This is a genomic window from Massilia brevitalea (assembly GCF_030711405.1).
GTDB classification, from domain to species: domain Bacteria; phylum Pseudomonadota; class Gammaproteobacteria; order Burkholderiales; family Burkholderiaceae_D; genus Telluria; species Telluria brevitalea.
The window spans coordinates 1-56,873 of sequence record NZ_JAULSI010000023.1 but is presented as its reverse complement, the minus strand read 5'-3'; the positions used below and the strand labels follow the sequence as shown (position 1 = coordinate 56,873).

General features: G+C 64.7%; 51 protein-coding genes (1 of these 51 running past the window's edge). 24 read left to right on the top strand and 27 right to left on the bottom strand.

The annotated features are described in order from the left end of the window. The 3 genes from QWL29_RS15730 to QWL29_RS15720 all read right to left on the bottom strand — a co-directional run. Positions 1-2,042 carry the 5' portion of a bifunctional diguanylate cyclase/phosphodiesterase gene (locus tag QWL29_RS15730; RefSeq protein WP_305823825.1) on the bottom strand. It extends 496 nt beyond the left edge of the window, so only the first 2,042 of its 2,538 coding nucleotides appear in the window; the start codon lies at positions 2,040-2,042; its stop codon lies beyond the left edge, outside the window. 192 nt (positions 2,043-2,234) lie between these two features. Further along, positions 2,235-3,281: an SDR family oxidoreductase gene (locus QWL29_RS15725; RefSeq protein WP_305823824.1), complete on the bottom strand. Its 1,047-nt coding sequence runs from the start codon at positions 3,279-3,281 to the stop codon at positions 2,235-2,237. An 80-nt stretch (positions 3,282-3,361) separates the two neighbouring features. After that, a complete protein-coding gene (locus QWL29_RS15720; protein ID WP_305823823.1) occupies positions 3,362-4,357 on the bottom strand; it encodes a helix-turn-helix transcriptional regulator in 996 nt (331 codons plus the stop codon). Between the two features lie 178 nt (positions 4,358-4,535). Between QWL29_RS15720 and QWL29_RS15715 the strand changes: the two genes are divergently transcribed. Genes QWL29_RS15715 through QWL29_RS15705 form a run of 3 tightly spaced genes read left to right on the top strand, consistent with a single transcriptional unit; the run spans position 4,536 to position 8,744 of the window. After that, entirely contained in the window at positions 4,536-5,483 is a 948-nt protein-coding gene (locus QWL29_RS15715; RefSeq protein ID WP_305823822.1) for a hypothetical protein, read from the top strand. A 14-nt stretch (positions 5,484-5,497) separates the two neighbouring features. Continuing rightward, a complete protein-coding gene (locus QWL29_RS15710) occupies positions 5,498-7,363 on the top strand; it encodes a hypothetical protein (RefSeq protein ID WP_305823821.1) in 1,866 nt (621 codons plus the stop codon). 55 nt (positions 7,364-7,418) lie between these two features. Next, positions 7,419-8,744, top strand: coding sequence for a hypothetical protein (locus tag QWL29_RS15705; protein ID WP_305823820.1), 1,326 nt, complete (start codon positions 7,419-7,421; stop codon positions 8,742-8,744). A gap of 63 nt (positions 8,745-8,807) precedes the next feature. Here the strand turns inward: QWL29_RS15705 and apbC are convergent, their stop codons facing one another. Further along, on the bottom strand, positions 8,808-9,896 hold the full coding sequence (gene apbC, locus QWL29_RS15700) for an iron-sulfur cluster carrier protein ApbC (RefSeq protein WP_305823819.1): 1,089 nt from the start codon (positions 9,894-9,896) through the stop codon (positions 8,808-8,810). Between the two features lie 157 nt (positions 9,897-10,053). On the opposite strand from apbC, the gene metG reads away from it, so the two are divergent. From metG to QWL29_RS15670, 6 genes are all read left to right on the top strand, one after another. Then, positions 10,054-12,234: a methionine--tRNA ligase gene (metG, locus tag QWL29_RS15695; RefSeq protein WP_305823818.1), complete on the top strand. Its 2,181-nt coding sequence runs from the start codon at positions 10,054-10,056 to the stop codon at positions 12,232-12,234. A 175-nt stretch (positions 12,235-12,409) separates the two neighbouring features. Next, on the top strand, positions 12,410-13,726 hold the full coding sequence (locus QWL29_RS15690) for an enoyl ACP reductase FabMG family protein (RefSeq protein WP_305823817.1): 1,317 nt from the start codon (positions 12,410-12,412) through the stop codon (positions 13,724-13,726). Positions 13,727-13,799: 73 nt separating this feature from the next. Next, positions 13,800-14,000 carry a DUF3460 family protein gene (locus QWL29_RS15685; RefSeq protein WP_305823816.1) on the top strand — a complete coding sequence of 67 codons (201 nt, stop codon included), beginning with the start codon at positions 13,800-13,802 and terminating at the stop codon, positions 13,998-14,000. A gap of 19 nt (positions 14,001-14,019) precedes the next feature. Next, positions 14,020-14,931, top strand: a complete 912-nt coding sequence (locus QWL29_RS15680; RefSeq protein ID WP_305823815.1) for a segregation and condensation protein A — start codon at positions 14,020-14,022, stop codon at positions 14,929-14,931. Between the two features lie 39 nt (positions 14,932-14,970). After that, positions 14,971-15,810 (top strand): pantoate--beta-alanine ligase, encoded by an 840-nt coding sequence (panC, locus tag QWL29_RS15675; RefSeq protein WP_305823814.1) that lies wholly within the window; start codon positions 14,971-14,973, stop codon positions 15,808-15,810. Positions 15,811-16,154: 344 nt separating this feature from the next. Next, positions 16,155-16,661 carry a PilZ domain-containing protein gene (locus tag QWL29_RS15670; protein WP_305823813.1) on the top strand — a complete coding sequence of 169 codons (507 nt, stop codon included), beginning with the start codon at positions 16,155-16,157 and terminating at the stop codon, positions 16,659-16,661. A 269-nt stretch (positions 16,662-16,930) separates the two neighbouring features. Here QWL29_RS15670 and QWL29_RS15665 read toward each other — a convergent pair whose 3' ends face one another. From QWL29_RS15665 to flhD, 15 genes are all read right to left on the bottom strand, one after another. Then, complete coding sequence (locus QWL29_RS15665) at positions 16,931-18,139, bottom strand: EAL and HDOD domain-containing protein (RefSeq protein WP_305823812.1); 1,209 nt, start codon at positions 18,137-18,139, stop codon at positions 16,931-16,933. A 58-nt stretch (positions 18,140-18,197) separates the two neighbouring features. Next, positions 18,198-18,836, bottom strand: coding sequence for a protein phosphatase CheZ (cheZ, locus tag QWL29_RS15660; protein ID WP_305823811.1), 639 nt, complete (start codon positions 18,834-18,836; stop codon positions 18,198-18,200). Position 18,837: 1 nt separating this feature from the next. Beyond that, positions 18,838-19,230 (bottom strand): chemotaxis response regulator CheY, encoded by a 393-nt coding sequence (gene cheY, locus QWL29_RS15655; protein WP_229437049.1) that lies wholly within the window; start codon positions 19,228-19,230, stop codon positions 18,838-18,840. Between the two features lie 124 nt (positions 19,231-19,354). After that, on the bottom strand, positions 19,355-20,419 hold the full coding sequence (locus tag QWL29_RS15650) for a protein-glutamate methylesterase/protein-glutamine glutaminase (protein ID WP_305823810.1): 1,065 nt from the start codon (positions 20,417-20,419) through the stop codon (positions 19,355-19,357). Between the two features lie 17 nt (positions 20,420-20,436). Next, positions 20,437-21,039 carry a chemoreceptor glutamine deamidase CheD gene (gene cheD / locus QWL29_RS15645; protein WP_305823809.1) on the bottom strand — a complete coding sequence of 201 codons (603 nt, stop codon included), beginning with the start codon at positions 21,037-21,039 and terminating at the stop codon, positions 20,437-20,439. A 25-nt stretch (positions 21,040-21,064) separates the two neighbouring features. Further along, the gene (locus QWL29_RS15640; protein WP_305823808.1) at positions 21,065-21,919 is read right to left on the bottom strand and encodes a CheR family methyltransferase; all 855 of its coding nucleotides are present in this window, start codon (positions 21,917-21,919) and stop codon (positions 21,065-21,067) included. Positions 21,920-21,988: 69 nt separating this feature from the next. Beyond that, positions 21,989-22,480 carry a chemotaxis protein CheW gene (locus QWL29_RS15635; RefSeq protein ID WP_305823807.1) on the bottom strand — a complete coding sequence of 164 codons (492 nt, stop codon included), beginning with the start codon at positions 22,478-22,480 and terminating at the stop codon, positions 21,989-21,991. A gap of 24 nt (positions 22,481-22,504) precedes the next feature. Continuing rightward, complete coding sequence (gene cheA / locus QWL29_RS15630) at positions 22,505-24,649, bottom strand: chemotaxis protein CheA (protein ID WP_305823806.1); 2,145 nt, start codon at positions 24,647-24,649, stop codon at positions 22,505-22,507. Positions 24,650-24,683: 34 nt separating this feature from the next. Beyond that, the gene (locus QWL29_RS15625; RefSeq protein ID WP_229437058.1) at positions 24,684-25,049 is read right to left on the bottom strand and encodes a response regulator; all 366 of its coding nucleotides are present in this window, start codon (positions 25,047-25,049) and stop codon (positions 24,684-24,686) included. 66 nt (positions 25,050-25,115) lie between these two features. Then, complete coding sequence (locus tag QWL29_RS15620; RefSeq protein ID WP_305823805.1) at positions 25,116-25,664, bottom strand: chemotaxis protein; 549 nt, start codon at positions 25,662-25,664, stop codon at positions 25,116-25,118. 29 nt (positions 25,665-25,693) lie between these two features. After that, positions 25,694-26,626: a flagellar motor protein MotB gene (motB, locus tag QWL29_RS15615; protein WP_305823804.1), complete on the bottom strand. Its 933-nt coding sequence runs from the start codon at positions 26,624-26,626 to the stop codon at positions 25,694-25,696. A gap of 36 nt (positions 26,627-26,662) precedes the next feature. Further along, entirely contained in the window at positions 26,663-27,523 is an 861-nt protein-coding gene (motA, locus tag QWL29_RS15610) for a flagellar motor stator protein MotA (RefSeq protein ID WP_305823803.1), read from the bottom strand. 152 nt (positions 27,524-27,675) lie between these two features. Then, positions 27,676-28,440, bottom strand: coding sequence for a class I SAM-dependent methyltransferase (locus QWL29_RS15605; protein WP_305823802.1), 765 nt, complete (start codon positions 28,438-28,440; stop codon positions 27,676-27,678). 42 nt (positions 28,441-28,482) lie between these two features. After that, entirely contained in the window at positions 28,483-29,064 is a 582-nt protein-coding gene (gene flhC, locus QWL29_RS15600; protein WP_305823801.1) for a flagellar transcriptional regulator FlhC, read from the bottom strand. Positions 29,065-29,125: 61 nt separating this feature from the next. Beyond that, positions 29,126-29,443: a flagellar transcriptional regulator FlhD gene (gene flhD, locus QWL29_RS15595; protein ID WP_229437064.1), complete on the bottom strand. Its 318-nt coding sequence runs from the start codon at positions 29,441-29,443 to the stop codon at positions 29,126-29,128. Between the two features lie 487 nt (positions 29,444-29,930). Here flhD and kynU point away from each other — a divergent pair, with 487 nt between their 5' ends. The 4 genes from kynU to QWL29_RS15575 all read left to right on the top strand — a co-directional run bounded on the left by kynU (position 29,931) and on the right by QWL29_RS15575 (position 33,875). After that, positions 29,931-31,190 carry a kynureninase gene (kynU, locus tag QWL29_RS15590; protein ID WP_305823800.1) on the top strand — a complete coding sequence of 420 codons (1,260 nt, stop codon included), beginning with the start codon at positions 29,931-29,933 and terminating at the stop codon, positions 31,188-31,190. Between the two features lie 21 nt (positions 31,191-31,211). Next, positions 31,212-32,054, top strand: coding sequence for a tryptophan 2,3-dioxygenase (gene kynA, locus QWL29_RS15585; RefSeq protein ID WP_305823799.1), 843 nt, complete (start codon positions 31,212-31,214; stop codon positions 32,052-32,054). Positions 32,055-32,135: 81 nt separating this feature from the next. After that, positions 32,136-32,693, top strand: a complete 558-nt coding sequence (locus tag QWL29_RS15580) for an RBBP9/YdeN family alpha/beta hydrolase (RefSeq protein WP_305823798.1) — start codon at positions 32,136-32,138, stop codon at positions 32,691-32,693. A gap of 66 nt (positions 32,694-32,759) precedes the next feature. Then, a complete protein-coding gene (locus QWL29_RS15575) occupies positions 32,760-33,875 on the top strand; it encodes an acyltransferase family protein (protein WP_305823797.1) in 1,116 nt (371 codons plus the stop codon). A gap of 277 nt (positions 33,876-34,152) precedes the next feature. On the opposite strand, the gene htpG is transcribed toward QWL29_RS15575, so the two are convergent. Together htpG and QWL29_RS15565 are read right to left on the bottom strand one after the other, a co-directional pair. Then, positions 34,153-36,066 (bottom strand): molecular chaperone HtpG, encoded by a 1,914-nt coding sequence (gene htpG / locus QWL29_RS15570; protein ID WP_305823796.1) that lies wholly within the window; start codon positions 36,064-36,066, stop codon positions 34,153-34,155. Between the two features lie 96 nt (positions 36,067-36,162). After that, positions 36,163-36,951 carry a hypothetical protein gene (locus tag QWL29_RS15565; RefSeq protein ID WP_305823795.1) on the bottom strand — a complete coding sequence of 263 codons (789 nt, stop codon included), beginning with the start codon at positions 36,949-36,951 and terminating at the stop codon, positions 36,163-36,165. A 214-nt stretch (positions 36,952-37,165) separates the two neighbouring features. Here QWL29_RS15565 and QWL29_RS15560 point away from each other — a divergent pair, with 214 nt between their 5' ends. The 3 genes from QWL29_RS15560 to QWL29_RS15550 all read left to right on the top strand — a co-directional run bounded on the left by QWL29_RS15560 (position 37,166) and on the right by QWL29_RS15550 (position 40,487). Next, positions 37,166-37,627, top strand: coding sequence for a RidA family protein (locus QWL29_RS15560; protein WP_305823794.1), 462 nt, complete (start codon positions 37,166-37,168; stop codon positions 37,625-37,627). A 91-nt stretch (positions 37,628-37,718) separates the two neighbouring features. Further along, complete coding sequence (locus QWL29_RS15555) at positions 37,719-38,912, top strand: aminotransferase-like domain-containing protein (RefSeq protein WP_305823793.1); 1,194 nt, start codon at positions 37,719-37,721, stop codon at positions 38,910-38,912. Between the two features lie 210 nt (positions 38,913-39,122). Further along, positions 39,123-40,487, top strand: coding sequence for a diguanylate cyclase (locus QWL29_RS15550; RefSeq protein ID WP_305823792.1), 1,365 nt, complete (start codon positions 39,123-39,125; stop codon positions 40,485-40,487). A gap of 56 nt (positions 40,488-40,543) precedes the next feature. Here QWL29_RS15550 and QWL29_RS15545 read toward each other — a convergent pair whose 3' ends face one another. From QWL29_RS15545 to QWL29_RS15525, 5 genes are all read right to left on the bottom strand, one after another. After that, the gene (locus QWL29_RS15545) at positions 40,544-41,044 is read right to left on the bottom strand and encodes a helix-turn-helix transcriptional regulator (RefSeq protein ID WP_305823791.1); all 501 of its coding nucleotides are present in this window, start codon (positions 41,042-41,044) and stop codon (positions 40,544-40,546) included. Between the two features lie 2 nt (positions 41,045-41,046). After that, positions 41,047-42,231: a type II toxin-antitoxin system HipA family toxin gene (locus tag QWL29_RS15540; protein ID WP_305823790.1), complete on the bottom strand. Its 1,185-nt coding sequence runs from the start codon at positions 42,229-42,231 to the stop codon at positions 41,047-41,049. 148 nt (positions 42,232-42,379) lie between these two features. Then, positions 42,380-43,945 carry an FGGY-family carbohydrate kinase gene (locus QWL29_RS15535; protein ID WP_305823789.1) on the bottom strand — a complete coding sequence of 522 codons (1,566 nt, stop codon included), beginning with the start codon at positions 43,943-43,945 and terminating at the stop codon, positions 42,380-42,382. After that, a complete protein-coding gene (locus QWL29_RS15530; protein ID WP_305823788.1) occupies positions 43,942-45,561 on the bottom strand; it encodes a glycerol-3-phosphate dehydrogenase/oxidase in 1,620 nt (539 codons plus the stop codon). Before QWL29_RS15530 ends, QWL29_RS15535 begins: the two co-directional genes overlap by 4 nt. Then, the gene (locus tag QWL29_RS15525; protein ID WP_305823787.1) at positions 45,558-47,144 is read right to left on the bottom strand and encodes an FAD-binding oxidoreductase; all 1,587 of its coding nucleotides are present in this window, start codon (positions 47,142-47,144) and stop codon (positions 45,558-45,560) included. The genes QWL29_RS15530 and QWL29_RS15525 overlap by 4 nt, the downstream gene beginning before the upstream one ends. 72 nt (positions 47,145-47,216) lie before the next feature. Here QWL29_RS15525 and QWL29_RS15520 point away from each other — a divergent pair, with 72 nt between their 5' ends. From QWL29_RS15520 to QWL29_RS15505, 4 genes are all read left to right on the top strand, one after another. Then, positions 47,217-48,257: an AraC family transcriptional regulator gene (locus tag QWL29_RS15520; RefSeq protein WP_305823786.1), complete on the top strand. Its 1,041-nt coding sequence runs from the start codon at positions 47,217-47,219 to the stop codon at positions 48,255-48,257. A gap of 58 nt (positions 48,258-48,315) precedes the next feature. After that, positions 48,316-49,539: a succinyldiaminopimelate transaminase gene (gene dapC, locus QWL29_RS15515; RefSeq protein WP_305823785.1), complete on the top strand. Its 1,224-nt coding sequence runs from the start codon at positions 48,316-48,318 to the stop codon at positions 49,537-49,539. A gap of 18 nt (positions 49,540-49,557) precedes the next feature. After that, positions 49,558-50,397, top strand: a complete 840-nt coding sequence (gene dapD, locus QWL29_RS15510; RefSeq protein WP_305823784.1) for a 2,3,4,5-tetrahydropyridine-2,6-dicarboxylate N-succinyltransferase — start codon at positions 49,558-49,560, stop codon at positions 50,395-50,397. 116 nt (positions 50,398-50,513) lie between these two features. Beyond that, on the top strand, positions 50,514-51,650 hold the full coding sequence (locus QWL29_RS15505; RefSeq protein WP_305823856.1) for a PilT/PilU family type 4a pilus ATPase: 1,137 nt from the start codon (positions 50,514-50,516) through the stop codon (positions 51,648-51,650). A 37-nt stretch (positions 51,651-51,687) separates the two neighbouring features. Here QWL29_RS15505 and QWL29_RS15500 read toward each other — a convergent pair whose 3' ends face one another. Next, positions 51,688-52,215, bottom strand: a complete 528-nt coding sequence (locus tag QWL29_RS15500; protein WP_305823783.1) for a hypothetical protein — start codon at positions 52,213-52,215, stop codon at positions 51,688-51,690. Between the two features lie 128 nt (positions 52,216-52,343). On the opposite strand from QWL29_RS15500, the gene QWL29_RS15495 reads away from it, so the two are divergent. From QWL29_RS15495 to QWL29_RS15480, 4 genes are read left to right on the top strand one after another with little or no spacing between them, the layout of a single operon-like run. Next, positions 52,344-52,703, top strand: a complete 360-nt coding sequence (locus QWL29_RS15495; RefSeq protein ID WP_305823782.1) for an ArsC family reductase — start codon at positions 52,344-52,346, stop codon at positions 52,701-52,703. After that, positions 52,700-53,845, top strand: a complete 1,146-nt coding sequence (dapE, locus tag QWL29_RS15490) for a succinyl-diaminopimelate desuccinylase (protein ID WP_305823781.1) — start codon at positions 52,700-52,702, stop codon at positions 53,843-53,845. The genes QWL29_RS15495 and dapE overlap by 4 nt, the downstream gene beginning before the upstream one ends. 31 nt (positions 53,846-53,876) lie before the next feature. Continuing rightward, a complete protein-coding gene (prmB, locus tag QWL29_RS15485) occupies positions 53,877-54,767 on the top strand; it encodes a 50S ribosomal protein L3 N(5)-glutamine methyltransferase (protein WP_305823780.1) in 891 nt (296 codons plus the stop codon). 7 nt (positions 54,768-54,774) lie between these two features. Continuing rightward, positions 54,775-56,775 (top strand): ATP-binding cassette domain-containing protein, encoded by a 2,001-nt coding sequence (locus QWL29_RS15480; RefSeq protein ID WP_305823779.1) that lies wholly within the window; start codon positions 54,775-54,777, stop codon positions 56,773-56,775. The last annotated feature ends 98 nt before the right edge of the window (positions 56,776-56,873 follow it).

Genomic DNA, 56,873 nt, shown 5'->3' with positions numbered 1-56,873 from the left:
TCGGGATGGCGCAACTGGCGCGCCGAAAAATTCACTGCGGTTTTTACGGCTGGCAGGCCGGCGTCGCGCCAGGCGCGGTTCTGGGCGCAGGCGGTGCGCAGCACCCAGTCGCCGATCGGCACGATCATGCCGGTTTCCTCGGCCAGCGGGATGAAGCGGCCCGGGTCGATGCGGCCGTACACCGGATGCTGCCAGCGCAGCAGCGCCTCGACGCCGACGATGCGGCGCGTGGCCAGGTCCCATTGCGGCTGGTATTCGAGGAACAGCTGGCCGCGCGTGAGGGCGTCGCGCAGGCCGTTCTTCAGGGCCAGGCGTTCGCTCTGGGGCGCGGTGGCGGCGCTCGAATACAGCTGGACGCTGTTCTCGCCCCAGGCGCGGGCGCTGCGCATGGCGATGTCGGCGCGTTTCAAGAGCGCGTCGAGGTCGCAGTCCTCGGCCGGATACAGGGCCACGCCCACCGACAGCGTGATGAAGCATTCGCGCCCGCTGGCCGCCAGCGGCAGGCCGAAGCGGTCGAGGATCTTCTCGGCCACCTGGCGCGCATCCATCTCGGAACCCAGGTCTTCGAGCAGCGCCACGAACTCGTCGCCGCTCCAGCGCGCCACCGTGTCGCAGTCGCGCAGGCAGCCGCGCAGGATGCCGCCGGCCTGCACCAGCAGTGCGTCGCCGGCCTCGTAGCCGAGGGCGTCGTTGACCTCCTTGAACTTGTTGATGTTCAGGAGCAGCAGCGCCACCAGGCGGCGGTTGCGGTCGGCGCGGTCCATGGCGTGGCGCAGGCGGTCGCGCAGCAGTCGCCGGTTCAGCAGGCCGGTAAGCTGGTCGCAATGCATGCCGTCGAGCATGCGGCCGATGCTGGCGCCGAGGTCGCGCTCGGGCCGCGCTTCCCCTGCCGGCGGCGCCAGGCCATCGGGTTCCTGGTCCTGGCCATGGCAGACCACCCGGTTGCGCCCGCTCGACTTGGCCAGGTACAGGGCCTCGTCGGCGCGCCCGATGGCCTGGGTGATGGTCTCGCCCATCCGGTACTCGGCCACGCCGATCGAGACGGTGAGCGCGATCTCGCTCGGGCCGTCGCTGCAGCGCAGCTTGTCGATCGCGGCGCGCACGCGCTCGGCCAGCACCCGGGCATCGGCCACCGGGGTCTCGGGCAGCATCAGCAGGAATTCCTCGCCGCCGTAGCGCCCGAAGCAGTCGCTGCCGCGCACCAGGGTCTGCACGGTCTGGGCAAAGGCGCGCAGCACGGTGTCGCCGGCGCTGTGGCCGTAGGTGTCGTTGATGCGCTTGAAAAAATCGATGTCGAGCAGGCAGAGGCAGAAGGCGCGGCCGCTGCGGTCGCTGCGCTCCTTTTCGCGTTCGATCAGGTTCATCAGGTAGCGGCGGTTGTGCACGCCGGTCAGTTCGTCGCGGATGGCCAGCTCGTTGATGGTGCGCACGGCCTGCTCCAGCTTGACGAAACCCTGGGTCTTGGTCAGCTCGAACAGCAGCGCAAAGGCCAGCACCACCACGAACAGGCCCAGGTGGCAGACCAGGTAGAGCATGGCCATGTCGCTCACCGCCTGCACCGGCAGCACGTGGCCGGCGGCGGCCAGCAGGTAAATCAGGGCGGCCGCGGCGCAGCTCATCGCCAGCCAGAACAGCGCGCTCCAGATGCCGCCGAGGAAGGTGGCGACCAGCGGGCCTGTGATCAGCCAGCTGGCGGTGGGAGCGCTGATGCCGCCCAGGTTATAGCTGAGCCAGGTGAAATTGAAGAACAGCGCGCACAGGAAGAGTTCGCGCGCGGCGCCGATGCTGCCGCTCACGCGCAGCAGCAGCGGCGAAGCCAGCATGACGGCGCAGCACAGCAGGATCTCGGTGACGGCGCCCTTGTAGCCGAGCAGGTAATAGGCCAGCGCATAGAAGGGACCGGCGGTGGCGGCCAGCAGCGCCGCGCTGACCACGTTCTCGGCGCGCGTCAGGACCGCCGCCTCTTGCTGCAGGGCGGCGGGGATGAACCAGTGGGTAGCAGCCAGGTAACGGCCGCTCCAACGCGCGCTGGTAGGATTCATGGAGGCTGGGCGGCACGTGGCCGTCTTGGGGAGTGAGTCCAAGTGGCAGTTTATGCAGGAAATTTCCTACCAGACTTATTCTGGCGCAAAGCAGCACAGGTCTGCCCGCACCTGCGGTGCATACGCGACAGGCGTGCCTCTGCCCGGGGGATGCAGACGGGTTGGCTCCTTCCCGCGGCGCCCAGCCTCGGTTCAGGGCAGTTGTCTGCTTGCGCGCAGGCGCTCGATCGCGCGCACGATCGTCGCTTCCGTCTCGACCGCCTCGGTGAACCCGGCGCGGCGGATCTTGCCCATGTCGGACACCATGTCGAACTCGGTATGGAAGACAAAGTCGCCGAACCACCAGCCCACCAGTTTTTCGTACGGCAGCGTCTGCAGGCCATGCTGGCCGGCCAGGCGCGCCCAGGCCTCGGCCTTCAGGGGCATCTGTTTCGCCAGCGAGAATGGCTGCGGCGAGCCCACTTCCATGTCGAAGGCGGCGGCCACACGGCGCCAGACACGCTCCCAGCGGAAAGGTTCGTTGACGAGGTTGAAGGCTTCGCCGCTGGCCGCCGGGTCGAGCGCGGCCCAGAGGCTGGCGCGCGCCATCCAGTCGGCATCGGTGGTCTGGGCCAGCACGCCGTTATACACGTTATTGCTGCCCGGGAAGCGCAGCGGCACACCGGCCGCCTTGCTGAGCGCGGCGAACACGCCCATCACCATCACGATGTTCATCGGGTTGCCGGCGATGTCGCCCACCACCACGTCCGGGCGCAGGATCGACCATTCGAAGTCGCCGGCGGCGCCGCGCTCGCGCAGCAGGTCTTCCTGCACGTAATAGAAATTCGGCGTCATGTGGCGCGGGTCGTCTTCGTAGAAAGGCGCCCGCGTCGGGCCCAGGTGCACGCCGTAGACCTTGGCGCCCTGGTAGTGCACCACGCGCTGGAGTGGCGCCCCGACCGTTTTCAATCCGTCCAGCAGGTTGCGCAGCATGCCGCCGTTGATGCGCTCTTCGTCGAGCAGGTCGGCTCCGCCCTTGAGTGCGGCGTAGAATACATGGGTGGTGTCGCGCGCGGCTTCCAGGGCGCGCGCGGTGGCGGCGGCATCGGTCAGGTCGGCCTTGATGGTCTCGACGCCGTCGACGAAGGTGCGCGGCAAGGCGCGTACCTGCCAGTCCGGCCTTTCCTTCAATTCGCGGACAAGCGCGTTGCCGATGATGCCGCTGGCGCCGACGACCAGTGCCTTGTACTTCGTGCTCATGCCTTCCTCCCGATAAAAGATCAGGCATGAGCATAACTGCCGGCGGCCGGATGCGTCGCGCCGTCCCGGTTCCTGCACGGCTAGCCGTCGACCTCGCCCAACTCCAGCACGCGGGCCAGGCTGGTCTTGTTCTTGATGTTGAGCTTGCGGTAGACGCTGCTGAGCTGGTTACGCACGGTGCTCGGCGACACCAGCAGACGCGCCGCGATTTCCTTGTACTGCAGGCCCTGGGCCGCCAGCACCGCGCAGCGCCGCTCGGCCGCAGTCAGGCCGTGCACGCTTTCGCTGCGGCGCGTCACCGACAAGGTCAGCACCGCCTGCTCGAGCTTGGCGCGGATGTGCAGGCGGCGCCCGGCGTAGTCCATCCCCGGGCGGCTCCTGAGCGCGGCCAGCAAGGCGCCCGGCAGGAAGGGCGGCGACCACTCCGGCCACTCCTCCTGCATCAGGGCGATCGCTTCCTCGACCGCGAAATACAGCCGTCCCTGTGGCGAGCTGAGCAGCGTAACCGCGGCATGCAGGTGCAGGCGCGCGGCGTTCAGGCGGACATTGATCTGACGCGCCTGCAGCAAATGCGGCATGGCCAGGTTGACGATCTGCTCGGCGTTGCCCAGGAAAGCCTGGCGCCGCTGAGCGCGCCAGAAGGAAATCACCGTCAGCCGGTCCTGCACCAGGCGGTCGGAGACCCAGGTCAGCGAATGCGCCGTTTCGTACTTGCGGCAATAGGCCAGCACGTGCGGGTCGGTGGCGGTGCGCTCGATATCGGTGGCGACGCTGCGGCCGCGCTGGCGGAACGAGGCCGCCAGCGCCGGATCGCTGGTCTTGATGGTGCCGTTGACGAGGATCAGCTCTTCGCCCAGCGTGCTCTGGCGGGCACTGATGCGTTCGGCCGGCATGTTGTGCAGGTAGGCGCCGGTCGGGATCATGCGCTCGCCAAAAATCCCGAGGTCGCCGATCAGCGCCGATTCGAACGACAAATCGCGGCGGAAGCGGCGCAGGATCTCGTCGTTGCACGCGGTCGGCGCGGTGCCCTGGGCGATATCGTAGATATCGAGAATCAGCTTGCTTGAATTATCCATCGGTGCAGGGCGTGAAGGGCGAAAATCCGCGAATCGTTACCCCGGGATCAAGTTGATTGTATTGGAGATAATTTTCTACAGCAACTTTTGGTTTGTCCATAGGCCATACGTACTATGGATATTGCATAGATGACATTGAATAATGGTCGGTATGAATAATTATCCGTTTCGACCAGCCATGACCTCGACCCGACTTTCGACCTTCGCCCTGGCAGCCCTGCTGCTCGCCCTCGCCGCCTGCGGCAAAAAAGAGGGCGCCGACAACGCCGCCCCTGCCGAACAAGCTTCGGGACAAGCCGAGCGCAAGCTCACCAGCAACGGCCTGGAAATCGACGACCAGGGCGGCATCCTGCTGCCGCGCCAGCCGCTGCTGCCGTTCGAGCGCTATATCGTGCTCGACCAGTCGAAGGATTTCCGCACGAAAGACCAGGCCGAAACGACGGCGGTCGAAACGCTGTACCGCAACGTGTTCTGGGCCGGCGCGCAGCGCGATTATGATTTGCTGGCCTACGACTTCTTGCCGGAAGTGCGGGCAGAGAAAGACGCATTCAAGCGCGCCGACATCGTCAAGACCAAACATGCCGAGCTCGACGCGGCCTATGTCGAGGCGAAGAAGCAAAAGCACTACGCGCTGTATCTCGACCGCGACTCCCTGATGAGCATCGGCCCTTACGACGCCGCGAAGAAGGGCTACCCGGTCAGTACCGGGATCCGTGGCGACATGGCGTATGGCTGGTCGAAGCCAAAGGAGCACGAGCACAACGAGCATGCGACCTGGATGGTCGAGTTCGCCGGTACGGGCGTGGCGGAGGAGCTGCGCTGGTACATCCCGAAGAATGAAGACGAAGCGCGCCAGCTCGAAGCCAGCCTCAGCAAGCTGCGCAGCAATCCGTCCAGCACGGTCGACTTGCCGGGCTATTACTTCGGGCACATCGCCGACCTGGCCTCGCGTCCGGAAAAACAGCAGTACAACGCGCTGCTGGTGGTCGACGGCATCGCCGTGACCGATCCGAAAACGCGCCAGCCCCTGCTGACGATGGATTTCCACGCCATCGAGCCGAAGACGAGCGTGCGCGAGGCGAGCATCAAGAAGGCCCTGCAACCCGAGCCGAAGCCGGGCTCCTGAGCAGGAAAGCGGCCATGACCAATCTGCCCTTCCCTGCCCGTCTTGCTCCAGCGGCCGCCATCCTGATCCTGGTCCTGTCCGGCTGCGCGGCGCCGGGGGCGCCCGGCCAACCCGGTGCGCCCGCCGCTGGCGGCGCGTCCGCCAGCGCTTCGGTACCGGCCGTCTTCACGGTCGGCGGCAACGTCACGCTGCGGCGCGCTGCCCCGGCGCGCCACCCGCGCTTCCCGGACCTGCCCGCCATCGAATCGGCCACGGAGTGGCAAGCCCTGGAGACCCTGGTGCGCACCCTGTACACCCGGGCGCACCAGGGCCTGGTGAAGAACGATGCCGACGCTTTCTGGGCCCAGTACGACGCCGGCCAGCGCCTGGCTGCCTATGCCGTCGACATCACGCTGGCTTCGAACGGCGTACTGCGCGGCATGCGCGACGACGGCAGCGGCAAGATCGTCTCCACCCTGCCGGCCGAGAGCATGGCCCTGCTGCCGATCAGCCCGGCAGTCGGCGCCCTCCCCCTCGGCCTGCCGCCCGCCAGCCTCGGCGCGCAGGCGGCGCCGGCGCCCGTCACCATCAATACCCTGCTCGGCATCGCGCCGCGCCAGCCAGGGCAGCAGCCGGTCACCTACACCGTCAACGGCCTGCCCTCGCTGCGCGAGCTGCCCGAAGACCAGCCGGTCGCGCTGCCGAACGGCGTGGTCGCCACCCGCAAGGGCGAGATACTGGTGCTGGTGAATCCCACGCGCCAGGCGCAGCCGCTGCCGCTGTCGGACATCGGCTATGTCTTGCCTGGGGGCGCCGCCGCCACGGTGCAGGACTGGACCCGCATCGCGCTGGCCATTTCCCAGAACAAGACCAACTATTTCTGGAACAAGATCGCCCGCCTGGGCGCAGAGCAGACCACCTTCCGCTGCGACATGGCCAGGCCCGGCGCCCTGGAATGCACCGACGGCGACATCAAATGGTTCCGGCCCGACGGCGGCTGGGCCACGACCCAGGCCGACGCCGAGGCCACGGCGCAGGCCCACGCGCAGCCAGGGAGCGCCTGGCGCCGCGCGATGGACCAGGTGGTGCGTGGCGCCGCCGGCTACGAACCTTTTCACCGGGGCTGCACGAACAACCTGGGGAGCGGCCAGGCCTACGCCGACCTCGACGAACTGTCCGGCGCCGGGGCCAATTTCGTCACCTTCAGCTGCTGGCGCGCAGAGCGGGCCAACGGCGCGGCGCCGCAGTTCTACCTGCTGCACTCCCAGCAATACCGCCTGGCCGAGAACGGCACCCGCCTGCAGACCGAAGCCAGCCTGCTGAACGATGCGCGCGTGCGCGAGCGGCTGAACGGGTGGCAGCGCGAGAAGGAACTGATGCAGTCGATCAGCGCCCTGGTCCCGGTGGCCGGCCAGCTCGACGCCCTGGCGCGCTGCGCACAGAACCCCGATTTCGCGCCGACCGCCTTCCTGGCCGATTACCTGCAGCGCCGCAAGAAAAGCCGCACCGCGGTCGATCTGCAGGCGGCGAGCCTGGTCGGCTACCAGACGCCAACGAACGGCGTCGGCGGCACTGTAGTCGACTGCGGCGGCGTGCTGGTGCCGATGATTTCCGGCCTCATGAAGGGCCGCGCTGCCGCGGCCAACGCCAAGTCCATGCTGGAGAACTGGCCCAGGGTCCGCGCCGCCATCGACAGCGCCAAGCGGCAGGCCAGCGCCGCCCTCGCCTCGGATGCCACGGCGCTGCAGGCCATCCGATGGGCCGGCAAGGACGGGCTGTTGCTTAGTTTCAAAACCGGGAAGATGCTGGGCTACCTGGATTGGTATGCCGGGGAAGCGCGTGCTGGGCGGGCGCCTCAGGCCGGCCCTTACCAGACCGTGCTGAAGGACCTTGGGCAATGAACGCGCTGCCCTGCCCCGCAGCCCGTCCTGTCCCATCTTTCATATGGCAACAAGCATGATCAAGTTCCTGCTCCAGCTGGCCGTCGCCGCCGGCCTTGGTTACTACGCCGGCGAATATGCGTATACGCATGAGCTGTACAACGGACCGCCGCGCCATGTCATCGCAGCCTTTGTCGGCCCCTTCCTGCTGTACCGTGCCGTGGCGCACTTTGCCGGGCCGGTGGCCGGCCGCTTGGCCGTGCTGGCCGTGCTGGTCCTCTTCCTGCGTCTGGCCGGCATCGCCTTCACCGGCAACCTGCGGTACGTCAGCGACCTCGAATGGCAGGTCCTGGGCGCCCTTGCCTTCCTGGCGATTGTCCTGCCGCACAAATCGTCGAGCTGGAAAATCCAGACCGGGGCCAGCAAGGCGGCGATCGCCAGCGGCGAGGAATGGGTCTGGGAAGGGCGGCGTTTCGCACTGCACATCGACTTCAAGGCAGGGATGGTGCGCGTGATCGGGCGCAAGCCGCTGCGCTTCCTGCGTAGCGGCGGCGGCCCCAAGGCGCCATGGCAAAAGGCGCGCAGCTTCGACAACACCTGGCCGCTGCACCAGTTCCACCTTGGCGAGATTACCAAGCACACGAAGTCCGTCTATACCCCTGACACGGCCGGCGCCATGGTGAATGGTCAATACGTCAGCATAACCTTGCCTAGCGGCAGATCAGACTCCTATCCATCCGGGTTTTCCGACATCAGGTTCGAGCATCGCGGCGCCCACGAAGTGCCCTGTGACTATGCGGGCCTGAAGCTTGCGACCGGCGGGCCGGACAGCGTCAAGCTTTGCCTCGATAATGTCAGGAACCACGAGATCGAGCAGTTCCAGGCGCAGTGGAAAGGCATTGCCGCGCGCGTGCAGGAGGCCCGCTCCGCCTTCGAGGGCGAGATCCGGACGCGCGGCCGAGCCTTGATCCAGCAGCAGCGCGACCGCCAGGCGGCTGTGGCGGCGGAGGCCGCGGCGGCGGAAAAGGAACGCCTGGCCGCGCTGCGGCGCCAGGTAGAGGAGCGCATCACGGCACTGCTCGACAAAGCCGGCATGCGCGGCGAGTTCCGCGCCGGCAATCAAAACGAAGGCCGCATCAACTGGTTCATCGCCGCCGACCGCGACGGGCGCGGCCTGAGCGTCGGCAGCGCCGGCACCTGGCAAGGCAGTTTCGCCGGCGCGAGCGCCAGGATTATCAGCGGCAAGGAGCGCTGCCTGGAAGTCGAACTCCAGGACAGCGCCTACGAGCGCGAGCATCTCAAGAAGCACCGCCTGCGCGTCATGCAGGGCGCAAACGAGGACATCCTCCAGGAATGGTGCGACCGCGTCACCATCCTGGGCAGGCAGACGGCGGCGAGCTGACGCCCTCCAGATATGCAAAGGCGCCATGAATGGCGCCTTTTTTTATTGCAGGGTTTTAATGAATCAGTCGTTCCGGACCACGATACTCGGGAACTTGCTGCTCATGTCCTTGGCACGCTCCGCGACTTTCACCGCCACCTTGCGCGCAATCTGCTTGTAGACCGACGCTACCGGACCATCCGGATCGGCCACCACGGTCGGGCGGCCCGAATCGGTCTGCTCGCGGATCGACATGGTCAAAGGCAGCGCGCCCAGGAAGTCGACGCCGAAGTCCTTGCACATCTTTTCGCCGCCGCCATGGCCGAAGATCGCTTCGTTGTGGCCGCAGTTCGAGCAGATATGGGTGCTCATGTTTTCCACGACACCAATAATCGGGATGCCGACCTTTTCGAACATCTTGAGGCCCTTGCGCGCATCGAGCAGGGCGATGTCCTGCGGCGTGGTGACGATCACGGCGCCGGTGACCGGCACTTTCTGCGACAGGGTCAGCTGGATGTCGCCGGTGCCTGGCGGCATGTCGACGATCAGGTAATCGAGTTCGCGCCAGTTGGTCTGCTCCAGCAGTTGCTGCAGCGCTTGCGTGACCATCGGGCCGCGCCAGACCATCGGCTCGTCGGGGTCGATCATGAAGCCGATCGAGGACACCTGCACGCCGTGGTTTTCCAGCGGTTCCATCGATTTGCCGTCCAGGCTTTCCGGACGCGCGTTAATGCCCAGCATCATCGGTTGCGATGGGCCGTAGATGTCGGCGTCCAGCACACCGACGCTGGCGCCCTCGGCAGCCAATGCCAGCGCCAGGTTGACGGCGGTGGTCGACTTGCCGACGCCGCCCTTGCCCGATGCCACGGCAATGATGTTCTTCACGTTCGGCATGACTTTCAGGCCGCGCTGCACCGCGTGCGACAGGATCCTGGTCTGCACGCTGACGCTGACGTTGCCGGCGCCCGGGATGGCCTTGACGGCGTTCACGACGGCCGCGCGCAACGACGCGACCTGGCTTTTTGCCGGGTAGCCGAGTTCGAGGTCAAAAGCGACATCGGCGCCCTCGACCTGGATATTCTTGACCGATTTCGAAGACACGAAGTCCTTGCCGGTATTAGGATCGACAAGCTGTGACAGGGCGGTCTTGACGTCGTCTGCAGTGATGCTCATGTATTTCTCCAATGTGATGCGCGCAGTGTAGCAAAAAACGAGGCGTCGCCTCGGGCGGGGGCATCAAAACGCGGCAGCTCCCTGAAATACCCACCATGCGTTTGTGGACATCCGCTGGTAAAATGTTCTCTTTCATCCTTTCCTTAGCGCTTAGCCCATGACCCGCAAGCTGTTCGTCACCACTGCCCTGCCCTACGCCAACGCCGCCTTCCATATTGGCCACATGATGGAATACATCCAGGCCGACATCTGGGTCCGCTACCAGCGAATGCAACGCGATGGTGGTCAAGAGCGCCAGGTACATTTCGTCTGCGCCGACGACACCCACGGCACGCCGATCATGATCGCCGCCGAAAAGGAAGGGATCACCCCGCAGGAATTCGTGGCCAAGATCGCCGCCGGCCGCCCGCAATACCTGGACGGCTTCCACATCGCCTTCGACAACTGGTATTCCACGGATTCGCCGGAAAACGTCGCGCTCTCGCAAGGCATCTACCGTCAACTCCGCGATGCCGGCCTGATCGTGACGAAAACCGTCGACCGTTTCTACGATCCGGTGAAAGGCATGTTCCTGGCCGACCGCAACATCAAGGGCGAGTGCCCGACCTGCCACGCCAAGGACCAGTACGGCGACAACTGCGAAGTCTGCGGCGCCGCCTACCAGCCGACCGAACTGATCAACCCGTTCTCGGTGTTCACCGGCTCGACCCCGATCCTGAAACCGTCTGAACAGTATTTCTTCAAGCTGTCCGACCCGCGCTGCTTCACCTTCCTTAAGGAGTGGCTGAACACCCCGGGCCGCCTGCAGCCGGAAATGGTGAACAAGGTCTCGGAATGGCTGGGCGAAGCCGGCGAAAAGCTGGCCGACTGGGATATTTCGCGCGACGCGCCCTACTTCGGCATTCCGATTCCTGATGCGCCGGGCAAGTTCTTTTATGTCTGGCTGGACGCGCCGGTCGGCTACCTGGCCTCGCTGAAGAATTACTTCGACAAGAACGGCCTCGACTTCGACGCCTTCCTGAAGGACCCGGACGCCGAGCAGGTCCACTTCATCGGCAAGGACATCGTCTCCTTCCACCTGCTGTTCTGGCCGGCGATGCTGAACTTCTCGGGCCACCCGATCATCGACAAGCTGAAAGTTGCCGTGCATGGCCACCTGACGGTCAACAACGAAAAGATGTCGAAGTCGCGCGGCACCGGCATTTCGCCGCTGCGCTACCTGGAACTGGGCATGAACCCGGAATGGCTGCGCTATTACCTGGCGTTCAAGCTGAATGCGAAAGTCGAGGACCTGGACTTCAACGGCGACGATTTTGTTGCCCGCGTGAACAGCGACTTGATCGGCAAGTACGTGAATATCGCCAGCCGCTGCGCCGGTTTTATTGCCAAGAAGTTCGACGGCAAATTGGCGTCCGAACTGTCGGATAACGCCAAGGCCTGGATCGCGAAAGCCTTGACCGTCGATGGCGCCGAGCGCCAGGTATCGATCGGCGCCGCCTTCGAAGCACGCGAATACGGCCGCGCCCTGCGCGAGATCATGGAAATCGCCGACGTCACGAACCAGTTCGTCGACGAGAACAAGCCCTGGCTGCTGGCCAAGGACGAGACCAAAGTCGCCGAGCTGCACGAGGTCTGCACGGTCGCCCTGATCCTGTTCCGCCAGCTGACCATCATGTTGTCGCCGGTACTGCCGCAGGTGGCGGCGCGCGTGGCCGAATTCCTGGGCGACGCCGGCCATACCTGGCTTGATACCCAGGGCGAGGCTGCGTACAACAGCATGCTCGGCCGCAGCATCGGCGCCTACAGCCACCTGATGCAGCGTGTGGATGCCAAGATGATCGAGAATCTGTTCGAGCGGCCGGGCGTCGCCACGCCGGCGCCCAACCCGGCGTCGGATGCGGCCCCGGAACCGGCAGCCGCAGCCGAAAGCGTTGATGCAGCCCCGGCTGGCGCGTTGGCGGCCCCTGCGGCAGCCGACGCCATCGAGGAACTGGCGCCCGAAATCAGCATCGACGACTTCGCCAAGATCGACCTGCGCGTGGCAAGGATCGTCAACTGCGAACATGTGGAAGGCGCCGGCAAGCTGCTGCGCCTGACGCTGGACGTGGGCGAAGGCCGTCACCGCAATGTGTTCTCGGGCATCAAGTCGGCCTTCAAGCCGGAAGACCTGATCGGCAAGATGACGGTGATGGTGGCCAACCTGGCGCCGCGCAAGATGAAGTTCGGCATTTCCGAAGGCATGGTCCTGTGCGCATCGAGCGCCGACGAAAAGGCGAACCCGGGTCTCTACCTGCTCGACCCGATGCCGGGCGCGACCCCGGGCATGCGCATCCGCTAAGATCCGACAACAAGAGACGGCCCAATCCACGTTATAACAGGGCCGCTCACCTGCTCCTCGGCCCCTGGAAATCCGCTTTCCACGGGCCGAGGCGGCGTTATAATGCCGTGTTTTTATTCAGAAACTTCGCGCCTGAGACGCCCCCTACAAACTCTTTTGATAGGCAGATAATAAAATGACCGAATTGAATCCCCTCCGCCATATTCCAGAAGCCAACGTGTTCCGCAAGGGCGACGTCTTCGTCCTGTTCGGCGAACTGTTCGGCCGCGGCTATGTGAACGGCCTGATCGATGAGGCGCGCGCGGCTGGCATGACGATCGTCGGCATCACCGTCGGCCGCCGTGACGACAATGGCGCCCTGCGCGCCCTCACCACTGAAGAACACGCCGAAGCCGAGGAAAAACTGGGCGGACGCATCATCAACGTGCCGCTGATGGCCGGCTTCGACATGGACGCCCCGGACGGCGAGCAGAACCCGACCGAAATGCTGTCGGGTATCACGCTGAAAAGCTGGCAAGAAGACAAGCTGGACTGGGACAAGATCGAGCGCTGCCGCGAAGCCGGCGTGCGCCGCTTCACCGAGTCCGCCGCGCAAGTGATGGCCGAAGTCGACAAGCTGGTGCCGGAAGGCGCGAACGTCTTCTTCGCCCACACCATGGCTGGCGGCATTCCACGCATCAAGGCCTTCCTGGCGATTGCCAACCGCATCTATAAAGGCCGCGGCGAGCGCTTCATGTCCTCGCGCGCCCTGCTCGACAGCGACCTGGGCAAGCTGATCCTGATGAACTTCGACGAAGTCAGCGCCAACACGCTGAAGTACCTGATCGATGCATCAAGCCCGATCCGCGAGCGCGTGACGAAAGCCGGCGGCGAAGTCCGCTACACCGCCTACGGCTACCACGGCACCGAGATCCTGATCGGCGGCGAGTACCAGTGGCAGACTTACACCAATTACACCCAAGGCTACGCCAAGATGCGCCTGGAAAGCATCGCCGAAGCCGCCTGGAAATCGGGCGTGACGGCGACGGTGTTCAACTGCCCGGAAATCCGCACGAACTCGTCGGACATCTTCGTGGGCGTGGAACTGTCGCTGTTCCCGCTGCTCACCGCGCTGAAGAAGGAGGGCGGCGGCGCGTGGGCAGACCAGCAATGGGCAATCTGCCAGGACCTGCTGGGCGACGGCACCTCGCTGCAGTCCTTGCTCGACACCATCGAGCAATACAACCAGGACGTCACCAGCGCCCAGTTCCGCAACTTCGAAGCCTGGCCGATGGACAACACCCCGGCCCTGGCCGAGGTCATGATCGGCACCTCGGAAGCCATCACCGGCCTGCACAAGGACAAGAAGGCCCTGATCACCGATCACCTGTCGAGCCTGGTGCTGGAAGGCGCCGGCCCGCTGATGTTCCATGGCGCATCGGAAAAGATTGCACCAGTGCTGTGGTTGAACCACGACATCATCGCCCGCCAGCTGAACGCGCTGCATCCATAACCCTTGACGCCGGGGCCCGCCGGGCAGAACAATCAGCCTCGCCGTCCCGGCTTTCTTTTTATAGAGCAAGACAATGCCTAAATTCACCGGTTACGTTTCCGACCACACCAAGTTCATCGACGAACTGAAGTCCAAGACCCCTGGCATGGAAGAGCGCCAGCAAGAAGGCCGCAGCCTGCTCTGGGACAAGCTGCCGATTTCTCTGGACGAACAGGCGCGCGTCGAAGAATCGCGCCTGCGCCAGCAGGCTTACCCGTACCAGAGCAAGTTCTAAGGCCAAAGGTCCAGGGGACATGACAGCGCACGAGGCCGGCCAGGACGCGCCGGCCGAGGCAGTGCCGGACGCGGCCTTGGCTACGGCGCCAGACAGCGCATCGGACAGCTCCGTCGCGCCGCCTACCGAAGCTGCGCTCGACGATGCCGCGGCAGCCGCCATTGCGCGGCTGTACGGCGAGCCGCTGCTGCGCATGCCCAACGACCTGTACATCCCGCCCGACGCCCTCGAAATCTTCCTCGACGCCTTCGAAGGCCCGCTCGACCTGCTGCTTTACCTGATCCGCAAGCAGAACTTCAACATCCTCGATATCCCGATGGCGCAGGTGACCCTGCAATACCTGGAATACGTCGAGCAGATCCGCAAGAGCAACCTGGAACTGGCCGCCGAGTATTTGCTCATGGCGGCGATGCTGATCGAGATCAAGTCGCGCATGCTGCTGCCGAAGCGCCAGGACGAGTTGATCGAGGACGCCGGCGACCCGCGCGCCGAACTGGTGCGCCGCCTGCTGGAGTACGAGCAGATCAAGCTGGCCGCCGTGCGCCTTGGCACGATCCCGCAGGAAGGGCGCGATTTCCAGCGTCCTGCCCTGCCGGTCGAGCAAGGCCTGGCCGTGGTGCTGCCGCAGGTGGCGCCGCACGACCTGCAGCGCGCCTGGCTCGACGTGCTGCGCCGGGCCAAGCTCACCCAGCACCACCGTATCGGGCGTCAGGAACTGTCGGTGCGCGAGCACATGTCGGCCATCCTGCGTACACTACAAGCGCAGCGTTTCGTCGAATTCGGCGAACTGTTCGCGGGCCAGGAATCGGTGCCGATCGTGGTCGTGCACTTCGTTGCCCTGCTCGAGCTGGCCAAGGAAACCCTGGTCGAGATTACCCAGGCCGAACCGTTCGCGCCCATCTATGTGCGCCTGGCGTACTCGCCGGCCTGAAGCAGGCCGGCGGCATCATCACTCACGTATCCACACACCATGAAAATCATTTCCACCATTGACGAACTGCGCGACCAGCTGCGCGGCCAACTGCGCACCGCTTTCGTGCCGACGATGGGCAATCTGCACGAAGGCCATTTGTCGCTGATGCGCCTGGCGCGCAAGCACGGCGACCCGGTGGTCGCCTCGATCTTCGTCAACCGCCTGCAGTTCGGCCCGAACGAAGACTTCGACAAATACCCGCGCACCTTCCAGGCCGACATCGACAAGCTGGAAAAAGAAGGCGTGTACGTGCTGTTCGCGCCGACCGAGAAAGACCTGTATCCGGAGCCCCAGGAATACCGCGTCCAGCCGCCCGACATGCTGGGCAACACGCTGGAAGGCGAATTCCGCCCGGGATTCTTCAACGGCGTCTGCACCGTGGTAACCAAGCTGTTTTCCTGCGTGCAGCCACGCGTAGCCGTGTTCGGCAAGAAGGATTACCAGCAGCTCATGATCGTGCGCAACATGGCGCGCCAGTTCGCCCTGCCGACCGAAATCATCGGCGCCGAAACCTTCCGTGCGGCAGACGGCCTCGCCCTGTCTTCGCGCAACATGTATCTCTCAAGCGAAGAACGTGCCGAAGCGCCGGCCCTGTACCAGGCCCTGAACTTTGTCGCGGGCGAGATGCGCGCTGGCCACCTCGACACCTTCTCGGTCGAGCGCGACGCCATGGCGCAACTGGCGCAGCGCGGCTGGAAGCCCGACTACATTTCGATCCGCAAGCGCATCGACCTGCAGCCGCCTTCGGCCGGCGACCTGGCGCAAGGCACGCCGCTGGTGGTGCTGGCGGCAGCCAAGCTGGGCACCACGCGCCTGATCGACAACCTCGAGATCTGACGCGCCTCCGCCTCTGCCCGCGCCCTCGCTGTTCAGATAAGTATTATTAGAAGCGCATTTATTATCTGCAACAGCCAGCGGCGCGGTGTATGCTGATGGCGATCCGCCGTCCCGGCCGGACACCGACGCAAGGATTGCCAACGTGACCGACTCTTTCTCATCTCCTCCTGCCGCACCGCTGGAGCGCATCGCGCACAAGAACGCGCACGACATGCGCGACCCCTTCGACATCGGCGAAGCGCTGATGGCGCTGGCCGAGGCCGGCGCCATGCTGACCGTCTACCCGGCCGGCTCAGCTGCAGCGGCGGCGCCGCCGCTGGCGCGCATCGTTGCCGTGGCCGCCGATGCCCCCCCGTTTCACACTGGAATTACCAAGCGCAGCCGTTATCGCTGCCGGGCCGGCCACCTTCGTCGCCCTGCTGGCGAGGGACGCGCGCCTGCAGTTCGAGCTCGACGGCGACTGGGGTACTGCCGCGGCCGCGCCCCACCAGCTCAGCCTGCCATTTCCGGACACCTGCCTGGTGCTGAACCGGCGCGCAACGCCGCGTGCCGACACCGCGCTGGCCGACCAGTTCGCCGCCACCATCACCCTGCCCGACCGGCAGATCGAATTGCCGCTCTGCGATTTTGCTACCGGCGGCATCGGCATGCACGCTCCGCCGGAGGCTGCGCGCAGGCTGCACGTGGGGCAGAAATTGAAGAACGTGCGTTTGCAGCTGGGCCCGGCCCTGGCGATCGTGGCCGACCTCGAAGTGCGCATGCTGCGGCCCTTCCGCAGCTATTTGCTCGGCGAGCAGGTGCAGGTGGGGTGCCGCTACGACCGGATCGGCATGGAAATGCGGCGGAGTTGAGGCCGTTGTTGAATTTGACGCTGTTGTTGACGTTGCCGTCGTCGTTGCCGTTGCCGTTGTTGTTGACCTCGACGTTGCCGTTGACGTGGTAGGGTGGGCACTTGTGCCCACGCGGTCTCACCGCTTGCGTACACGCGGCTGAAACTCACTGCCTAACGCATGCGTATCGGCTCCCGGACATGTGGTCTCTGCGGTCCCTCCGTACCGCGTGGGCAGTAGGGCTGGCTAAATGCCAGCACTACGAATGCCCACCCTACGAACTACAACCGCTATGCGGTAACGGCTTGCGCCCAGGCCAGCGCGCACAAATGCGCCTTGTTCACTTCCAGCGGACTCAGGTTGAGGCCAGCGGCCAGCGAACCGACCAGGTTCGAACTCAGCTCGCAGGCTTCGGCCAGGGCCAGGTAAGGCCCGTACATGCCTTCACGCGTCAGCAAGGCCTTCACCACTTCCGGCGGCAGCGGAATCGTATCGAGCACTTCCTTCATCGGCAGCCCCAGCAGCCGGTCCAGCAGCGAGAACATGCCCGCCACGAACAAATTCTCCCCTTCGGCCTTCGGCAAAGCATGCAGGCCCAGCAGCTCGGTCAGGCGCCCGCGCACCACGGCCGTTTCCATCAGCACCGGCGAATAGCCGCTGGTACTGGCGCTGGCCAGCAGCAGGGTCAGCCAGCGGTACAGCGGCGCATAGCCCATCAGGGCAATGGCCTGGCGGATCGACTGCACTTCGCGTCCGGCGCCAAACCCCGCCGAGTTGATGTTGCGCAGGAGTTTATAGGTCAGCGCCGGGTCGCGCTTGAGCACGCCTTCGAGCTTGGGGATGTCGTCGTTGTTCTGCACCATCTGCATCAGCTGCAGGATGATGGCCTGGGTCGGATTCAGTCCCTTGACCGGGTTGCCCGGACGCGGGGTCAGGTGCAGCTTGCCGACAAAGGCTTCCAGGCCGAGCGTGGCGCAGGCGTCGTAGTCGATCCAGTTGCTGACCGGGCGCCCGACCATGCGCAAGCTGGCCCCCTTGGCGGCGGCATAGGTGCGCGCCTGCTCGGCCACGTTGATGCCGGCAAAGCGCATCTCGACGTGCGAAGCGTAGGGTGCGAGCGCCTTGGTGATGTGGCCGACTTCCAGGCCGCGGATCGAGATGCCGATGCCGCCGGCGCGCACGGCCTGCACGGCGGCGCGGGTGTTCGGGTCCATCAGGGTACGCGCCTGCAGGCTCAGCACGGTGCGCTCGGGCGGCAGCGCAAACAGGGCGTCGGTCGAGAGCATGGCCGGCACGGCGTCGAGGAACAGGAGCTTGTCGCGCAGCAGCCAGCCGTGTTCTTCGTGCTGGACGTGCTCGGCGACGAAGCCGACCAGTTGCTCCAGGTCGGCATCGAGGACGGGATGGCCGCCCTTTTGCTGCCAGAGCAGCTCGTAGCCGATGACGCGCTGGGCGCCATCGAGCAGCGGTTCGCGAACAATATAATTTTTGTGGTGCATGGAATCGGTCGCGAATGATTCAGGTAATGCGCAATCGGGCGGCTGGATGCCGCCTGGGTCAGAACCCCAGGCTGTCGAGCAGGTCGTCGACCTGGCCCTGGTCGGCCACGATGTCCGACTTGCCTTCCGGCTTGACCTGCGGACCGTTCAGCAGGCCGGTATCGAGCTCGCGCTTGATTTCGCTCGGGGCGAAATCGACCAGCACCTGCACCAGCTGCTTTTCCAGGTCTTGCGCGATCGAGGTGATCTTGCCGATCACCTGGCCGGTCAGGTCCTGGAAATCCTGGGCCATCATGATATCCATCAGCTGGCCGCGGGTGGCGACAGCGGCCCCCTCGGACTCGGCCAGTGCGGCCATCGTGCGTTCGGCCAGGGCGCGCCAGTCGCTGTCGCCGCTACCGGCATTGTCCAGCAGGGCTTGCCATTCGCCGCGCAGCGCGGTGCTGCGGTTTTCGATGCCGTCCTGCAAAGGACCGGCCGCATCGGTGGCGTCGAGCACACGCTTGGCGGACTGTTCCGAGAGGCGCGCAACGTAATCGAGGCGGTCGCGCGCATCCGGGATGTCGCTGGCCGCCTTTTCGATCAGTTTATCGAGGCCCAGGCCGCGCAGGCTGTCGTGCAGCGCGCGCGTCATGTGGCCGATGCGGCTCAGGACCTCTTCGTTCGAAGCTGCCGATTCAAGCGAATGCTCTGCCATGTCAGGCCTTTTCCATCTTCTCGAAGATCTTGTTCAGCTTCTCGTCGAGCGTGGCGGCCGTGAACGGCTTGACCACGTAGCCGCTGGCGCCAGCCTGGGCGGCGGCGATGATGTTTTCCTTCTTCGCTTCCGCGGTCACCATCAGCACCGGCAATTTGCTCAGCGCCGGGTCGGCACGGATGTGCTGCAGCATGGTCAGCCCGTCCATATTGGGCATGTTCCAGTCCGAGACGACGAAGTCGAACTGCTCGCTGCGCAGCTTGGTCAGCGCCATGACGCCATCTTCCGCTTCGTCGACGTTGGCGTAACCCAGTTCTTTCAACAGGTTCCGGACGATGCGGCGCATCGTCGAGAAATCGTCAACAACCAGGAAACGCATCTTTGGGTCAGCCATGAATTACTCCGTTGATTCTTTTACTATGGTTAGTGTGGCTTGAGGCGCTCCAACAAGCAACCTCAAGGATAGCATTTTTGTTGCCCTACGGCGACAAAACCGGCGCAAAAGCGGAGAAAGCGCATCAAACCCGCAACGCCCGGCCACCTTGCGCCGCCAACTGCCCGAGCACCAGGCCCGGCAAGGCCTGCAAGGGCGCCACATCGTTTACCGCGCCGATGGCAATTGCTTCGCGCGGCATGCCGAACACCACGCACGAAGCCTCGTCCTGGGCGAAATTGTGCGCGCCCGCGTTTTTCATATCAAGCATACCAGCAGCGCCGTCTTTCCCCATGCCCGTCAGGATCACGCCGACCGCATTCTTGCCAGCCGCCATTGCCGCCGAGCGGAACAGCACGTCCACAGAGGGCCGGTGCCGGTTCACCGGGTCGGTCTGCTCGATCTTGGTCATGTAGTTGGCGCCCGAGCGGCTCAAGAGCAGGTGCGAGTGGCCCGGTGCGATGTACGCGTGGCCCGGCAGGATACGCTCGTTGCCGGCCGCCTCCGACACGCTGATCTTGCACAAGGAGTCGAGCCGGCGCGCAAACGAGGTCGTGAACCCTTCCGGCATGTGCTGGGCAATCAGGATGCCGGGGCAGTCGGACGGCATCTGCATCAGGAATTCGCGGATCGCTTCGGTGCCGCCGGTCGAGGCGCCGATGATGATCAGCTTTTCCGAAGAAATCAAGGGACTGCGCAAGGCTTGCAGGGCGGAAGGCATGGCTTGTTGTTGTAAGGTACGGGCTTTCACGCGCGCACGTGCGGCGGCGCGGATCTTGTCGGTAATCAGCTCGGTGTACTCGCGCATACCGGTCTGGATCGACATCTTGGGCTTGGTAACGAAGTCGACCGCGCCCAGTTCCAGCGCGCGCATCGTGATTTCCGAGCCGCGCTCGGTCAGCGACGACACCATCAATACCGGCATCGGACGCAGGCGCATCAGTTTTTCCAGGAAGTCGAGGCCATCCATCTTCGGCATCTCGACGTCGAGGGTCAGCACGTCGGGGTTGTGTTTCTTGATCAGTTCGCGGGCGACGAGCGGATCGGGCGCGGTGGCCACGACTTCCATGTCGGCTTGCGAATTCACGATCTCGCTCATCACGCTGCGGATCAGTGCCGAGTCGTCGACGATCAGGACCTTGATTGTCATCGTCTTTCCTTTCAGGGTCAGAACAAATCGATTTCGCCGCCAACGGGCTCGACCTTGAGACGCTTGGCATAGTCGAGCTCGCGCTTGGCCAGCGTATCGTTCTGGGTTTGCATCAATTTCTTTACTAACACCTTCCCCGTCTTCGGGAAGAAATACACCTTGCGCGGGTAGATGTCGTTCAGGTCTTCGGCCAGTACCGGAATCCGTTCCGTCTTCAAAAATTGCATCACGAAGGCGGCATTCCGCTCGCCCACATTCATGGCGGTAAAACCGCGCAGCACGGCGCCGCCGCCGAAGACCTTGGCTTCCAGGTGCTCGCGCCGGGCCCCGGCCTTCAACAGGTCGTTGATCAGGACTTCCATGGCAAAGGTGCCGTAGCGCATCGAGGCCGACACCGGGCTGCCGCCATCGCCGCCGCCGTCGGGCAGCATGAAGTGGTTCATGCCGCCCAGGCCGGTCACGCGGTCGCGGATGCAGGCCGACACGCAGGAACCGAGCACGGTCACGATCAGCATGTTCTTGCCGGTGTAGTAATACTCGCCCGGCAAAATCTTGGCCGCTTCGACATCGAAGATGCGGTCATAGTAGACGTTGGTGGCGAACTGATTATTCGAATGCATGGGGTTTCCGGGGTACGCGAGCGCGTCAGGCGCGGCGGTCGTTGAGTTCGTAGACAGTCTTGCCGCGCAAGCGCAGCGCGTCGGAAACGTAGAGGAAGTTTTCGGAGTGGCCGGCAAACAGCAGCCCATGCGGCTTCATCAGCGGCACGAAGCGCGCCAGGATCTTGCGCTGGGTCTCTTTGTCAAAATAAATCATGACATTCCGGCAAAAGATGGCGTCGAACTGCCCGCTTACCGGCCAACTGTCGGCCAGCAAATTCAATTGGCGGAAGGTGACCAGCTGGCGCAGCTCCGGGCGCACGCGCACCATGCCTTCGTGGCGGCCCTTGCCGCGCAGGAAGAAGCGCTTCAGGCGTTCGGGCGACATCTTTTCCACGCGGTCGTCGCCGTACACGCCTTCGCTGGCAGTGGCCAGCACATTCGTGTCGATGTCGGTGGCGATGACCTGCACCGGCGGCGTCAGCGTGTTGAAGGCTTCGCACAGGGTCATGGCGATCGAATACGGCTCTTCGCCGGTCGAGCTGGCCGAGCACCAGATCGTCAGCGGTTCGCCGGGGCGGCCGCGCAGGCGCGCGGCGTGTTCGGCCAGCAGCGGGAAGTGGTGGGCTTCGCGGAAGAACGAGGTCAGGTTGGTCGTGAGCGCATTCGTGAACGACTCCCATTCGTCGCTCATGCGCCCTGCTTCCAGGTCGTCGAGGTATTTCGCGAAGGACTGGATGCCGGTCGCCCGCAGGCGCCGCGCCAGGCGGCTGTAAACCATTTCCTGCTTGGAATCGGCCAGCGAAATGCCGGCCTGGCGGTAGATCAGGGCGCGCACGCGCTCGAAGTCGCCGCGCGTGAAGTCGAATTCCTTGACCGTGTCAGATTTGTGTAACGGCACTTGCCTTACCTTCTAGTTGGTTGCAGGCACGAAGCCCGCGTCATGCGCTGCCCGGTGCCGTTGTTGGATTTACGCTGCCAGCTTGTCGATCAGGCCCATTTCCGGCGACGACATCAGGCGGTCGATGTCGACCAGGATCAGCATGCGCTCATCCACCGTGCCCAGGCCGATCAGGTAATCGGTGCTGAAGGCGGTGCCCATGTCCGGAGCCGGCTTGATCTGGTCCGGGGTCAAGGTGGTCACGTCGGAAACGCTGTCGACCACCATGCCCATGACGCGGCCGCCGATGTTCAGGATGATGACGACCGTGAACTGGTCGTAGGTCGGCTCGCCGAGCTTGAACTTGATGCGCATGTCGACCACCGGGATGATGATCCCGCGCAGGTTGATCACGCCCTTGATGAATTCCGGCGCATTCGCGATACGGGTCACGGCTTCGTAGCCGCGGATTTCCTGCACTTTCAGGATGTCGATGCCGTATTCTTCCGAACCCAGGGTGAAGGCCAGGTATTCGAGACCGGCGTCGTTGCCCTGGGATTGGGCGGCTTGGGTAATGGACATGTTGTTTCCTTGCTATTGATTGTATTAAGAGGCCAGCGCCTCGTCGGCCACCTGGCGCGAGGAACGCACCAGGGCGGCCACGTCGAGGATCAGCGAAACGCCGCCGTCGCCCAGGATGGTGGCGCCGGAAATGCCGTTGACCTTGCGGTAGTTCGCTTCCAGGTTTTTCACCACCACGTGCTGCTGGCCCACCAGGTCGTCGATCAGCAGCGCGGCGCGCTTGCCTTCGGATTCCAGGATCACCACGATGCCGTCGGCCGGGTCGCTCGAGCGCGGCGCGATGTCGAACACGGCGTGCAGCGCGATCAGCGGCAGGTATTCGCCGCGGACCTTCAGCACCTGGCCGCGGCCGGCGATGTCGCGGATGTCTTCGCGGCGCGGCTGCAGCGATTCAACGACGTAGCCTAGTGGAAGGATATAGATTTCTTCGCCGCAGCGGATGGTCATGCCGTCCAGGATGGCCAGGGTCAAGGGCAACGAGATCGAAATCGTGGTGCCGAAGCCACGCGCGGAGCGGATATCGACCGAACCGCCCATGGACGTGATGTTACGTTTGACAACATCCATGCCGACGCCGCGGCCGGAAACGTCGGTCACGATCTCGGCCGTGGAGAAGCCGGGCGCGAAGATCAGTTGCCAGACTTCGCTGTCGCTCATGCTGTCGGACACGGCCAGGCCGTTCTGCGCAGCCTTCGCCAGGATGCGCTCGCGGTTCAGGCCGGCGCCATCGTCGGCCACTTCGATGACGATATTGCCGCCCTGGTGGCCGGCCGACAGGAACAGGCGCCCTGCTTCGGATTTACCCGCCGCAGCGCGTGCCTCCGGCATCTCGATGCCGTGGTCGATGCTGTTCCTCACCAGGTGGGTCAGCGGGTCGACGATGCGCTCGATCAGGCCCTTGTCGAGCTCGGTCGCGGCGCCGTGGGTGATGAAATCGACCTTCTTGCCGAGTTTACCGGCCAGGTCGCGCACCATGCGCGGGAAGCGCGAGAACACGAAGTCCATCGGCATCATGCGGATCGACATTACCGCTTCCTGCAGCTCGCGCGTGTTGCGGGTGAGCTGGGAAACGGAAGACAGCAGGCGCTCGTGCATCATCGGGTCCAGCCCGCCGCTGCGCTGCTCGATCATGGCCTGGGTGATCACCAGTTCGCCGATCAGGTTGATCAATTGATCGACTTTTTCCACCGACACCCGGATCGACGACGATTCGGCGCCTTTTTCATCCTTCTTGGCGGCCTTTTTCTCGGTTTCGTGATCGACGGCCGCGACAGCCGCATGCACGGCAACCACCGGCTTGGCGCCCGGTGCATCGATGCCGGCCAGCGCGCGGATCTGCTCGATCGGCTGGAAGAAGCCATAGCCGCGCTCGTCGTCGGACTGCTCGGCGCTGACTGCCACCACGTCGTCGGCCGGATCGAAGAAGCCATAGCCCTGCTCTTCCTCGATGCGCGCACGCTCGGCGGCCTCGATGGCGCGTTGTTCAGGCGTGAGCGGCGGCGCTTCGAAGATCTTCAGGTCGTTCGGGTCCAGCACGAACGAGCAGATGGCGACGATGTCGTCCAGGCTTTCATGGGTGGTAATGATGAGCGCGCTGCGCCCGCCATCGAGCGGCGTCACCGAGACCCGGCCCATCAGGCCGAGTTCGTCCACCAGCGCATTCACGTCGCGCTGTTCGACGCCGGGCAGCTCGATCTTGTAGCGGTGCGCGCCTTCGCCGGTCTGGGCTTTCGGTTCGGCGTGCAGGAACGACGGGGCCACGATCGAGGCCGCCGGCACCAGGCCTTCGGACAGATCGTGCAGCATCATGCGCACGTTGGCCACCGTGTCCTGGTCGACGCGCGCACCGTTGCGGTGGCCGTCGAGCTGCATCTTGAGGGTGTCTTTCGCGGCCAAAAAGGCGTCCACGTGCTGGCTGGTGAGCGCCATCTCTCCCTTGCGGATGCGGTCCAGCAGGGATTCGAGCACGTGCGTGACTTCGCTCATGTCGGTGATGCCGAAGGTCGAGGCGCCGCCCTTCACCGAGTGGGCGGTGCGGAAGATGGCGTTCAGGTCTTCGGCGTCGGGCGCGGCCACGTCGACCGCCAGCAGCAGCCGTTCCATTTCGGCGAGCAGCTCTTCGGCCTCGTCGAAAAAGACCTGGTAAAACTGGCTGATGTCGATCGTCATGACAAGTTCCGTTGCGGTGGGCGATGCATGCGCATCAACCGATCACTTTTTTGACGACCTCGATCAGGCGCTGCGGGTCGAACGGCTTGACCAGCCAGCCGTTGGCGCCGGCCGCACGGCCTTTCGATTTCATTTCGTCCGAGGATTCGGTGGTCAGCATCAGGATCGGCACCTTCTGGTACTCAGGCAGGCCGCGCAGTTGCTTGATCAGCGACAAACCGTCCATGCGCGGCATGTTCTGGTCGGTCAGGACCAGGTCGACCACCTGCTGGCGCGCCTTGTCCAGGCCATCCTGGCCGTCCACCGCTTCCACCACCTGGTAACCTGCCGCCTTCAGGCTGAACGCCACCATCTGGCGCAGCGAGCTCGAATCGTCGACCGCGAGAATTGTTTTAGCCATGTTTTGCTCCTGCTGTTTTGACTGCCCGGGGCACTGCCGGGTGATGGTTATGGTTGGACCGAACTGTCAGAACAGTTCGATGTCTCCGCTTTCGAGATGCTTTTGTTCGACCGACTTGCGCAATACGCTGCGCAGCTCGAGCGACTGGATCGCCAGCGCCATGCTGACCCTGCCCAGGCGCTCGACGATTTCCTCGCTGCCTGTTTCCGGATGAATGTCGGAACCGTGTTCGTCCAGCGTGCCGAGGAAGTCGCGCAAGCCCGTCACGCGCTTCAGGGTACGCTCGATCAGCTGGCTGGTCATGTCCTGGAACTGCATGCTGGTCACCGCCGTGTTGACGTGGTTGCCGATTTCCGACGACATCGCGGCCAGCATGGCGCTGTCCGCTTCGCTCGGCTCGCCGCCGGCCAGCAGGCGGTCGATTGCGGCCTGGCGCTCGCCGACCGCGCTATGGATGGCCAGGAAGCTGCTGGTCAATTTCTCAATGGCTTCTTCCAGCAGCAATTCCGTCTGCCGCAGGTCGGTCTCGACCTCGCTGAGGTGGCGGCGTCCATGGGCGGAGACGCCGGAGAGCAGCCGCTTGACGTGCGAGCCGAGTATCTTTTTTCTTGTCATTATGGTCCTCCTGTCCTGTCGCGGGCGGCTTATTTGGTGGTGGCTGCAGTCACTGCCTGGGCGGCGGCCTCGCCATCCGCTGCCGGCACGTCGAGCGTGGCGGCGTCGCGCATCACGGCGTCTTCGGTGCGCTTGTTCATCACGATGATGCTGATGCGGCGGTTGATCGGATTGAACGGGTCGGCGCGGTCGAGCGGCGCGGCCGCGGCCAGCCCGACCACGCGCAGGATCTTGTCGTCGGCCAGGCCGCCCTGCACCAGTGCGCGGCGCGAAGCGTTGGCGCGGTCGGCCGAGAGTTCCCAGTTGCTGTAGCCGGCGTCGCTGTAGTACGGGGTCGAATCGGTGTGGCCGGACAGGCCGATGCGGTTCGGCACGTCGTTCAGCACCATGCCCAGCACGTGCAGGATGTCGCCGGTGTAGGGTTGCAGCGTGGCTTTCGCCATGGCGAACATCGGACGGTTCTGCTCGTCCACGATCTGGATGCGCAGGCCTTCGCTGGTGATGTCGAGCAGCAGCTGGTTCTTGTATTTCTTCAGCGTTTCGTTGGCGTCGATCACCGATTCCAGCCTGGCCTTCAGGCCGCGCAGGCGCTCGCCTTCGGCGCGCTCGACCTGGGCCTTGGCGGCGTTCAGGTCATAGGTCTTGTGTTCCGGCGGGGTGTCGCCCTTCTTCACCTGGCCATTGCGGCGCGTCAAATCGGTGCCGCCGCCCTTGATCACCGAGGAGCTGTCGCCCGAGCCCGAGCCGCCCGACATCGCCACCTTCAAGGGGGTCTTGAAGAATTCCGAGATGCCGTCGAGGTCACCCTTGGCCGTCGAGCCAAGCAGCCACATCAACAGGAAGAAGGCCATCATCGCCGTCACGAAGTCGGCGTAGGCAATCTTCCAGGCGCCGCCATGATGTCCGCCACCGGATTTCTTGATCCGCTTGACGATAATCGGGCGCATTCCTTCATCGGCCATGGGTATTCGCTTGGTTCAGGTTAGAGGGGAGAGGTCTTACTTGCCCTTGGACTTCTTGATGTGCTCTTCGAGCTCGGCAAAGGTCGGGCGCTCGGTCGAGTACAGCACCTTGCGGCCGAATTCCACGGCCAGGGCCGGGGCGTAGCCGTTCAGGCTGGCCAGCAGCGTCACTTTCACGGTCTGGAACATCTTGGTCGATTCTTCCAGCTTCTGTTCCAGCACGCTGCCGAGCGGGCTGACGAAGCCATAGGCCAGCAAAATACCGAGGAAGGTACCGACCAGCGCCTTGGCGATCAGGATACCGAGTTCCGCCGGCGGGATACCCACCGATTCCATGGTGTGCACCACGCCCATCACCGCCGCCACGATACCGAAGGCCGGCAAGCCGTCGCCGAGTTTCGCGATCACGTGGGCCGGCACGTGGCCTTCCTGGTGGTGGGTCTCGATCTCGTTGTCCATCAGGTTTTCGATCTGGAAGGCGTCCATATTGCCCGACACCATCAGGCGCAGGTAGTCGGCCATGAATTCGACGATGTGGTGGTCGGCCAGCACCAGCGGGTACTTCGAGAACAGCGGGCTCGCTTCCGGCGACTCGATGTCGCCTTCGATCGACATCAGGCCTTCCTTGCGCACTTTCGACAGCACGTCGAAGAGCAGCGACATCAGCTCCATGTACATCTCTTTCGTGTACATGGAACCCTTGAACACGGTCGGCAAGGCCTTCATGGTGGCCTTCAGCGCCTTGCCGTTGTTACCGACGAACATCGAACCTGCCGCTGCACCGCCGATCATCACCAGTTCCAGCGGCTGGAACAGCGCAGCCATGTGTCCGCCACTTGCGACGAAGCCGCCGAACACACACGCGCAGATAACGACGTAACCGATAATGACTAACAAGGCACTGCTCCAGAAAGGGCCCGGACGGGCTGGACGATCCACGAAATCCGAGACTTTGTATCTCAGAAAAAATATTTACGTAGGGAACTACAACAGCTGGAACAATAGCGGGAGAATGGCCCTGGAGCAAGTAAAACAGCGGCGATTGTCGCCTAAAAGTGCCATATGTAGAGAGTTCGACCAGTGTTCGGTAGATAGACAGATAAGGTCGGTGTGGAATCGTTAATAGCGAACTCGTAACTCATTAACATACTGCCGGGCCGCATCTCTTTTTTGGCCTTGCGCCAGAGAGCGGTCATGGCGGCCGGCGACAGGTAGGCGAATACGGCGTCGTAGTTGGCGAAATCGAGACGCTCGTAGTCGCCGCGCAGGAATGTGGCGCGACTATTGGTGAATCTGGCACGCAGCCAGCTTGCCAGCCAGGGCAGCGGCGCCAGTTCGATTCCCGTTGCCCGCACGTCGGCGCGGCGCCGCGCCATATCCAGCACCAGCCCGCCGAGGCCGCTGCCGATATCGATGAAGGAGACCGGCCGATCCTGTGGCAGGTGCTCGGCCACGGCATCCCAGGCTGCCTTTCCCGACGGGTAGTACGGCACCTGGGTGCGGAAGGTCGACCAGTAAAGCACCAGCATGAACAGGAAGATGACCAGGAACAGCCAGGGCGGAATCGCGAACTGGCTGGCGCCCAGCAGAGCCAGCGGAAACAGGAAACCGATCGCCAGCCACCAGCGCGCCAGGCGGCGACAGGCCGTGAGGACGGCGGCAAAGATGCCTTGGGCAATTGCAGCCGTGAGATACGAGGGAGCGTTGCCGGCGCGGGCCAGCAGGAATACGGCGAGCAGCGTCAGCGGGAATGCGGCCACCTGGCACAGCAGCGCCTGGACGGCAGGCGCACGCAGGATGCGCAGCGCGCTCATGGCGCGCCTCCGGGTAGCGGCTGGGCCTTCAGGAACACCCGCTCAGGCGTCGGATGCGCTACCGGCCTGCTCGGCATCGAGGGCGGCCTGCAGGGCGGCGTCCTTGGCCTTGCGCGTCTTGCCGGCGCGCGAAGGCATGTGGCACAGGCCGCACAGGTAGCCACTGTTCAAATCGAGCGTATTCACCACGAACTTGCCCTTGCACTTTTCGCAAAGGGCAAGCTTGAGCATGCCGCTGCCGTAGAAGCGCACCAGGGTCCAGGCGCGGGTGAGCGACAGCAGGGGTTCTTCGCCGGGCGAGGCCGGCATCTGCTCGAGGTAGAGCTGATAGGCTTTCATCACCGCCTGGATGCCGCCGGCGCCGGCATTATCGACCAGGAAGTTATGGATATTCAGGAACAGCGAGGAATGGATGTTCGGCTGCCAGGTCAGGAACCAGTCGGTGGAGAACGGCAGCATGCCTTTCGGCGGCGATACGCCCTTCAGTTCCTTGTACAGCTTGATGAGGCGCTCGCGCGACAGCGAGACCTCGGTTTCCAGCAACTGGAGCCGTGCTCCCAGCTGGATCAGCTCGATGGCGAGCTGGATTTCTTGCGCTTCCGATACGACGCTTTTTTTGGTCATCCTACAGCTCCGGCAACAGTCCCGGCTATCCTACACCATAGGACCGGTGCCGAGTAGCGCATCAGGCGATTTCTTCGGCCGGCTGGCCGGCCATCAGGATGGCGGCGTGCGACTGGGCCAGGGCGCGGTCCTTGGTATGGCTGGTCAGCATCGACAGGATGGCGGTATCGTCGAAGCGGAAGCGGGCCAGCATCATGTTGCCGCCGGCGAGCTTCAGGATCTGCGCGTTGCTCATGCCTTCGATCAGGTCGGCGATGTCGGCCGAGATGCCGAGGCGGAAAATCGCGGTGACCTTGTCGGCGCGGATCATCTGCTGCGCGAGCATCAGGTAGCTCAGGTTCGCGTCGCGGATTTCAGCCATCATGTCGTTTGCAGTCATTTTCCACTCTCCGTTGTTTAGGTTCTGGCAGCAGTGCGTGTTGCCAGTGAGATAGATTCTGACTGTAGAGCAATATTTACGGAATCAGAGAGACACTGTATTTCGTGTCCTCCAAAGACGACAGCATCCGTAGGAGTTTGTCTGACAAACCCTTGCGGATGGGAGATGCGCTCCTATGAAAAGGAGGCGTTTGGACTGTGGTTCGGCATGCTGTGTTGCAACGTTTTCCTGTCGCAACTTTTTTTGCTTCCGTTGCGCTTTCGCAGCGCTCTGACTCCTTAACGGCAGCGTTTTCGAGAACTTTAGGGTTGTCGGCAAATATTTTTGAAATATTTTTGGTCATCTTTTTCAGCGCTCTGACTCCTTTACGGCATGGCCTGGCGGAACTTTAGAGTTGAATGCAAAAAAATTTGAAATATTTTTCCCGGGGTCTTGCTACACTGCCCGCCGAACGGCCATCTGCCTATACAACCGAGACTCCATGACCATGAGCGAACCCACCCTCACCCGTAGCGACTGCCTGGCGCGCGACGCCCAAGACCCGCTGGCGCCGCTGCGCGAACGCTTCGACCTGCCCGCCGGCGTCATTTATTTGGACGGCAATTCCCTCGGCGCCCGCCCGCGCGCGGCCCTGGCCCGTGCCCAGGACGTGGTGGCGCGCGAGTGGGGGCAAGACCTGATCAAGAGCTGGAACACGGCCGGCTGGTTCGATCTGCCGAAACGCCTGGGGCAGCGCCTGGCGCCGCTGATCGGCGCGGCAGCCGGCGAAGTCGTGGTCACCGACACCACCTCGCTGAACCTGTTCAAGGCCCTGGCCGCCGCCGTGCGCATGCAGGCTGAAGGCGACACTGCCGCGCGCCGCGTCATCGTCACCGAGCGCAGCAACTTCCCGACCGATATCTATATGGCCGAAGGATTGACGTCCTGGCTCGAGCGCGGCTACAGCGTGCGCCTGGTCGACAGGGTGGAGGAACTGCCGGCCGCCATCGACGCCGACTGCGCCGTCGTCATGCTGACCCACGTGAACTACCGCACCGGCTACCAGCACGACATGGCCGCCCTCACCCGCCACGCGCACCAGAACGGCGCCCTGGTGGTCTGGGACCTGGCCCACTCGGCCGGCGCGGTGCCGGTCGACCTGAACGGCGCCGAGGCCGACTTCGCGGTCGGCTGCACTTATAAGTATTTGAACGGCGGCCCGGGCGCGCCAGCCTTTATCTGGGTGCCGCAGCGCCACCAGGCCCGGTTCCAGCATCCGCTGTCGGGATGGTGGAGCCATGCCAGGCCGTTTGCCATGGCCCACGGCTTCGAACCCTGCGACGGCATCGGCCGCGCCCTGTGCGGCACCCAGCCGGTGGTGTCGCTGGCCATGGTCGAGTGCGGGCTGGAAGTGTTCGAGGAAACGGGCATGGCGGCGATCCGCGCCAAGTCGCTGGCCCTGACCGATTTGTTCATCGCGCTGGTCGAGGCGCGCTGCGCCGATCACCCGCTGGGACTGGTAACGCCGCGCGAGCATGCCCGCCGCGGCAGCCAGGCCAGCTTCACCCATCCGCACGGCTACGCGGTGATGCAGGCGCTGATTGCGCGCGGCGTGATCGGCGACTACCGCGAGCCGGAAATCATGCGCTTCGGCTTCACGCCTTTATATACCTCGTATGCGGACGTGTGGGACGCCGTCGAGATCCTGAAGGATATCCTCGACCGCGAGGACTACGACGTGCGCGCCGAACGCGGCGCAGTGACCTGACGCATTGACCCGAGACCCACCATGAGCGACATGAAAGACAAGCCGGCCGAGTGGCACGGCGCCAAGATGGACTTCAAGGAGTCGATGAGCTACGGCGACTACCTGGGGCTGGAACAGATTTTGTTGGCCCAGCACCCGCTTTCGCCGAACCACAACGAGATGCTGTTCATCATCCAGCACCAGACCAGCGAACTCTGGGTCAAGCTGATGCTGCACGAGATGCAGGCCGTGCGCGTGCACCTGCGCGCCGGCGAACTGTCTCCCGCCTTCAAGATGCTGGCGCGCGTGGCGCGCATCATGGACCAGCTGGTGCATGCCTGGGACGTGCTGGCCACCATGACGCCGTCCGAATACACGGCGATCCGGCCCTACTTGGGCGCTTCGTCGGGCTTCCAGTCGCACCAGTACCGCGAGCTCGAATTCATCCTCGGGAACAAGAACGCCAACCTGCTGGCGGTGCACGAAAAGAACCCGCCGGCGCACGCCATCCTCGACCGCGAACTGCGCCTGCCCTCGGTCTACGACGAAGCCGTGATGCTGCTGGCGCGCGGCGGCTTTAGCATCGCGCCCGAGCGCCTGAACCGCGACTGGACCCTGCCGACCGAGCACGACGACTCGGTGAAGGCGGCCTGGCTGGCGGTGTACCAGGACCCGGACCGGCACTGGGCCTTGTACGAGCTGGCCGAGAAGCTGGTCGACCTCGAGACCGCCTTCCGCTTCTGGCGCTTCCGCCACGTGACCACGGTGGAGCGCATCATCGGCTTCAAGACCGGCACCGGCGGCACGGCGGGCGTGAGCTACCTGCGCAAGATGCTCGACGTGGTGCTGTTCCCGGAGCTGTTCGCCCTGCGCACCGCACTCTGATCGGCACGGCGCCGTGATGGGCGCGGCACATCCGCGTCGCCGCCGGTAGAATGGCGTGAACGACAACCAGCGGAGTGTTCAATGGATTGCGACGTCCTCACCCTGTCCGGCCTGTGGAATTCGGGCCCGCAGCACTGGCAAACCCTGTGGGAAGCACGCTACCCACAGCTGCGGCGTGTCGCGCACCGCGACTTCAACGACCCCGGTCGCGACGAATGGGTGGCCGAACTCGATGCGGCCGTCGGCGCCAGCCAGGGCGCGCCGATCCTGGTGGCGCACAGCCTGGGCTGCATCCTGGCCGCGCACTGGGCGCATTCCGGTTCGCCCCTGCGCGCTGCCGGCGCCATGCTGGTGGCGCCCAGCGACGTCGAAGCCGCGTCCTACCCGATCGACGCCAACGGCTTCGCGCCGGTGCCGATGATGAAATTGCCCTTCCCCTGCATCGTCGTGTACAGCAGCGACGACCCCTTCGTCACGCGCGAACGGGCGCGCGCCTTTGCCGATGCCTGGGGTGCACGCTTCATCGAGATCGGCGCCGCCGGCCACGTGAACGCCGACAGCGGCCATGGAGACTGGCCCGAAGGCGAGCGCATCCTGCTCGACTTCTGCGCCCAATTGCGGGCCGATGTGCGCACCTGAACGGGCGGCTCCGGGCGGGCGCAGCGGCATGGGGTATGATGCCCTGACTACCCAACAGGCGCCCAGATGGCCATTCATCCAGCCTCCCTCAACCGTCCGCTGTCGCTCTACCTCGACTGCTGCCGCTTGCTGGCGGCCGTGCTGGTCGTGGCCAGCCACTACGGGCCGTATGGTGTGATCACCCGCGGCGCCGACGCCTGGGTGCCGAACCTGGGACGCGAGGCCGTGATCGTGTTCTTCGTGCTGTCCGGGTTCGTCATCGCCTACACCACCGAGCAGAAGAACCCCTCGCTGCGCGCCTACGCCATCGCGCGCGCCACGCGCATCTATTCGGTCGCGCTGCCCTTGCTGCTGCTGGCCTTTGCCGCCGCCTTTGCCCTGGTCTGGTCCGGGCGGGTGCCGGCGCGCCAACTGTACGAAGTCGCCAAGCCCTGGCTGTATGTTCCGCTGCACCTGCTGTTCATGGGCGAGCTGTGGACGATTTCCGAGCCGCCGCCCTTGCTCGGGCCTTACTGGTCGCTGGGATACGAGGTCTGGTATTACGTGCTGTTCGGAGCGGCGTTCTATTTGCGCGGGGCCGGGCGGGTGGTGGCAGTGGGGTCGCTGCTGCTGTTCGTGGGGCCGAAGCTGTGGCTGCTGCTGCCGGTGTGGGCCAGCGGCGTGTGCTTGTATCACTGGCTGAAATCGCACGCAGTCGGCAGGCGCGTGGCGCTGGCGGGGTGGGTGGCAAGCCTGGTGTTACTGGCGCTGTTCAAGCTGAGCGGGAGCGATGTGTTCCTGCGCATGTGGGCGCGGGAGAGTTGGCCGTTTCCGGCGGTGCCGCTCAGGAGTGCGGACCGGTTCCTGGGCGATTACATCGTGTGTCTGCTGGTGCTGGGGAATTTCTGGTGTGCGCGCTGGGCGGGGTTTGCGGGCCTGCTGCGTTTTGAACGTCCGCTACGGGTGCTGGCGTCGTACACGTTTACGCTGTATCTGGTGCATGCGCTGGTGATGGGGTTGTGGCTGCATCTGTATCGGCATGATGCGCGCAGTGCCGTCGATATAGTTGCCTTGAGTGTCCTGATCATCATGACGACTTGGGTCGTGGGACAGTTGACTGAGCATCGGAAGCATTGGTTTCAGGTGGGGTTCGAGCGCTTGGCGGGGTGGATCAGGCCGGTGGGTGTTGGGGCGCGGTTTTAAAACGGCGTGCGGCAGTTGGTGGCGCTGTTGCGTGGGCCGTTAGTGGTGTGCGTGATCCGCGTGGGCACGGGGTGCCCACCGTACGGTCACCGTTAGCAGCGAGATCATACGAAACCCGGATACGTAACGTGTCCCGTAGGGTGGGCTCTTGAGCCCACGCGGATTCAACGCACCAATACCGTAACAGGCAACAGCCCCATTACACCAAGCCCACCCGCCGTTGAACAACAAAAAAACCGGGCACGCAGCCCGGCTTCACTTCACGCTCCGGCAACAATCACTTCGCCAGCAGCATCTCATTCAAACGCTTCACAAAGCTCGCCGGATCCGCCAGGCTGCCGCCCTCGGCCAGCATCGCCTGGTCGAACAGGATATGCGACCAGTCGCCAAAGCGCGCACCCTCGGCATCCTCGTATTTCAAGCGCGTCACCAGCGGGTGGTTCGGGTTGATCTCGAGGATAGGCTTCGACTCCGGCGCGTTCTGCCCCGCCGCCTTCAGCATGCGCACCAGATTCGCCGACAGCTCGTGCTCGTCCGCCACCAGGCAGGCCGGCGAGTCGGTCAGGCGGAAGGTCACGCGCACGTCCTTGGCCTTGTCGGCCAGCGCAGTCTTCATTTTCTCGACCAGCTCCTTGTACTGGGTCTCGGTCTCTTCGTGTTCCTTCTTCTCGGCTTCGTCTTCCAGCTTGCCGAGGTCCAGGCCGCCCTTGGCCACCGACACCAGTTCCTTGCCTTCGAACTCGGTGAGGAAGGACAGCATCCATTCGTCCACGCGGTCGGCCATCAGCAGCACTTCGACGCCCTTCTTGCGGAAGATTTCCAGGTGCGGGCTGTTCTTGGCGGCGCTGTAGCTGTCGGCGGTGACGTAATAGAGCTTGTCCTGGCCTTCCTTCATGCGCCCGATGTAATCCTCGAACGACACGGTCTGCTCGCCCGATTCGTCATGGGTCGAGGCGAAGCGCAGCAGCTTAGCGATACGGTCCTTGTTGGTCGTGTCCTCGCCGATGCCCTCTTTTAGCACCTGGCCGAATTCCTTCCAGAAGGTGACGTACTTGTCCTTGCCTTCCTGCTCTTCCGAATTCGCCATCTCTTCCAGCATGCCCAGCACGCGCTTGGTCGAGCCTTCGCGGATCACGCGCACGTCGCGCGACTCCTGCAGGATTTCGCGCGAGACGTTCAGCGGCAAGTCGGCCGAGTCGATCACGCCTTTCACGAAGCGCAGGTAGGTCGGCATCAGCTGCTCGGCGTCGTCCATGATGAAGACGCGCTTGACGTACAGCTTGATCCCGCCGCGCTTGTTGCGGTCCCACAAATCGAACGGGGCGTGGCTCGGCACGTACAGCAGCTGGGTGTATTCGCTGCGGCCTTCGACGCGGTTGTGCGTGTAAGCCAGCGGTTCCTGGAAGTCGTGCGAGACGTGCTTGTAGAACTCGTCGTACTGTTCCTTGGTGATGTCCGACTTGGAACGGGCCCACAGCGCGCTGGCCTGGTTCACGGTCTCGAACTCGTCCTTCAGCACGGTCGCTTTCGCTTCCTCGTCCCACTCTTCCTTCTGCATCAGGATCGGCAGCGAGATGTGGTCCGAGTACTTGCGGATGATGCCTTTCAGCTTCCAGTTCGACAGCAGCTCTTCCTCGCCGTCGCGCAGGTGCAGGATGACGTCGGTGCCGCGGCCGGTTTTTTCGATGGTCTCGACGCTGTACTCGCCCTCGCCGCCCGACTCCCAGCGCACGCCTTCAGCGGCGTCGGCGCCGGCACGGCGGGTTTCGACGGTGATCTTGTCGGCGACGATGAAGCCCGAATAGAAGCCCACGCCGAACTGGCCGATCAGGGCTGCGTCAGCCTTCTGGTCGCCCGAGAGCTTGCTGAAGAATTCCTTGGTGCCCGACTTGGCGATCGTGCCCAGGTGCGAGATGACCTCGTCGCGGCTCATGCCGATGCCGTTGTCAGAGATCGTGACGGTCTTCGCGTCTTTGTTAAAGCTGACGCGGATCTTCAGTTCGTGGTCGTTGCCGTACAGGGCATCGTTGTTGATCGCTTCGAAGCGCAGTTTGTCGGCGGCGTCGGAAGCGTTCGAAATGAGTTCGCGCAGGAAAATTTCCTTGTTCGAGTACAAGGAGTGGATCATCAGCTGGAGCAGCTGTTTTACTTCGGCTTGAAAGCCAAGGGTCTCTTTTTCGGCGACAGCCATCTTATTCCTCTTGGAAATACAGGTTGAACGGATTGCTGCGATATGGGGATGGCAACAGGGATTTCAAGGGGCGGCGCAAAGTGGCGTCAACAACGCTCAGCCGCGCGCCACGGAAGCGGGGGGAATGGCCGGCCCCGCCAGCATGCGTCGCGCCGCCACGTGCACCACCAGTGCGCAGCCCAGCGCCAGCGCAAAGGCGGAACCGAGCCCGCCATGACGCAACTGCATCGCCAGCGTCACGCAGAACACGGAAAAGCCGAAGAAGCCGCAGACCATCCCGCGCAGCAGCGCCACTGCGCTCGCCCGGCCGCTGCCGGCATGGGCAAAGCCGACCAGCACCGACCCCATTACCGGGAACATGGCGAAGAAGCCGGACAGGCGTGGACCCATGCTGGCTGCGCCTGCCGTCACCAGCAGCACCAGCGCACCCGCCGCCAGCATGCGCCAGGGCAGGTCGTTGCGGCGCACGCCGCTGGCAGCCGGGGCAGCACGGGGGAACAGGCGCACCGCCAGCAGCAAGGCGCACCAGACCAGCACGAAGGCCACGCCGGGCGGCAAGCGCAGGGTCTGCAGCACCGCCACGGCCAGGCCCCATGCCGACAGGGCCAGCAGCATCGCACCGGCGACACGCCAGCGGCCGGAAGCCCAGGCATACACCACGCAGAACACCAGGATCGCGAGCACCGACAGCAAGGTCCCCTCGGCCGCGCTGGCCGCAAAGGGCTGCCCCTGTTCCAGCGCCAGCGTCAACAGGATCGGCCCGGCCACGATCGGAAAGGCCGACAGCCAGCCGGCCACCGCCGGTCCCCAGCGCCGTCCGGCCAGGGTGACCAGGTAGATCAGCAGCGGAACCAGGGTAAGCTTGAGCGCAAGCACTGCAGTCATGGTCCAGTCCTTCACTTGGCGAGCCGGTTCGCGGCAATCCGTTATGATAACACCAAGAAACATGATGACGGACAGACAAGCCGGGGCTGCCTCCCGCTCCCAATCCGGCGCGGCCACGGCCAAGCATGCCGATGCAAGCTGGCAGTGCAAATTGTGTCTTTCACAGCTGGCAAGTCGTACAATACCGCTCTCATTCACCGCAACAGGAACACCCATGTCCGTCTACGACAAACTCACCGAACTGAACATCACCCTGCAATCGGCCCCTGCCCCGGCCGCCGCCTACGTCATGTTCGTCCAGACCGGCAACCTGGTCTTCATTTCGGGCCACATCGCCAAGAACGCCGACGGTTCGGTCAACGCCGGCCAACTGGGCAAGAACAAGACCCTGGAAGAAGGCCAGGCCGCCGCGCGCGCCATCGCCATCGACCTGATGGGCACCCTGCAGGATGCCTGCGGCGGCGACCTGACCCGCGTGAAGCGCATCGTCAAGCTGATGAGCCTGGTGAACTCGACCCCGGACTTCACCGACCAGCACCTGGTGACCAACGGCGCCTCGGAACTGTTCGGCGAAGTCTTCGGCGACGCCGGCAAGCACGCCCGCTCGGCCTTCGGCGTGGCGCAGATCCCGCGCGGCGCCTGCGTCGAGATCGAGATGATCGTCGAACTGGCCTGATCGCCCGCCCTCCCTTCACGGCCCGGCCTACCCGGCCGGGTCTTCACCGCAGCCTACCCGGCGCGCGCCTTCCAACGACCGCGAGACCAGCATGAAAATCGAGAACCCGAATCCCATCCAGTGGCAGTTTTCCGAGCGCGCGCAGGGACTGCAAAGCTCCTTTATCCGCGAAATCCTGAAGATCACCCAGCGTCCGGAGATCATCTCGTTTGCCGGCGGCCTGCCTTCGCCGGCCACCTTCCCGGTCGAGCGCATGAAGGAAGCCTACGACCGCGTGCTGACCGAAACCGGCAAGGTCGCCCTGCAATACGGCCCGACCGACGGCTACGGCCCGCTGAAGGAATGGATCGCAAATTCCCTCTCGACCGAAGGGACGAAGATCCTGCCCGAGCAGATCCTGATGGTCTCGGGTTCGCAGCAGGCGCTGGACCTGATCGGCAAGGTGCTGATCGACGAAGGCAGCCGCGTGCTGGTGGAAACCCCGAGCTACCTGGGCGCGCTGCAGGCCTTTTCGGTCTACCGCCCGGAATTCGGCTCGGTGGACACCGACGACCACGGCCTGGTGCCGTCCTCGATCGAAGCTGTTGCAAAGGGAGCCCGCCTGCTGTACTCGCTGCCGAACTTCCAGAACCCGACCGGCCGCTCGCTCTCGATCGAGCGCCGCCTGGAGCTGGTGGAAACCTGCGCGCGCCTGCAGCTGCCGCTGATCGAGGACGATCCCTATGGCGCGCTGTCGTACAAGGGCGAACCGATGCCGAAGATGGTGGCGATGAACCCGGAAGGCGTGATCTACATGGGCTCCTTCTCGAAGGTGCTGACGCCCGGCATCCGCCTCGGCTACGTGTGCGCCCCGCTGCCGCTGGTGCGCCGCCTCGAGCTGGCCAAGCAGGCGGCCGACCTGCACACCGCCCAGCTGACCCAGATGGTGGTTTACGACGTGGTGAAAGACGGCTTCCTCGACCGCCATATCCCGACCATCCGCACCCTGTACGGCAACCAGTGCCAGGCCATGCTCGACGCGATGGAACAGCACTTCCCGAGAGAAGTCAGCTGGACCAGGCCGGAAGGCGGCATGTTCATCTGGGTGACGCTGCCAAAGCAGATCGACGCCATGAAGCTGCTCGACCAGGCCATCGCCGCACGCGTCGCCTTTGTGCCGGGCGCGCCCTTCTACGCCACCAACCCGGAAACGCATACCCTGCGCCTGTCGTTCGTGACGGTGCCGCCGGAACGCATCCGCGAAGGCATCGCCATCCTCGGCCAGCTGATCGCCGCGGCGCTGTAGGCGGATGCCGGCCGCAAGCCGGCAGTTGCAAGCGTGCGACACATGGACGCCTTTGGCGTCCATCTTTTTCGCCAAACCGGTAAATTCGAAGGATGAATCGCCTGCGGCTTCCCGCGCGAGCATAGAGAAACTATCCTACTGGCAACAAATATTACCGTTTACGCTGGGTTCGGCGTAAAATTTAAACAAGATCAAGCCCTCCGTCCGTCCATGCCCACCCTAGCCCAGGTCTCGGCTGCCACTCCGCGCCAGGCCGCCGTCCTCGTCGTCGATGACGCTCCCGCTCACCTGGGGGCTCTGCGGTCCATGATGCTGCAGCAGGGTTACCAGACCTTTGTCGCCAATTCCGGCGAACGCGCGCTCGGCATCGCCCAGCGCGCCCTGCCCGACCTGGTCCTGCTCGACATCAATTTGCCCGGCATGGACGGCATGGAGGTCTGCCGCCGCCTGAAGGCGCATCCGGTCACCTGCAACATCCCGGTGATCTTCATGAGCGCGCGTACCGAGACCGAGGATATCGTCGCCGCCTTCGACATCGGCGCGGCCGACTATATCCCCAAGCCGCTGCGGCTGGCGGAAGTCTGCGCCCGCGTGCGCGCGCAACTGCAGTTTCGCCGCACCAGTTTGTCGCAGCAGGAACAGGCCGAGCGCCTGCGCCTGATCGTCAACAGCATCGACGAAGGCCTGATGATCATCGAGGCCAACGGCTGCATCCAGTATGCCAATCCGGCCTGCGACCGCTACCTCGGCTACGGACCCGGCGAACTGGCCGGCATCCGCCTCGACAGCCTGCTGGCGCCCTCGGTGGCCCAGGAATACCTCGACATCTTCAGCCGCAGCATGGCCGGCGCCGCAGCCAGCCAGGGCTTTGCGCGCGATTGCCGCGGCGCGCGCGAAGTGCTGATCCGCCAGCGCGACGGGAATGTACGCGCAATGGACTTCACGCTCACGCCGATGCTGGCCGACCAGCCGCTGTTCGTCGCCCTGCTGCACGATATCACCCACCACAAGCAGTCCGAGAACGCCCTGCAGCGCGCAGCCCTGGCCGACCCGCTGACCAAGATCCCGAACCGGCGCCACTTCGACACCTTCCTGGAAAAGGAATGGCAGCGCGCGGTGCGCAGCAGCCAGCCGCTGTCGCTGATCGTGCTCGACGTCGACCACTTCAAGGGCTACAACGACAGCCTGGGCCACGCCGCCGGCGACGCCTGCCTGCAGCAGGTGGCGATGGCGCTGCAGTCGCACGCGCTGCGCGCCACCGACATCGCGGCGCGCTACGGCGGCGAGGAATTCGTGCTGCTGTTCGGCGAAACCGGCTTCGAGGCCGCCGCCACGCTCGGCGAAACCATCCGCGCCCACATCGAATCGCTGCACATCCCGAACCCGGGCTCGACCACGTCGGAATGGGTGACCGTCAGCCTCGGCGTGGCCACCATCGTGCCGACCCAGCTCGACGATTTGAAGAGCTTTTTCGTGGCCGCCGACCGCGCCATGTATGCGGTCAAGGATGCGGGGCGCAATGGGGTGCGTGCGGTGCGCACCGGCAGTGCGCACCTGGAGCCGGCGCTATCCTGACGACGGCTGGGCAATCCTGTATCGCCGGTGTCGTGCCCCGGTAACGCGCAAGCGTGTCAGCTGCCTTTCGAGGTACGGAGTTGTTCCAGCTCCGTAGCCAGGCGTTCTATACCTTCGAGTCGGGCATTTAGTGATCCCAGGTTTTCAAGCTGGCTGTTCAATCGCGCCATTTCCTTTACCTGTTGTTGCAGCAAGTCGATGTTGACCAGTTGAGAATCGGTTGCCGCGAATGCCGTCTCTGTTGTGTGAACGCGGTGACCGACGCCATCGGGTTCCGGAGGTGGCCTCTTGGGTACGAACGCAACCTCCAGGCCGAAGAATTCTCCTACTCGGTTCAGTAGGGCGACGGTCGGATTGCCCTGGCCCAGTTCAAGCGCTTTTATGGCACGTGCGCTGACTCCCCGATGCCGTGCGAACTCTTCCTGGGTCATCCCTGCGATTTCCCGCATGGTTCGCACGCCATCCGTCAACGATAGCCGGGCCGCTGCTGCCGATGCGAGCAATTGATCGCGTTTTTCCCGGGCTTTCGCCTTATCCAATACTTTGCGCTTGGCCATGACTACCTCAGTGCTGAGAGTTGCGCTTGTTGCGCCGCGATACTCGGGCGGAGAAACGCGATGATATCGGCGTCCACACCTGCGCTTTCCATATGACCCGGCAGATCGGACAGCTTCTCGCCGAACGCGACGAGAGACTTCATCACTTCCAGGTACTCGGCTTCGGGCAGCAATAAATGCGGCAAGACATCCTGCCAGTGGCTGATTTCTTTTTTCGTTTCACGGTGATACCAGCGTGCAGAGCGCACGATTCCTTCCGGGTCGAGGTACATCGGGGCAAAATCGAACAGTGGCGTCAGCCGCGTGACGCCTTCGACCGTTTGCACAGCGGTGTTGCGCGCGTGGTTGTCTGTATTCATCATTGCCAGGTTCAATATGTCGCGCTGGATGAACTCGATGGTTTCCTCGAGCGGCGAATCGACGACGCGCCGGATGGCGTCGACCAGGATGAATTGATTGGCCTGGAATCCAAATCCCGCCAATCCTGCAATCGACGCCGCGCTTTCCTGGTGAAACCGGCGCACCTGGACGCCGCTTACCTGCCTGTCGAAACGCGGAACGAACAGCATGTCGCCGCGCAGTTCCGGAAGCGCCTGTGTCCGCAAGCCCATGAGATGTGCAACCTGCATGTAGGCTGCTTCATTTCGAAGCACTTTCTGATCCTCGGGCTTGGGGCCACGCGGTCTTTTGACGATGTAATGAACTGCCGCATCCTCATCGACAAGCGCGGCGTCGGGATACCAGCGGCCATTTTTCGCTTCGGTCAGCAGATATTTCGGTGCAACGCCCTGCACACCAGTACCTCCCGCCGCAAGCATTCCATGCACCATCATCTCTTCATGAAATTCAGGACCGCGAGCGAGCATATCGTCGAGTTCAAAACCCTCGCCGATTGAAGCATGTCGTTCGACATGGTTGCGGTAATACTCGACCGCCTCTTTGATCCGCAGGCAACCGATGGGATTGAACGCCCCCGCACACAGCAATGGCAAGTCCGCGGCCTGGTGATCGCCGAGGCCCAGTCGCTCGAGCAGAAAGCGACGCCCATTCCCTTGCGGGACCAGGTCATAGAGAAAAGTCGGCCAGCTACTCAGGGTATGGCGGGCGATATCGACTGGAAAACGCAGGGATACCGGAGGCGGCGCATCTGCAAATGCATAATCGAAGTCGTTATCTCGATATGGCATTCCATATACCTGCTCTCGATCCGATTGAACTCAAAATGCATTAAATTGCACTGCTTGAGTATATCAGAGACTTCTTACATCGCTCATCGAGGTCGAAAGCATTCTTCTAACGCTTGGCAGGAATCGATCCATCACCGATCGGGTGCACTCATACCTGCGCAGGATAGCCGGTGATGTCGGCGATCTTCCGGTACAGCGGCTGCAAATTCCGGTACATCTTCTTGTAGACCTCCTTGTAGAGCCGGTCGTAGATGGCGCGATTGCCTTCGATCGGCTCGAACACCCTTCCCACCCGCGTCATGCCCGCTACCGCGCTGGCGAAATCCGGATACAGCCCGAGCCCGACGGCGGCGTCGATGGCCGCGCCCAGGCCCGAGGTTTCGTACACGTGCGGGCGCGCGGTCGGCAGACCGAAGATGTCGGCCGTGAGCTGCAGCGCCGCGTCGCTTTGCGAGCCGCCGCCGGACACGCGCAGCTCGGTGATCTTTACGCCGCTGCGTTTTTCGATGCGCTCCTTCCCTTCGCGCAGCGCGTAGGCCAGCCCTTCCAGGATTGCGCGGTAGACGTGGGCGCGGGTGTGCACGTCGCCGAAGCCGATGATCGCGCCCTTCGCTTCGCGCCCCGGCACGCGGATGCCGGGCGTCCAGTAGGGCTGCAGCATCAGGCCCATGGAGCCGGGCGGCACCGATTCGGCCAGCTGGTCGAACAAGGCTTCCGGCGCCACGTCTTCCAGCAGCGCGCGGCTTTGCTCCATGTGGCCGAACTGCTCCTTGAACCAGTTGACCATCCAGTAGCCGCGGAACACCTGCACCTCGGTGCTGTAGGCATCGGGGATGGCGGCCGGGTAAGGCGGCACGAAGGGCGTGACCTCGACGTACTTCCGGCTGGTGGTGTTCACGGTGGCCGTGGTGCCGTAGCTCAGGCAGCCGACGTGCGGCTCGTTGCAGCCAGCGCCCAGCACTTCGCAGGCCTTGTCGGCGGCGGCGGCAAACAGCGGCGTACCCTGCGGGATGCCGGTGGCATCGGCTGCCGCCGCATCGACTGCGCCCAGCCGGGTGCCGGGCGGCGCCAGCTCGGGCAGCATGCGCGCTTCCACGGCCAGGGCCTGCCACTTCCAGTCGCGGCTTGATGCCCAGCGGTGGCGCCGGTAGTCGAAAGGCAGGTAACCCACCTGCCCACCGCTGGAGTCGATGAAGCGTCCGCACAGGCGCCAGTTCAGGTAGCCCGACAGCAGCAGGAATTTATCCGTTGCCTCCCACACGTCCGGCTGGTGGGCGCGGATCCAGTTGATCTCGGCCTCGCTGCGGAAGTAGTCGATGGTATTGCTGACACGCGCCAGGCGGAAGGCGCCGCGCCAGAACGGGCCGATCGGCGGGACGGTGTCGGTGCGGCGCTGGTCGAGCCAGGTGATGGCCGGGCGCAGCGGCTGGCCGTCGCGGCCGAGATTGACCACGGTGCCGCGCTGGGTCGTCACCGCTACCGCGCGCACGGCGGCCCGCTCGGCGCCGGGCTGGGTCCACAGGCCCTGGCAGGCGCGGCACACGGCCTGCCAGTAATCGTCCGGCTCGTGCTCGGCCCAGCCGGGCTGGCGCGAGAAATAGGCTTCCAGCGGCACCTGGCACTTGGCAACGATGTCGCCGCGCAGGTCGAACAGCAAGGCGCGTACGCTCTGGGTGCCGTTGTCGATGGCGAGGATCAGGGGGTCGATCTTCATGCTGCGGTAATTGGTTCGTTGCTTGCGGCGGACGGCAGGCTGTAGTGGCGCGACCAGAGCGCGGTGTAGGCGGCTTGCTCCTGCTCCCAGCGCGCGTCGTTCCATCCCAGCTCGGCCTGGCAGATGGCGCGGATGCGGTCCATGTGGCCGGCCCCGCCGCCGCGCAGCAGCAGGCCGATGCGGGTACGGCGCAGCAGCAGATCGTCCAGGTGTTCGACCGCCTCGGCGCGCGCGGCCCAGCGCAGCTCGGCCCACAGGGTTTCGGTGCCGGGGATGTGTTCCAGCTCGCCGTCCTGCGCCGCATCGACCAGGGCCTGGGCCTGCGGACCATGGCGGCCGGTCAGGCGGCGCAGCAGCGGCGCCGGCATGCGCCGCGGCGCAGTGGGTGTTTCAACGGGCGCGTAGATCGGGCAAGGCGCCAGCGCATCGTTCCAGCCGGGCAGCTGGGGCCTGGCCTGGCGCAGCACGTCGAGCGCAATCGCACGGAAGGTGGTCAGCTTGCCGCCGGTGACGCTGACCAGGCCCTTGCCGCACCAGATCGCGTGCTCGCGGCCCAGCGTCGACGGCGCATCGCCCGTGCCGCTGTCGAGCACGGGGCGTACGCCGGCATAGGTGGCGATCACGTCGGTCTCCTGCAATGCCAGCTCCGGGAACTGGGCCTGCAAGGCTTGCAGCAGGTAGTCGAGTTCCGGGCGCGTGATCGCCGCTTCAAGCGCCAGGCCGTCGCGGTGGTCGACGTCGGTGGTGCCGACCAGGGTCGCGCCCTCCCAGGGAAAGGCGAACACCGGACGGCCGTCGACGGGGTGCATCAGGCTGATCGCCTGCGCCAGCGGCAGGCGCCAGGATGGCAGCAGCAAGTGGCTGCCGCGCAGCGGACGCAGGCGCGGCCCGCCCGTGGCAAGCTGCCCGGCCCAGACGCCGCCGGCGTCGATCACCAGACGCGCGCGCACCTCGAACAGGCCGGCGCCGTCCGCCTCGTCGCGCAGCACGGCGCCGGTCACCTTGTCGCCATCCTTCAGCAGCGAGCGCACGGTTATGTAGTTGACGGCGGCAGCGCCGTGGCGGCGCGCTTCCAGCAGCGTGCGCAGCACCAGGCGCGCATCGTCGGTCTTGGCGTCGGTATAGACGATGCCGCCGGCCAGCCCTGCGCGCGCCACGTTCGGCGCCAGCAGCGCAAATTCGCTCGCGTCCTGCCAATGCCGCTCGCGCCGGCCGGCGAACAAGTCGTACAGCGCCAGCCCGGCCAGCATGGTGCGGCGCTTGCGGCTGCTGGCGCCGTAGTCGGGAAAGGCAAAGCGCTGCGGCTCGACCAGGCCGGGGGCATCGCGCAGCAGGGCTTCGCGTTCGCGCACCGCTTCGCGCGTGAGCTTGACGTGGCCCTGCGCCAGGTAGCGCAGGCCGCCGTGCACCAGTTTCGACGAGCGGCTCGACGTGCCCCAGGCGAAGTCGCGTCCCTCGACCAATAGCGCGCGCAGGCCGCGCCGCGACGCTTCGAGCAGGATGCCGGCGCCGGTGATGCCGCCGCCGATCACGAGCACGTCCCACTCGCGCGTCAGCAGTTCGGGCAGGCTTGCCCGCCATCCGCCCTGCCAATTCGCATGGCCGCCCGCGTTCATGGCAGCACCAGCTTGCCGGGGTTCATGCGCCTTTCCGGGTCGAACTCGCGGAACAGCGCGCGCATTGCCGCCAGTCCCAGCTCGCCCTTTTCGGCTTCCAGCCAGGGCGCATGGTCGGCGCCCACGCCGTGCTGGTGGCTGATGGTGCCGCCGCTGGCGACGATGGCGTTCGACACGGCCTGCTTCAGATCGCGCCAGCGCGCCAGGTCGGTCTCGAAGTCGCCGCTCAAGCGGTACACGAAGGTCGAGTACACGCTGGCGCCTTGCGGGTAGATATGCGACAGGTGGGTGTAGGCGTGCACCCGCTCGCCGTGGGCGGCAAACGCCTCGTCGGCTGCGGCTTCGACGGCCTGCATGGCGCGTGTCACACCGGGCCAGTCGACGGCCGTCTCCACGGTGTCGATGGCGTAGCCGTAGGCCCAGGCCGTATTGCGCAGGTAGACGTTGCGGAAGCGCCCGTGGCGCCAGCGCTCGCCCAGGGCGCGGCCGATGTGCACGCCGCCGGCAAGCCGCAATGCGGCGCGCAGGGCCGCCTTGGCCTGCACCCTGTCGCCGGTCACGCCGATCATCAGCATGCATTTGTTCGCGCCGCAGCCGCGCCAGCCCAGGTAGCGTTCCAGCAGGCCGACTTGCCTGGCGTGGCCGGCCAGCGCCAGCATGGTCGTGGTCTCCACCGCGTTCGACAGGCGCAGCATCGACAGCGGCAGGCGCGCCTGCGACAGTTCGCGCACGGCGCGTTCGGCGCGCTCCCAATTGGGGAAGAAGACGGCGTGGAAGGCTTCGTACTCGGGCAGGCGCGAGACGCGCACGGTGGCTTCGGTGAGGATGCCCAGCCGTCCCTCGGAACCGAGCACCATCTCGCGCAAATCGATGCCGGCGGCCGAGGCCGGGAAAGTCGGGATCTCCAGCGTGCCGTTTGGCGTTTCCACCCGGCCGCCGGCGAACAGCCCCTCGATGCGGCCATAGCGCAGCGACTGCTGGCCGGACGAGCGCGTGACCACCCAGCCGCCCAGCGTGGAATACTCGAAGGATTGCGGGAAGTGGCCAAGCGTGTAGCCATGGGCGCGCAGCTGGGCTTCCAGGTCGGGGCCGGTGACGCCGGCGCCAAAGGTGGCCAACTGCGCCTCGCGGTCCAGCGCGATGAGACTGCGCATGCGCCGCATGTCGATGCACAGCGTCGGTTGTGCGGCGTCGGGCACATTCACGTGGCCGGCCACGCTGGTGCCGCCGCCGTAGGGAATCACGTCCGCGCCACAGCGCTGGGCGTGCAGCAGCAGCGAGCGCACCTGCTCGGCGCTTTCGGGAAAGGCGACGCCGTCCGGCACCGCGCCCAGGCGGCCGTGGCGCAGGCGCAGCCAGTCGGGCAGGCTCTGGCCCAGCGCATGCAGGGCGCGCGTGGCGGGTGTGGTGTCGACCAGCGGATGCGGCGCCAGGCGGCCCGCGCCGATCGACGCGCAGGCCTCGTCGAAGCCGGCATCCACCGACGCCGTTCCGCTGCCGATACGTGTTTCAAGGAAGGCCAACGCCTCGTCGCCCAGCGCTACATCGACCGTGTCGTCGCCCCAGCCATTCCACCGTTTCATGCAGGTTTCCCTTTATACTCTTTCAACATTCGCGAAGCGTATGCGAGAAGCCAGCCGCCGTATTGCTCCTTTATGACAAAGCCTTGTTCGATTGCGCCAGTCGCCGACAACCCGTCGCAGCGGGTGACTGGCTCCTACCTGCAGCCGCTGCTCGACGCTGCCGCCGCGCGCGGCGTGGCGCCTGCCGACCTGGCACGCGCCGCCGGGCTGGCGCCCGAACGCCTGGCGCCCCTGCCCGACTCGTTGTCCGCGCCCGACTACATCCGCCTGCTCGATGCCGGCGCCGAACTCGCAAACGATCCGCACTTCGGCCTGCACGTGGGCGAATGCGTGAAGCTCGGCACCTACAGCGTGTACGGCCTGGTGCTGCTGGCCTGCCGCGACATCGGCCAGGCGCTGGAACAGACCATGCGCTACGAAGCGCTGGCCCACGACCTGGGCCGCTCGCAGGTAACGGTGAGCGGCGCCACGGCGCGCTACGAGTGGATCAGCCATTACCCGACTGCCGGCCGCCACCTGGTGGAGAGCGTGTTTGCCGGCATCCAGACCTTCGGGCGCTGGCTGGCGGGCGGCGTGCTGCCGGTGGCGCAGGTCTCCTTTGCCCACGCGGGCGAAGCGGACATGGGCGAATACGAGCGCGTGTTCGGCAGCCGTCCCGTGTTCGATGCGCCGGCCAACTGCGGCGAATTCGACGCGGCGCTGTTGTCGCTGCCGGTGCCGAACGCCGACATCTCGCTGTACCCGGTGTTGCAGCAGCACGCCGAGCGCCTGCTCGGCCAGCGCGAACCGGGTGCGCCGGCCATCGTCGCCGGGGTGCGCGCCGCCATCATCCGCAACCTGGCGCACGACCGGGTGCGGCTGGCGTCAATCGCCCAGGAACTCGACCTGTCGCCGCGCACCCTGCAGCGCAAACTCAGCGAGGCCGGCGCCAGCTTCCAGGGTGTGCTGGACGGCGCCCGCTATGCGCTGGCCCAGGATTACCTGCGCCAGCCGGAGCTGTCGCTGGCCGACATCGCCTTCCTGCTCGGCTACCAGGAACAAAGCGCGTTCACCCACGCGTTCAAGGAGTGGGCCGGCGTGAATCCGGGCGCCTGGCGCGAGCGCGCCACCTAACGTGGCCTCCTTTTTATCGGCGCTATAATGGTTCTTTTCGCATTGCCCCGGGACCGCCGTGAATCCACATCTCGACAAACTCCACCCCTACCCTTTTGAGAAGCTGCGCGAACTGTTTGCCGGCGTCACGCCGCATGCGGACTACGCGCCGATCAGCCTCGGCATCGGCGAGCCCAAGCACCCGACGCCCGCCTTTATCGAAAAAGCCCTGACCCACGCGATTGCCGGCCTGGCCAACTACCCGAGCACGATCGGCAGCGAGCCGCTGCGCGCGGCGATTGCCGGCTGGCTCGAACGCCGCTATGCGATTCCGGCGCTCGACCCGGCGACCATGGTGCTGCCGGTGAACGGCTCGCGCGAGGCCTTGTTTGGGATTGCCCACGCCGTGATCGATGCCAGCCGCCCCGACCCGCTGGTACTCAGCCCGAACCCGTTCTACCAGATCTACGAAGGCGCGGCCTACCTGGCCGGCGCCTCGCCCTGGTTCGTGAACTCGGACCCGGCGCGCAACTTCGCGCCCGACTTCAGCACCGTGCCAGACGATGTGTGGGCGCGCGTGCAGCTGCTGTATATCTGCTCGCCGGGCAATCCGACCGGCGCCGTGCTCTCGCAGGGCGACTGGCGCGAGCTGTTCGAGCTCTCCGACCGCCACGGCTTCGTGATCGCGGCCGACGAGTGCTATTCCGAGATCTACTGCGGCGCCACGCCGCCACTCGGTGCGCTGGAAGCGGCGCACGCGCTTGGGCGCAGCAGCGGCGAGCGGCCGTATGCGAATTTGATCGTGTTTTCCAGCCTGTCGAAGCGCTCGAACGTGCCGGGCATGCGCTCGGGTTTTGTTGCCGGCGACCCGCAAGTCATCAAGAAATTCCTGCTATACCGCACCTACAGCGGCGGCGCCATGTCGCCACCGGTGCAAACGGCCTCGATCGCAGCCTGGAACGACGAGACCCACGTGCAGGACAACCGCACGCTGTACAAGGAAAAGTTCAGCCTGATCACGCCGCTGCTGCGCCAGGTGATGGACGTCGAACTGCCCGACGCCGGCTTTTATTTGTGGGCCGACGTGCGCCGGACCGGCCTTTCCGACACCGAGTTCGCACGCCGTCTCTACGCCGAATATAATGTGACGGTTCTGCCCGGCAGTTATCTCGCGCGCGACGCGCACGGGACCAATCCGGGCCGCAACCGTATCCGCATGGCGCTGGTGGCGGGCGTCGACGAAGGGCTGGAAGCAGCCACGCGCATCGTCCAGTTCTGCCAGAATCTGCGCACCGCATCCTGAAACAGAGATTATTCAATCATGACCCAACAACTCCAGAACATCATCGACACCGCGTGGGAACAGCGCGCGGACTTCAGCCCATCGACCGCCCCTGCAGACGTGCGCGACGCCGTCGCCCAGGTACTGGCTGGCCTCGATGCCGGCACCCTGCGCGTGGCCCAGAAAGAAGGCGGCGAGTGGATCGTCAACCAGTGGATCAAGAAGGCCGTGCTGCTGTCGTTCCGCCTCGAGAACAACGTCCAAATGCCGGCGGCGGCGGGCCTCGGCGGCAGCCTGCAGTTCTACGACAAGGTCCCGACCAAGTTCGCCGACTACAGCGCCGAAGATTTTGCAAAAGGCGGCTTCCGCGTGGTGCCGCCGGCCGTTGCGCGCCGCGGCTCCTTCATCGGCAAGAACGTGGTGCTGATGCCGTCGTACGTCAACATCGGCGCCTACGTCGACGAAGGCACCATGGTCGACACCTGGGCCACCGTCGGCTCCTGCGCCCAGATCGGCAAGAACGTCCACCTGTCGGGCGGCGTCGGCATCGGCGGCGTGCTGGAACCGATGCAGGCCAATCCGACCATCATCGAAGACAACTGCTTCATCGGCGCCCGCTCGGAAATCGTCGAAGGCGTGATCGTCGAAGAGAACTCGGTGATCTCGATGGGCGTGTACATCGGCCAGTCGACCAAGATCTACAACCGCGAAACCGGCGAAGTGAGCTATGGCCGCGTGCCGTCGGGTTCGGTGGTGGTGTCGGGTTCGCTGCCCTCAAGCGATGGCAAGTACAGCCTGTACTGCGCCGTGATCGTCAAGCGCGTGGATGCGCAGACGCGTTCGAAGACCGGCATCAACGAGCTGCTGCGCGGGGTTTAAGGGTTGAACGGTTGCGCGAATGTGCAACCGTGCGTTGAACGCGTGGGCACAGGAGCGCCCACGCGTCCAGCCAACGCATGATTTATCGACAAATTTGCATCACCGGGGATACCACCATGGCCATGGACCGCCTGTTCCAACTCATGAAGGAAAAAAACGCGTCGGACATGTTCTTCGCGGTGAACTCTCCCGTCCACATCAAGATCAACGCGAACCTCATCCCGATCAACCAGAACAAGCTCGACCCGAGCAACATCCTCTCCCTGCTGTCGGAAGTCACCACGCCAGAGCAGCGCGAGGAACTCGAGCGCACCAATGAACTCAACATGGGCATCTCGGTGCCCAACCTCGGCCGCTTCCGCCTGTCGGCCTTCCGCCAGCGCGGCAGCATCTCGGCCGTGTTCCGCTTCGTGCCGGCCACCATCCCGCCCTTGGGAGAACTCGGCCTGCCGCCTGTGCTGTCCGAACTGATCATGGAAAAGCGCGGCCTGCTGCTCGTGGTCGGCGCCACCGGCTCCGGCAAGTCGACCACCATCGCCGCTATGCTCGACTACCGCAACGAGCACCGCACTGGCCACATCCTCACGCTGGAGGACCCGATTGAATACCTCTTCAAGAACAAGAAATCGATCGTCAACCAGCGCGAAATCGGCAGCGACGCCCTCGACTTCAACATGGCCCTGCGCAACTCGCTGCGCCAGGCGCCGGACGTGATTTTGATCGGCGAAATCCGCGACCGCGACACCATGACCGCGGCGCTGGCCTACGCCCAGTCCGGCCACCTGGTGGTCGCCACCCTGCACGCCAACAACAGCTACAACGCGCTGAACCGCATCATCAGTTTTTATCCCATCGAGAACCGCCAGGCCCTGCTGCAGGACCTGGCCTCGGCGACCAAGGCGATTGTTTCGCAGCGCCTGGTGCGCGCAGCGGCCGGCGGCACGCGCCAGCCGGCGGTCGAGATCCTGCTGAACACCCGCTACATCGCCGACCTGATCGAAAAAGGTGAACTCGGCGGTATCAAGGAAGCGATGGACAAGAGCTTGTCGCCGGGTTCGCAGTCGTTCGAAGCGGCGCTGCTGGCGCTGGTGCAAGCGGGTCTCGTGACGCAGGAAGAAGCGCTGGCGAATGCGGATTCGGCGACCAACCTGCTCTGGCTGCTGAACAACGGGCCGGCCAGGGATGCGAACGAGACGGGCAAGAAAGATGAACCCGACTCGCCGACCTTCACCGAGTTCACGCTCAACAGCTGAACCTCCAAGGACCCTGCCGACGGCTAGCCGGTGCGCGCTACCTCCTGCCTCCGGCATCGGCGCGCGGGCAAGGTGGCGGCACAATCTGTTGGTCCGTCCGCTCCCTGGCCGACTTGGGAAATACATCATCCAGGCGTCGCTCGCCGCGAAGCAAGGCATGAATGTTGTTACGGGCTTGCTGCACGTCGCGCCGCGCGCCTACCTCCACCACATTCCCCGAATCCGCTTTAAAAACAGGCCCATGCGCTGCGCCAAACCCGGCAAAGTAAGTACCGACGTCGAGACGCACGCCGCAACAAGATGCTGTCGAAAAGCGTATCTTCCTGACGCTTCCGTGGCCGCGTAACCGGTCCACGATCTCTATCTCGCCTTCGATGTGCGGACCGCTGACGTCGTCCGTACGCCCAGGCAGCGCACGGGCACTGACCAGCCGGAAAATGAACACCTCCTTTGCGGCCTGTATGCCAACCGTGCCCAGCAGCCCGGGCTCGCAGGTGCAGGCCTGCGCCAGGCTGAACATCCAGTAAAGTCCGGCAAACAGGAAGAACCGCGCTTTGCGCTTCATGGCACACCCGCTGGATAGATAGTTTCCCAAGAATATCATCTAAACAGGCACACACCGCCTGTGCTATCCTCGCCCCTTCCCGATTTCCGCCACACCGCAAGCCCGCCTTGCCTCGCACGATTACGCCCATGACCATCACCCTCTACGGTATCCCCAACTGCGACACCGTCAAGAAAGCCCGTACCTGGCTCACTGAAAACAAGCACGACTTCAGCTTCCACGACTTCAAGAAACAGGGCCTGCCGCGCGAACTCGCGGCGCGCTGGCTCGATCAGCTGGACTGGGAAGTCCTCGTCAACCGCAAGGGCATGACCTGGCGTAACCTGCCGGACGAGCGCAAGGCGTCGATCACCGACAAGGCCGCCGCCCTGGAACTGATGCTGGAAAACCCGTCCGTCATCAAGCGTCCGGTACTGGAAGGCGCCGGCCCGCTGAACGTCGGTTTTTCGGCCGACCAATACAGCCGTATCTTCGCGGAGGCCGCATGATCGCCAAGCCCTCGCGCACCCTCGACCTGGCCCGGGAACTGATCGCGCTCGACTCGATCACCCCGCACGACAAGGGTTGCCAGCAGCGCCTGGCCGAGCTGCTGCTGCCGCTGGGTTTTGTTTGCGAAACGATCGAATCGAACGGCGTCACCAACCTGTGGGCACGCAAGGGTCTTGAATCGCCGGTGCTGGTCTTCGCCGGCCACACCGACGTGGTGCCGACCGGGCCGGTGCACCAGTGGAGCTCGGCCCCGTTCGAGCCGACCGTCCGCGACGGCAAGCTGTACGGTCGCGGCGCCGCCGACATGAAGACCTCGATCGCGGCCATGGTCATCGCCTGCGAAGAGTTCATCGCCGCCAATCCCGACCACCTGGGTTCGATCGCCTTTTTGATCACCAGCGACGAGGAAGGCCCGGCCGTGGACGGCACCGTGGTCGTCTGCGACCTGCTGGAAGAACGCGGCGAGACGCTCGACTACTGCATCGTCGGCGAGCCGACCTCCAGCCACATCCTGGGCGACATGATCAAGAACGGCCGCCGCGGTTCGCTCTCGGGCCACCTGGTGATCAAGGGCATCCAGGGCCACATCGCCTACCCGCACCTGGCGCGCAATCCGATCCACCAGGCCGCGCCGGCGCTGGCGGAACTGGCGGCGGAAGTCTGGGACGAAGGCAACGAATACTACGCGCCGACCAGCTGGCAGGTCTCGAACCTCCACTCGGGCACCGGCGCCACCAATGTGATCCCGGGCGACATGACGGTCGACTTCAATTTCCGCTTCTCCACCGCCTCGACGGCCGAGGGCCTGGAAGCGCGCGTGCACGCCATCCTCGACCGCCACGGCCTGGAATACCAGCTCGACTGGACGCTGTCGGGCCAGCCCTTCCTCACGCCGAAGGGCACGCTGTCGGACGCGGTGTGCAAGGCGATCTTCGACGAGACCGGCGTCGGCACCGAACTGTCGACCACCGGCGGCACTTCGGATGGGCGCTTCATCGCCCGCATCTGCCCCCAGGTGATAGAATTCGGCCCACCCAACGCCAGCATCCACAAGATCGACGAGCACGTCGAACTGCGCTTTATCGATCCCTTGAAGAACGTCTACCGCCGTACGCTGGAACACCTGCTGGCCGCCGCATAACCATTGAGCCGCTAACACGCGAGAACACACCATGACTCCCACGCCTTTCAGCACCCCGCGCGACCTGCTGCGCTACGCCGTTACCCGCTTCAACGCCGCCAAGCTGTTCTTCGGCCACGGCAGCGCCGAAGCCTTCGACGAAGCCGCCTACCTGATCCTGCACACGCTGAAGCTGCCGCTCGACCGCCTCGATCCCTTCCTCGATGCGAAGCTGCTGCCGGAAGAAGTGCTGCAGGTGCTGCAGGTGATCGAGCGCCGCACCAGCGAGCGCGTGCCGGCTGCCTACATCACCAACGAAGCCTGGCTCGGCACCTACGCCTTCTATGTGGACGAGCGCGTGCTGGTGCCGCGTTCCTTCATCGCCGAGCTGATCCCGCACTTCTTCAGCCCGTGGGTGACCAACCCGTTCGAGGTCGAGAACGTGCTCGAACTGTGCACGGGCTCGGGCTGCCTGGCGATCATGATGGCCGACGTCTACCAGAACGCCGTGGTCGATGCGGTCGACATCTCGACCGACGCGCTGGCCGTGGCCGAGCGTAACATCCGCGACTACAAGTTAGAGGGCCGCGTGAACCCGATCGAGTCCGACCTGTACGAGAACGTGCCGTTCAAGAAGTACGACCTGATCGTCACCAATCCCCCGTACGTGAATGCTTCGTCGATGGCCAAGCTGCCGCCGGAATACCTGCGCGAGCCGCAGATCGCCCTGCACGGCGGCGACGACGGCATGGACCTGGTGCGCAAGATCGTGGCCGGCGCCGCCGAACGCCTGACGCCGGAAGGCATCCTGGTGGTCGAGATCGGCAACGAAGCCGAGTACGCGGAAGCCGCCTTTGGCCACCTCGGCCTGACCTGGCTGACCACGAGCGCCGGCGACGATGCCGTGTTCCTGCTCACCGCCGAACAACTGCAAGCACAATAAGAACCACATGATCCGTTTCCTGAACGTCAGCCTGATGCGCGGCACCAAGCCGCTACTGGAAGGCGCCGACCTGACCCTGAACCCGGGCGACAAGATCGGCCTGATCGGCGCCAACGGCGCCGGCAAATCCAGCCTGTTCGCCATGCTGCGCAACGAACTCCATGCCGACGCCGGCGAGATCGATTTCCCGTCCAAGTGGCGCATGGCCTATGTGGCCCAGGAGACGCCGGCGCTCGACCGCCCGGCGCTGGAATACGCGATCGACGGCGACGTCACCCTGCGCCGCCTGCAGGCCGAACTCGATGCGCTGGAAGCGGCGCCGCATACCGAGGAAAACGGTATCGCGATGGGCAACGTGCACGGCGCGCTGATGGACGCCGACGCCTATACCGTGCAGTCGCGCGGCGAGCAGTTGCTGCTGGGCCTGGGCTTTTCGCTCGACCAGATGCAGCAGCCGGTGGCGAGTTTTTCCGGCGGCTGGCGCATGCGCCTGAACCTGGCGCAGGCGCTGATGTGCCCATCCGACCTGCTGCTGCTCGATGAACCGACGAACCACCTGGATCTGGATGCGATCATCTGGCTGGAAGACTGGCTCAAGCGCTATCCGGGCACCCTGGTCATCATTTCCCACGATCGCGACTTCCTCGACGAGATCGTGAACGTGGTGGTGCACATCGACGAGCGCAAACTCAAGCGCTACTCGGGCAACTACTCGTCGTTCGAGCGCCAGCGCGCCGCCGCCCTGGTGCTGGCCGCCAGCGCCATGGAAAAGCAGCAGCGTACCCGCGCTCACCTGGAATCCTTCATCAACCGCTTCAAGGCGCAAGCCACCAAGGCGCGCCAGGCGCAAAGCCGCATGAAGGCGCTGGCCAAGATGGAAGAACTGGCGCCGCTGCGCGCGGCCGCCGAGTTCTCGTTCGAGTTCCGCGAGCCGCTGGCGGCGCCCAATCCGCTGCTGGTGCTGGAAGACGTGGATGCCGGCTATCCGATCCTGGACGAGTACGGCGACCGGGTCGACGCCAAGACCATCGTCAAGCGCGTGAACTTCTCGCTGCAGATCGGCCAGCGCATTGGCCTGCTGGGTGTGAATGGCGCCGGTAAATCCACGCTGATCAAGACCATCGCCGGCGAACTGGCGCCCGTGAACGGCATCGCCACAGTCGGCAAGGGCCTGTCGATCGGCTACTTCGCCCAGCACCAGGTGGAGATGCTGCGCCACGACGAATCGCCGCTGTGGCACCTGGCGAAGATCGCCCCCACCGTGCGCGAGCAGGAGCTGCGCAACTTCCTCGGCGGCTTCAACTTCCCGGGCACCATGGTCACCAGCCCGATCAAGCCTTTCTCGGGCGGCGAAAAGGCGCGCCTGGCGCTGGCCCTGATCGTGTGGCAGCGCCCTAACCTGCTGCTGCTCGATGAACCGACCAACCACCTGGACTTGGAAACGCGCGAGGCGCTGACGCTGGCGCTGGCCCAGTTCGAGGGCACGCTGGTGGTGGTATCCCACGATCGCCACCTGCTGCGGGCTACCACCGACCAGTTCATCATCGTCGCCGACGGCAAGCTGCAGCCCTTCGACGGCGACCTGGACGACTACAAGGACTGGCTGTTCCAGACCAAGCTGGGCAAGGGCACCGTTGGCCTGCCGACGGCGAAGGACAAGGAGCCTGTCGCGGCGCCGGTTGCCGTCCAGGCGGTTGCCGCTGCCCCGGTGCCGGCCGCCGACCGCAAGGAACAGAAGCGCCTGGGCGCCGAAGAGCGCCAGCGCCTGGCGGCCCTGAAGAAGCCGATCGAGAACCGCATCAAGCGTGTCGAGGAGCAGATGGCCAAGCTGAATGCGAAAAAGGCCGTCATCGACGCGCGCCTGCTGGAGCCGGCGGTGTATGAGGCGGACAAGAAGGATGAGCTGAAGAACCTGGTGGCGGACCAGGCGTTCTGCGTGCGTGACCTGGGGACGCTGGAGAACGAGTGGCTGGAGTTGCAGGAGCAGTTGGAGGGGTTGGCGGCTTGAGGGGCGTCCCGGTTATGTGACCGGGGGGCTTGCGCTGTGTGGTGGGTACGAGTACCCACCCTAATGTGATGGACTCCACCCTCCTGATAACGGCATCA

What these genes read in the sequence shown, in the direction of transcription:
- htpG (WP_305823796.1), bottom strand. Translation starts at nt 36,066, where the DNA reads ATGGCTGTCGCCGAAAAAGAGACCCTTGGCTTTCAAGCCGAAGTAAAA.
- QWL29_RS15725 (WP_305823824.1), bottom strand. Translation starts at nt 3,281, where the DNA reads ATGAGCACGAAGTACAAGGCACTGGTCGTCGGCGCCAGCGGCATCATC.
- apbC (WP_305823819.1), bottom strand. Translation starts at nt 9,896, where the DNA reads ATGAGCATCACTGCAGACGACGTCAAGACCGCCCTGTCACAGCTTGTC.
- flhD (WP_229437064.1), bottom strand. Translation starts at nt 29,443, where the DNA reads ATGACTGCAAACGACATGATGGCTGAAATCCGCGACGCGAACCTGAGC.
- cheD (WP_305823809.1), bottom strand. Translation starts at nt 21,039, where the DNA reads ATGCATTCGAATAATCAGTTCGCCACCAACGTCTACTATGACCGCATC.
- metG (WP_305823818.1), top strand. Translation starts at nt 10,054, where the DNA reads ATGACCCGCAAGCTGTTCGTCACCACTGCCCTGCCCTACGCCAACGCC.
- QWL29_RS15690 (WP_305823817.1), top strand. Translation starts at nt 12,410, where the DNA reads ATGACCGAATTGAATCCCCTCCGCCATATTCCAGAAGCCAACGTGTTC.
- QWL29_RS15565 (WP_305823795.1), bottom strand. Translation starts at nt 36,951, where the DNA reads ATGACTGCAGTGCTTGCGCTCAAGCTTACCCTGGTTCCGCTGCTGATC.
- QWL29_RS15670 (WP_305823813.1), top strand. Translation starts at nt 16,155, where the DNA reads ATGCCCCCCCGTTTCACACTGGAATTACCAAGCGCAGCCGTTATCGCT.
- QWL29_RS15540 (WP_305823790.1), bottom strand. Translation starts at nt 42,231, where the DNA reads ATGCCATATCGAGATAACGACTTCGATTATGCATTTGCAGATGCGCCG.
- QWL29_RS15685 (WP_305823816.1), top strand. Translation starts at nt 13,800, where the DNA reads ATGCCTAAATTCACCGGTTACGTTTCCGACCACACCAAGTTCATCGAC.
- QWL29_RS15605 (WP_305823802.1), bottom strand. Translation starts at nt 28,440, where the DNA reads ATGAGCGCGCTGCGCATCCTGCGTGCGCCTGCCGTCCAGGCGCTGCTG.
- QWL29_RS15555 (WP_305823793.1), top strand. Translation starts at nt 37,719, where the DNA reads ATGAAAATCGAGAACCCGAATCCCATCCAGTGGCAGTTTTCCGAGCGC.
- QWL29_RS15495 (WP_305823782.1), top strand. Translation starts at nt 52,344, where the DNA reads ATGACCATCACCCTCTACGGTATCCCCAACTGCGACACCGTCAAGAAA.
- QWL29_RS15530 (WP_305823788.1), bottom strand. Translation starts at nt 45,561, where the DNA reads ATGAACGCGGGCGGCCATGCGAATTGGCAGGGCGGATGGCGGGCAAGC.
- prmB (WP_305823780.1), top strand. Translation starts at nt 53,877, where the DNA reads ATGACTCCCACGCCTTTCAGCACCCCGCGCGACCTGCTGCGCTACGCC.
- QWL29_RS15520 (WP_305823786.1), top strand. Translation starts at nt 47,217, where the DNA reads ATGACAAAGCCTTGTTCGATTGCGCCAGTCGCCGACAACCCGTCGCAG.
- QWL29_RS15665 (WP_305823812.1), bottom strand. Translation starts at nt 18,139, where the DNA reads ATGCACCACAAAAATTATATTGTTCGCGAACCGCTGCTCGATGGCGCC.
- cheY (WP_229437049.1), bottom strand. Translation starts at nt 19,230, where the DNA reads ATGGCTGACCCAAAGATGCGTTTCCTGGTTGTTGACGATTTCTCGACG.
- QWL29_RS15720 (WP_305823823.1), bottom strand. Translation starts at nt 4,357, where the DNA reads ATGGATAATTCAAGCAAGCTGATTCTCGATATCTACGATATCGCCCAG.
- QWL29_RS15715 (WP_305823822.1), top strand. Translation starts at nt 4,536, where the DNA reads ATGACCTCGACCCGACTTTCGACCTTCGCCCTGGCAGCCCTGCTGCTC.
- QWL29_RS15620 (WP_305823805.1), bottom strand. Translation starts at nt 25,664, where the DNA reads ATGACAAGAAAAAAGATACTCGGCTCGCACGTCAAGCGGCTGCTCTCC.
- QWL29_RS15710 (WP_305823821.1), top strand. Translation starts at nt 5,498, where the DNA reads ATGACCAATCTGCCCTTCCCTGCCCGTCTTGCTCCAGCGGCCGCCATC.
- QWL29_RS15500 (WP_305823783.1), bottom strand. Translation starts at nt 52,215, where the DNA reads ATGAAGCGCAAAGCGCGGTTCTTCCTGTTTGCCGGACTTTACTGGATG.
- QWL29_RS15680 (WP_305823815.1), top strand. Translation starts at nt 14,020, where the DNA reads ATGACAGCGCACGAGGCCGGCCAGGACGCGCCGGCCGAGGCAGTGCCG.
- dapE (WP_305823781.1), top strand. Translation starts at nt 52,700, where the DNA reads ATGATCGCCAAGCCCTCGCGCACCCTCGACCTGGCCCGGGAACTGATC.
- motB (WP_305823804.1), bottom strand. Translation starts at nt 26,626, where the DNA reads ATGGCCGATGAAGGAATGCGCCCGATTATCGTCAAGCGGATCAAGAAA.
- QWL29_RS15550 (WP_305823792.1), top strand. Translation starts at nt 39,123, where the DNA reads ATGCCCACCCTAGCCCAGGTCTCGGCTGCCACTCCGCGCCAGGCCGCC.
- QWL29_RS15580 (WP_305823798.1), top strand. Translation starts at nt 32,136, where the DNA reads ATGGATTGCGACGTCCTCACCCTGTCCGGCCTGTGGAATTCGGGCCCG.
- QWL29_RS15705 (WP_305823820.1), top strand. Translation starts at nt 7,419, where the DNA reads ATGATCAAGTTCCTGCTCCAGCTGGCCGTCGCCGCCGGCCTTGGTTAC.
- QWL29_RS15575 (WP_305823797.1), top strand. Translation starts at nt 32,760, where the DNA reads ATGGCCATTCATCCAGCCTCCCTCAACCGTCCGCTGTCGCTCTACCTC.
- kynU (WP_305823800.1), top strand. Translation starts at nt 29,931, where the DNA reads ATGAGCGAACCCACCCTCACCCGTAGCGACTGCCTGGCGCGCGACGCC.
- cheZ (WP_305823811.1), bottom strand. Translation starts at nt 18,836, where the DNA reads ATGGCAGAGCATTCGCTTGAATCGGCAGCTTCGAACGAAGAGGTCCTG.
- QWL29_RS15525 (WP_305823787.1), bottom strand. Translation starts at nt 47,144, where the DNA reads ATGAAACGGTGGAATGGCTGGGGCGACGACACGGTCGATGTAGCGCTG.
- kynA (WP_305823799.1), top strand. Translation starts at nt 31,212, where the DNA reads ATGAGCGACATGAAAGACAAGCCGGCCGAGTGGCACGGCGCCAAGATG.
- dapD (WP_305823784.1), top strand. Translation starts at nt 49,558, where the DNA reads ATGACCCAACAACTCCAGAACATCATCGACACCGCGTGGGAACAGCGC.
- QWL29_RS15560 (WP_305823794.1), top strand. Translation starts at nt 37,166, where the DNA reads ATGTCCGTCTACGACAAACTCACCGAACTGAACATCACCCTGCAATCG.
- QWL29_RS15635 (WP_305823807.1), bottom strand. Translation starts at nt 22,480, where the DNA reads ATGTCCATTACCCAAGCCGCCCAATCCCAGGGCAACGACGCCGGTCTC.
- QWL29_RS15625 (WP_229437058.1), bottom strand. Translation starts at nt 25,049, where the DNA reads ATGGCTAAAACAATTCTCGCGGTCGACGATTCGAGCTCGCTGCGCCAG.
- QWL29_RS15545 (WP_305823791.1), bottom strand. Translation starts at nt 41,044, where the DNA reads ATGGCCAAGCGCAAAGTATTGGATAAGGCGAAAGCCCGGGAAAAACGC.
- flhC (WP_305823801.1), bottom strand. Translation starts at nt 29,064, where the DNA reads ATGACCAAAAAAAGCGTCGTATCGGAAGCGCAAGAAATCCAGCTCGCC.
- panC (WP_305823814.1), top strand. Translation starts at nt 14,971, where the DNA reads ATGAAAATCATTTCCACCATTGACGAACTGCGCGACCAGCTGCGCGGC.
- cheA (WP_305823806.1), bottom strand. Translation starts at nt 24,649, where the DNA reads ATGACGATCGACATCAGCCAGTTTTACCAGGTCTTTTTCGACGAGGCC.
- QWL29_RS15650 (WP_305823810.1), bottom strand. Translation starts at nt 20,419, where the DNA reads ATGACAATCAAGGTCCTGATCGTCGACGACTCGGCACTGATCCGCAGC.
- QWL29_RS15505 (WP_305823856.1), top strand. Translation starts at nt 50,514, where the DNA reads ATGGCCATGGACCGCCTGTTCCAACTCATGAAGGAAAAAAACGCGTCG.
- QWL29_RS15535 (WP_305823789.1), bottom strand. Translation starts at nt 43,945, where the DNA reads ATGAAGATCGACCCCCTGATCCTCGCCATCGACAACGGCACCCAGAGC.
- QWL29_RS15480 (WP_305823779.1), top strand. Translation starts at nt 54,775, where the DNA reads ATGATCCGTTTCCTGAACGTCAGCCTGATGCGCGGCACCAAGCCGCTA.